The 57,671-nt window shown below is 69.1% G+C and carries 53 protein-coding genes (1 of these 53 running past the window's edge); 23 read left to right on the plus strand and 30 right to left on the minus strand.

The window, feature by feature from the left end:
• Positions 1–120: 120 nt before the first annotated feature.
• The 5 genes from QH276_RS31625 to QH276_RS31645 form a co-directional block, all read right to left on the minus strand.
• Complete coding sequence (locus QH276_RS31625) at positions 121–858, minus strand: phosphoglyceromutase (RefSeq protein WP_280406997.1); 738 nt, start codon at positions 856–858, stop codon at positions 121–123.
• A gap of 225 nt (positions 859–1,083) precedes the next feature.
• Positions 1,084–2,019 (minus strand): ROK family protein, encoded by a 936-nt coding sequence (locus tag QH276_RS31630; RefSeq protein WP_280401387.1) that lies wholly within the window; start codon positions 2,017–2,019, stop codon positions 1,084–1,086.
• 100 nt (positions 2,020–2,119) lie between these two features.
• The gene (locus tag QH276_RS31635) at positions 2,120–2,623 is read right to left on the minus strand and encodes a YbjN domain-containing protein (protein WP_280401386.1); all 504 of its coding nucleotides are present in this window, start codon (positions 2,621–2,623) and stop codon (positions 2,120–2,122) included.
• Entirely contained in the window at positions 2,620–3,960 is a 1,341-nt protein-coding gene (mshA, locus tag QH276_RS31640) for a D-inositol-3-phosphate glycosyltransferase (protein WP_280401385.1), read from the minus strand. The genes QH276_RS31635 and mshA overlap by 4 nt, the downstream gene beginning before the upstream one ends.
• A gap of 96 nt (positions 3,961–4,056) precedes the next feature.
• On the minus strand, positions 4,057–4,887 hold the full coding sequence (locus tag QH276_RS31645; protein WP_280401384.1) for an alpha/beta fold hydrolase: 831 nt from the start codon (positions 4,885–4,887) through the stop codon (positions 4,057–4,059).
• An 85-nt stretch (positions 4,888–4,972) separates the two neighbouring features.
• Here QH276_RS31645 and QH276_RS31650 point away from each other — a divergent pair, with 85 nt between their 5' ends.
• Complete coding sequence (locus QH276_RS31650) at positions 4,973–5,707, plus strand: SDR family NAD(P)-dependent oxidoreductase (protein WP_280401383.1); 735 nt, start codon at positions 4,973–4,975, stop codon at positions 5,705–5,707.
• A 130-nt stretch (positions 5,708–5,837) separates the two neighbouring features.
• On the opposite strand, the gene QH276_RS31655 is transcribed toward QH276_RS31650, so the two are convergent.
• Positions 5,838–6,911, minus strand: a complete 1,074-nt coding sequence (locus tag QH276_RS31655; RefSeq protein WP_280401394.1) for a UDP-N-acetylmuramate dehydrogenase — start codon at positions 6,909–6,911, stop codon at positions 5,838–5,840.
• A 57-nt stretch (positions 6,912–6,968) separates the two neighbouring features.
• Between QH276_RS31655 and QH276_RS31660 the strand changes: the two genes are divergently transcribed.
• The 4 genes from QH276_RS31660 to QH276_RS31675 all read left to right on the plus strand — a co-directional run bounded on the left by QH276_RS31660 (position 6,969) and on the right by QH276_RS31675 (position 9,662).
• Positions 6,969–7,457, plus strand: a complete 489-nt coding sequence (locus tag QH276_RS31660; RefSeq protein WP_280401382.1) for a DUF2505 domain-containing protein — start codon at positions 6,969–6,971, stop codon at positions 7,455–7,457.
• A gap of 69 nt (positions 7,458–7,526) precedes the next feature.
• A complete protein-coding gene (locus QH276_RS31665; protein ID WP_280401381.1) occupies positions 7,527–8,042 on the plus strand; it encodes a DUF2505 domain-containing protein in 516 nt (171 codons plus the stop codon).
• The gene (locus tag QH276_RS31670) at positions 8,012–8,809 is read left to right on the plus strand and encodes a class I SAM-dependent methyltransferase (protein ID WP_280401380.1); all 798 of its coding nucleotides are present in this window, start codon (positions 8,012–8,014) and stop codon (positions 8,807–8,809) included. The genes QH276_RS31665 and QH276_RS31670 overlap by 31 nt, the downstream gene beginning before the upstream one ends.
• Before the next feature lie 127 nt (positions 8,810–8,936).
• Positions 8,937–9,662: an LmeA family phospholipid-binding protein gene (locus QH276_RS31675; protein WP_280401379.1), complete on the plus strand. Its 726-nt coding sequence runs from the start codon at positions 8,937–8,939 to the stop codon at positions 9,660–9,662.
• Between the two features lie 26 nt (positions 9,663–9,688).
• On the opposite strand, the gene deoC is transcribed toward QH276_RS31675, so the two are convergent.
• Complete coding sequence (gene deoC / locus QH276_RS31680; RefSeq protein ID WP_280401378.1) at positions 9,689–10,357, minus strand: deoxyribose-phosphate aldolase; 669 nt, start codon at positions 10,355–10,357, stop codon at positions 9,689–9,691.
• A 104-nt stretch (positions 10,358–10,461) separates the two neighbouring features.
• Here deoC and QH276_RS31685 point away from each other — a divergent pair, with 104 nt between their 5' ends.
• Positions 10,462–10,995, plus strand: coding sequence for a GNAT family N-acetyltransferase (locus tag QH276_RS31685; RefSeq protein WP_280401377.1), 534 nt, complete (start codon positions 10,462–10,464; stop codon positions 10,993–10,995).
• Between the two features lie 521 nt (positions 10,996–11,516).
• Positions 11,517–12,404, plus strand: coding sequence for a formyltetrahydrofolate deformylase (gene purU, locus QH276_RS31690; protein WP_280401376.1), 888 nt, complete (start codon positions 11,517–11,519; stop codon positions 12,402–12,404).
• Between the two features lie 38 nt (positions 12,405–12,442).
• Here the strand turns inward: purU and QH276_RS31695 are convergent, their stop codons facing one another.
• From QH276_RS31695 to QH276_RS31720, 6 genes are all read right to left on the minus strand, one after another.
• Positions 12,443–13,486, minus strand: a complete 1,044-nt coding sequence (locus tag QH276_RS31695) for an alpha/beta fold hydrolase (RefSeq protein ID WP_280401375.1) — start codon at positions 13,484–13,486, stop codon at positions 12,443–12,445.
• A 105-nt stretch (positions 13,487–13,591) separates the two neighbouring features.
• Positions 13,592–13,888, minus strand: coding sequence for a DUF2516 family protein (locus tag QH276_RS31700; protein WP_280401374.1), 297 nt, complete (start codon positions 13,886–13,888; stop codon positions 13,592–13,594).
• 68 nt (positions 13,889–13,956) lie between these two features.
• Complete coding sequence (locus QH276_RS31705; RefSeq protein ID WP_280401373.1) at positions 13,957–14,631, minus strand: heparin-binding hemagglutinin; 675 nt, start codon at positions 14,629–14,631, stop codon at positions 13,957–13,959.
• Positions 14,628–15,122, minus strand: coding sequence for a helix-turn-helix domain-containing protein (locus QH276_RS31710; RefSeq protein WP_280401372.1), 495 nt, complete (start codon positions 15,120–15,122; stop codon positions 14,628–14,630). Before QH276_RS31710 ends, QH276_RS31705 begins: the two co-directional genes overlap by 4 nt.
• Positions 15,123–15,221: 99 nt before the next feature.
• Positions 15,222–16,574 carry a DUF445 domain-containing protein gene (locus tag QH276_RS31715; protein ID WP_432278713.1) on the minus strand — a complete coding sequence of 451 codons (1,353 nt, stop codon included), beginning with the start codon at positions 16,572–16,574 and terminating at the stop codon, positions 15,222–15,224.
• Positions 16,575–16,988: 414 nt separating this feature from the next.
• On the minus strand, positions 16,989–18,179 hold the full coding sequence (locus QH276_RS31720; RefSeq protein ID WP_280399643.1) for a DUF885 domain-containing protein: 1,191 nt from the start codon (positions 18,177–18,179) through the stop codon (positions 16,989–16,991).
• A 266-nt stretch (positions 18,180–18,445) separates the two neighbouring features.
• Between QH276_RS31720 and coaA the strand changes: the two genes are divergently transcribed.
• Both coaA and QH276_RS31730 read left to right on the plus strand, forming a co-directional pair.
• Positions 18,446–19,378, plus strand: a complete 933-nt coding sequence (gene coaA, locus QH276_RS31725; RefSeq protein ID WP_280399642.1) for a type I pantothenate kinase — start codon at positions 18,446–18,448, stop codon at positions 19,376–19,378.
• Between the two features lie 789 nt (positions 19,379–20,167).
• On the plus strand, positions 20,168–21,295 hold the full coding sequence (locus QH276_RS31730; RefSeq protein ID WP_280397290.1) for an NDMA-dependent alcohol dehydrogenase: 1,128 nt from the start codon (positions 20,168–20,170) through the stop codon (positions 21,293–21,295).
• Positions 21,296–21,315: 20 nt separating this feature from the next.
• On the opposite strand, the gene QH276_RS31735 is transcribed toward QH276_RS31730, so the two are convergent.
• Positions 21,316–21,774, minus strand: coding sequence for a MaoC family dehydratase (locus tag QH276_RS31735; RefSeq protein ID WP_280397289.1), 459 nt, complete (start codon positions 21,772–21,774; stop codon positions 21,316–21,318).
• A gap of 332 nt (positions 21,775–22,106) precedes the next feature.
• On the opposite strand from QH276_RS31735, the gene QH276_RS31740 reads away from it, so the two are divergent.
• Positions 22,107–22,844, plus strand: coding sequence for a sulfite exporter TauE/SafE family protein (locus QH276_RS31740; RefSeq protein WP_280397288.1), 738 nt, complete (start codon positions 22,107–22,109; stop codon positions 22,842–22,844).
• Between the two features lie 19 nt (positions 22,845–22,863).
• Here QH276_RS31740 and QH276_RS31745 read toward each other — a convergent pair whose 3' ends face one another.
• From QH276_RS31745 to QH276_RS31755, 3 genes are all read right to left on the minus strand, one after another.
• Positions 22,864–24,054 (minus strand): alcohol dehydrogenase catalytic domain-containing protein, encoded by a 1,191-nt coding sequence (locus tag QH276_RS31745; protein ID WP_280397287.1) that lies wholly within the window; start codon positions 24,052–24,054, stop codon positions 22,864–22,866.
• A gap of 231 nt (positions 24,055–24,285) precedes the next feature.
• A complete protein-coding gene (locus tag QH276_RS31750; protein ID WP_280397286.1) occupies positions 24,286–25,365 on the minus strand; it encodes a DNA glycosylase AlkZ-like family protein in 1,080 nt (359 codons plus the stop codon).
• 20 nt (positions 25,366–25,385) lie between these two features.
• Positions 25,386–26,864, minus strand: a complete 1,479-nt coding sequence (locus tag QH276_RS31755) for an SDR family oxidoreductase (RefSeq protein ID WP_280397285.1) — start codon at positions 26,862–26,864, stop codon at positions 25,386–25,388.
• Between the two features lie 559 nt (positions 26,865–27,423).
• Here QH276_RS31755 and QH276_RS31760 point away from each other — a divergent pair.
• Complete coding sequence (locus QH276_RS31760; protein ID WP_280397284.1) at positions 27,424–32,097, plus strand: cation-translocating P-type ATPase; 4,674 nt, start codon at positions 27,424–27,426, stop codon at positions 32,095–32,097.
• A gap of 52 nt (positions 32,098–32,149) precedes the next feature.
• Here the strand turns inward: QH276_RS31760 and QH276_RS31765 are convergent, their stop codons facing one another.
• Positions 32,150–32,968, minus strand: a complete 819-nt coding sequence (locus tag QH276_RS31765) for a PRC and DUF2382 domain-containing protein (protein ID WP_280397283.1) — start codon at positions 32,966–32,968, stop codon at positions 32,150–32,152.
• Positions 32,969–33,567: 599 nt separating this feature from the next.
• Here QH276_RS31765 and QH276_RS31770 point away from each other — a divergent pair.
• Together QH276_RS31770 and QH276_RS31775 are read left to right on the plus strand one after the other, a co-directional pair.
• Complete coding sequence (locus QH276_RS31770) at positions 33,568–35,235, plus strand: FAD-dependent oxidoreductase (protein ID WP_280397282.1); 1,668 nt, start codon at positions 33,568–33,570, stop codon at positions 35,233–35,235.
• A 10-nt stretch (positions 35,236–35,245) separates the two neighbouring features.
• A complete protein-coding gene (locus QH276_RS31775) occupies positions 35,246–36,679 on the plus strand; it encodes an ATP-binding protein (RefSeq protein ID WP_280397281.1) in 1,434 nt (477 codons plus the stop codon).
• Here QH276_RS31775 and QH276_RS31780 read toward each other — a convergent pair.
• Positions 36,651–37,850, minus strand: a complete 1,200-nt coding sequence (locus tag QH276_RS31780; RefSeq protein ID WP_280397280.1) for an alpha/beta hydrolase — start codon at positions 37,848–37,850, stop codon at positions 36,651–36,653. The genes QH276_RS31775 and QH276_RS31780 overlap by 29 nt on opposite strands.
• A 63-nt stretch (positions 37,851–37,913) precedes the next feature.
• Positions 37,914–38,546, minus strand: a complete 633-nt coding sequence (locus QH276_RS31785; RefSeq protein WP_432278564.1) for a TetR/AcrR family transcriptional regulator — start codon at positions 38,544–38,546, stop codon at positions 37,914–37,916.
• 70 nt (positions 38,547–38,616) lie between these two features.
• Between QH276_RS31785 and QH276_RS31790 the strand changes: the two genes are divergently transcribed.
• Both QH276_RS31790 and QH276_RS31795 read left to right on the plus strand, forming a co-directional pair.
• Positions 38,617–40,122, plus strand: coding sequence for a flavin-containing monooxygenase (locus tag QH276_RS31790; protein ID WP_280397278.1), 1,506 nt, complete (start codon positions 38,617–38,619; stop codon positions 40,120–40,122).
• Between the two features lie 313 nt (positions 40,123–40,435).
• A complete protein-coding gene (locus tag QH276_RS31795; RefSeq protein ID WP_280406998.1) occupies positions 40,436–41,623 on the plus strand; it encodes a lipase family protein in 1,188 nt (395 codons plus the stop codon).
• 192 nt (positions 41,624–41,815) lie between these two features.
• On the opposite strand, the gene QH276_RS31800 is transcribed toward QH276_RS31795, so the two are convergent.
• Positions 41,816–41,980: a hypothetical protein gene (locus QH276_RS31800; RefSeq protein WP_280397277.1), complete on the minus strand. Its 165-nt coding sequence runs from the start codon at positions 41,978–41,980 to the stop codon at positions 41,816–41,818.
• A gap of 419 nt (positions 41,981–42,399) precedes the next feature.
• On the opposite strand from QH276_RS31800, the gene QH276_RS31805 reads away from it, so the two are divergent.
• The gene (locus tag QH276_RS31805; protein ID WP_280397276.1) at positions 42,400–42,975 is read left to right on the plus strand and encodes a hypothetical protein; all 576 of its coding nucleotides are present in this window, start codon (positions 42,400–42,402) and stop codon (positions 42,973–42,975) included.
• A gap of 562 nt (positions 42,976–43,537) precedes the next feature.
• On the opposite strand, the gene QH276_RS31810 is transcribed toward QH276_RS31805, so the two are convergent.
• Positions 43,538–44,161 carry a TetR/AcrR family transcriptional regulator gene (locus QH276_RS31810; RefSeq protein ID WP_280397275.1) on the minus strand — a complete coding sequence of 208 codons (624 nt, stop codon included), beginning with the start codon at positions 44,159–44,161 and terminating at the stop codon, positions 43,538–43,540.
• Between the two features lie 98 nt (positions 44,162–44,259).
• On the opposite strand from QH276_RS31810, the gene QH276_RS31815 reads away from it, so the two are divergent.
• The 7 genes from QH276_RS31815 to fadD11 all read left to right on the plus strand — a co-directional run bounded on the left by QH276_RS31815 (position 44,260) and on the right by fadD11 (position 51,859).
• Positions 44,260–45,141 carry a metal-dependent hydrolase gene (locus QH276_RS31815; protein WP_280397274.1) on the plus strand — a complete coding sequence of 294 codons (882 nt, stop codon included), beginning with the start codon at positions 44,260–44,262 and terminating at the stop codon, positions 45,139–45,141.
• On the plus strand, positions 45,138–46,169 hold the full coding sequence (locus tag QH276_RS31820; RefSeq protein ID WP_432278563.1) for a PDR/VanB family oxidoreductase: 1,032 nt from the start codon (positions 45,138–45,140) through the stop codon (positions 46,167–46,169). The genes QH276_RS31815 and QH276_RS31820 overlap by 4 nt, the downstream gene beginning before the upstream one ends.
• A gap of 20 nt (positions 46,170–46,189) precedes the next feature.
• On the plus strand, positions 46,190–46,699 hold the full coding sequence (locus QH276_RS31825) for an SRPBCC family protein (RefSeq protein ID WP_280397273.1): 510 nt from the start codon (positions 46,190–46,192) through the stop codon (positions 46,697–46,699).
• 64 nt (positions 46,700–46,763) lie between these two features.
• On the plus strand, positions 46,764–48,218 hold the full coding sequence (locus QH276_RS31830; protein WP_280397272.1) for a flavin-containing monooxygenase: 1,455 nt from the start codon (positions 46,764–46,766) through the stop codon (positions 48,216–48,218).
• Positions 48,215–49,090 carry a short-chain dehydrogenase/reductase gene (locus QH276_RS31835; RefSeq protein WP_280397271.1) on the plus strand — a complete coding sequence of 292 codons (876 nt, stop codon included), beginning with the start codon at positions 48,215–48,217 and terminating at the stop codon, positions 49,088–49,090. The genes QH276_RS31830 and QH276_RS31835 overlap by 4 nt, the downstream gene beginning before the upstream one ends.
• Entirely contained in the window at positions 49,087–50,022 is a 936-nt protein-coding gene (locus QH276_RS31840) for an alpha/beta hydrolase (RefSeq protein WP_280397270.1), read from the plus strand. Before QH276_RS31835 ends, QH276_RS31840 begins: the two co-directional genes overlap by 4 nt.
• Before the next feature lie 13 nt (positions 50,023–50,035).
• A complete protein-coding gene (fadD11, locus tag QH276_RS31845; protein WP_280397269.1) occupies positions 50,036–51,859 on the plus strand; it encodes a fatty acid--CoA ligase FadD11 in 1,824 nt (607 codons plus the stop codon).
• 45 nt (positions 51,860–51,904) lie between these two features.
• Here fadD11 and QH276_RS31850 read toward each other — a convergent pair whose 3' ends face one another.
• From QH276_RS31850 to QH276_RS31885, 8 genes are all read right to left on the minus strand, one after another.
• A complete protein-coding gene (locus tag QH276_RS31850; RefSeq protein ID WP_280397268.1) occupies positions 51,905–52,276 on the minus strand; it encodes a hypothetical protein in 372 nt (123 codons plus the stop codon).
• A 20-nt stretch (positions 52,277–52,296) separates the two neighbouring features.
• Positions 52,297–52,770: a roadblock/LC7 domain-containing protein gene (locus QH276_RS31855; RefSeq protein ID WP_280397267.1), complete on the minus strand. Its 474-nt coding sequence runs from the start codon at positions 52,768–52,770 to the stop codon at positions 52,297–52,299.
• Positions 52,767–53,561, minus strand: coding sequence for a hypothetical protein (locus QH276_RS31860; protein WP_280397266.1), 795 nt, complete (start codon positions 53,559–53,561; stop codon positions 52,767–52,769). Before QH276_RS31860 ends, QH276_RS31855 begins: the two co-directional genes overlap by 4 nt.
• Complete coding sequence (locus QH276_RS31865) at positions 53,551–53,937, minus strand: hypothetical protein (protein WP_280397265.1); 387 nt, start codon at positions 53,935–53,937, stop codon at positions 53,551–53,553. The genes QH276_RS31860 and QH276_RS31865 overlap by 11 nt, the downstream gene beginning before the upstream one ends.
• A 325-nt stretch (positions 53,938–54,262) precedes the next feature.
• Positions 54,263–54,916 (minus strand): maleylpyruvate isomerase family mycothiol-dependent enzyme, encoded by a 654-nt coding sequence (locus tag QH276_RS31870; RefSeq protein ID WP_280397264.1) that lies wholly within the window; start codon positions 54,914–54,916, stop codon positions 54,263–54,265.
• A complete protein-coding gene (locus QH276_RS31875) occupies positions 54,913–56,124 on the minus strand; it encodes an RNA polymerase sigma factor (protein WP_280397263.1) in 1,212 nt (403 codons plus the stop codon). The genes QH276_RS31870 and QH276_RS31875 overlap by 4 nt, the downstream gene beginning before the upstream one ends.
• On the minus strand, positions 56,121–56,465 hold the full coding sequence (locus tag QH276_RS31880; protein ID WP_280397262.1) for a YciI family protein: 345 nt from the start codon (positions 56,463–56,465) through the stop codon (positions 56,121–56,123). The genes QH276_RS31875 and QH276_RS31880 overlap by 4 nt, the downstream gene beginning before the upstream one ends.
• Positions 56,466–56,625: 160 nt before the next feature.
• Positions 56,626–57,671: the 3' portion of a flavin-containing monooxygenase gene (locus QH276_RS31885; protein ID WP_280397261.1), read on the minus strand. It continues 82 nt past the right edge of the window; only the last 1,046 of its 1,128 coding nucleotides appear in the window; the start codon falls outside the window, past its right edge; it ends in the stop codon at positions 56,626–56,628.

The raw sequence follows: 57,671 nt of genomic DNA on the forward strand, positions 1-57,671 counted from the left end.
CTACATGTGCGCCCCGCCGCGCTCCCGCTGCGGGTCGGCGTCCAAACACCAACCCCCTCCCCGCAACACAAACAATCCGCCGCATCTCTTTTGGCACGGCGGCGCTCTCGCCTGTTTTCGCTACCGTCCGCCCTGGCTCGCGACCGCCGCGGCTCCGGCCGCAGCCGCTTCCGGGTCCAGATACTCCCGCGGGCGCACCGGCCGCAGGTCCTCGTCGAGTTCGTAGCGCAGCGGGATCCCGGTGGGAATGTTCAACCCGGCGATATCGTCGTCGGAGATCTTATCGAGGTGTTTGACCAGCGCGCGCAGCGAATTTCCGTGCGCGGCCACCAATACCGTTTTCCCGGTGCGCAGTTCCCGCGAAATCGTCGACTCCCAGTAGGGAACCATCCGGTTCACCACGTCGAGCAGGCATTCCGTGCGCGGCACCTCGATATCGGCGTACCGCGCGTCGCCCGCCTGGCTGTACTCGTCGTCGAGAGCGATTTCCGGCGGCGGGGTGTCGTAGCTGCGCCGCCACAGCATGAACTGCTCTTCACCGTATTCGTCACGAATCTGCGCCTTGTTCTTGCCCTGCAGCGCGCCGTAGTGCCGTTCGTTGAGCCGCCAGTCGCGGACCACCGGGATCCAGTGCCGGTCGGCGGCGTCGAGTGCGATATTCGCCGTCGAGATCGCCCGCCGCAGCAGCGAGGTGTAGGCGATATCGGGCAGGATGCCGTGTTCGGCCAGCAGTTCACCGGCACGTTTACCCTCGGCGATGCCCTTGTCGGTCAGATGCACGTCCACCCAGCCGGTGAACAGGTTCAGGGCATTCCATTCGCTCTCGCCGTGGCGCAGCAAAACGAGGGTGTAGGTCATGCCGTAATCCTGCCATGGTGTGGACAGGGCGCCGCCTCCGGCGTCGCGGGGGTTGGGTCCCCTGAGCCCACCTGCGTGGTGATCGATCCGGGGGGCAGGCGATTGCGCGCGTTGGGGTGAGTCGGGCAGGGCCTGCCGCCGGACAAGTGTGGGACACCTGCCGGGCGGGGTCGCGATGAGCGGCAACCGCGGCGAGGGGCAGGAGATGTGGTCACCGCCGCCGGCTCACGGCGGTTCAGTGACCTGAGGACTCGGTCCCGCGGAACCGAACGGATCCGCCGGGGCGTGCGCGAGGATCCCCGCGCCCGCCAAGGTGGCGCCCTCGTCGAGCCGGGACAACTCGACCCGAAGTCCCCGGACGAAGTTCAATCGCGCATGCCGGTCGACCGCCGCCCGTAGCGGCCGCCACAGTGGTTCACCGGAGTGGGCGAACCCGCCGCCGACCACCACCGTGTCGATATCGAGCAGCGCCGCGGCGGAACTTATCGCCCGGCCGAGCGCCGTGCCGGCGCGCGCCAAGGCGGATACGGCGATCGGGTCGCCGGCGCGGGCCGCCTGCGCCAGCTCGGCGCCGGTCTGCCCGGTCCAGCCCTGTTCCCGGGCCCACCGCGCCGAGGACATCCCGCTCGCCACCGCTTCGACACAGCCCACACCACCGCAGGCACACGGCACCTCCCAGCCCGGGACGACGATATGGCCGATATGGCCGGCGTTGCCGGTGCGGCCGAGCGAGACCCGCCCGTCGACGACGAGACCGCCTCCGATCCCCGAGGACACTGTCATCGCCAGCGCGTTGGGCACACCGCGCAGGCCGCCCGACGCCTGTTCCGCGAGCGCGAGACACACACCGTCGATCGCGAATCGCACGGTCGCGCCGGGGAAGAGCGCGCTCACGGCAGGGACGATTCCGAAGCCGGAGCGCCACTCCGGGATGTTGAGCGGCCCCGTGATCCCGGCCGGAACGTCCACCGGTCCCGCCGAGCCGATCCCCACCGCCGTCACCGTCGCACCGCCCGCGACGGAGAGCAATAAGCTTCGGCACACCTCCCAGACACCCGCGGCCGGTACCAACACACGCTGGACGGCGGTCACTCGGCCCGCGTCGCCGACCAGGCCCGCGGCGAATTTCGTCGCCCCGATATCCAACGCCAGAACCGCCACCCACGCCTCCCGAAATCCGATCCGTCGATTCTCACCCACGTGTTCCGGACAGCCGGGAAGGACGTCGGTTTCGGCGGAGGACCGGGTTCCCGCGGAGGCCTCAGCGGGTTTCGGAGTTGTCCACCAGATGTTCGAAGGCGCGCAGGTTCTTCAGCGATTCCCCCCGCGACACCCGCCACTTCCATTCCCGCCGAATGGATTCGGCGAAACCGAGTTCGAGCAGGGTGTTGAAATCACCGTCGACGGCTTCCAGGATCTGGCCGAAGATACGGTCGAGTTCATCGGGCGTCACCGAATGCGTGGCGGCCCGGCCGACCAGGTAGATATCGCCCAGTTTGTCGAGGGTGTAGGCCACACCGTAGAGACGGCGGTTGCGGCGCAGCAGGTACTTGTAGACGCCTTCGAAGTTCTCGTCGGGTTTGCGGCAGACGAACGATTCGAAGCGCACGCCGTGCCCGCCCACGGTGAGCATCACATTGGTTTTCAGTTTCCGCTCACCCGGCAGAACCGCTACGAAAACGTCGTCGCTCGGGTGGGTGTATTCGATTTCACGGTCGCGCAGAGTCCCCTCGACGATCCGCGCGGTATCGGGCACCTCGCTCATCGCAGCACTCCCGTCCGGCGCCGCCACAGCGCCCGCGATCTGGCCTGGTTCTCGCCGAGGATAGCGGGACCGCGGCCGTGGCCGGCCAACGCGGCGGTGTAGCTGTCGAGCAGTTTCTCCGCGGTATGCGCCCAGGAGAAGCCCGCCGCATGCGCCACCGCATGCGCACCCATCGCCGCCAGCCGGGCCGAATCGTCGAGCAGATATTCCAGGGCACCGGCCCAATCAGGCGTGCGGTGCCCGGAAACCAGCAGCCCACTGTGTTCGTGCCGGACCGCGGTGCCCAGCCCGCCGACCGCCGCCGCGAGCACCGGGGTACCACTGGCCTGAGCCTCCAGCGCGACCAACCCGAAAGATTCGTTGTAGCTCGGCACGGCCACCAGATCCGCCGCCCGGTAGACCTGCGCCAGCCGGCCGGGCGGCTGCGGCGGCAGGAAGGTGACATGCTCGGAGATCCCGAGCTGAGCGGCCAGTTCGATGAGGGCGTCCGGACGTTCCAGACCGGTACCCGACGGCCCGCCGACGATCACGGCCCGCAACCGCCGGCCGGGCCGGCGACGCAGCGCCTCGGCCACCGCGCGCACCAGCACATCCGGTGCCTTCAACGGCTGGATCCGGCCGACGAACGCCACGATCTCCTCGCCGGCGGCCAACCCGAGTTCGGCCCGCGCGGCCGCCTTGTCGCCGGGGCGGTAGCACGTCAGATCCGCGCCCGGCGGCACGATATCGATCCGGTCGGGCAGTGCGCCGTACAGGTCGACGAGCTGGTGGGCCTCCCGCGCGGTGTTCGCGGTGAGCCGGTCGGCCTCCGCGATCACCTGTTTCTCGCCGATCTCACGGGTCAGCGGTTCGGGTGAATCGCCCTCGGCGAGCGCGGCGTTCTTCACCGCCGCCAGCGTGTGCGCGGTATGCACCAGCGGGACCCGCCAGCGGTCCCGTGCCAGCCAGCCGACCTGGCCGGACAACCAGTAATGCGAATGCACCAGGTCGTAGTAGCCGGGCACCTGCCGGGCCTCCTGCCGCAACACCTCGGCGGTGAACGGGCACAGCTGGGTCGGCAGATCGTGTTTGTCCAAGCCCTCGAACGGACCGGCCACCACATTGCGCACCAGCACACCGGGTGCGGCTTCCTGCACCGGCGGCAGATTCGAGGACGTGGCCCGAGTGAAGATTTCCACCTCGGTGCCCCGCTGGGCCAGCTGCTCGGCGGTCTGCAGCACGTAGACGTTCATTCCGCCCGCATCCCCGGTCCCCGGCTGGGCCAGTGGTGAGGTGTGCACCGTCAGTACGGCGATACGGTTCGGCCGTCGGTCCGGGCGTTCACTCACGATGTCCATATTGCACGGTGCAACACCCCGGCCCGGACACTCCTTCCCCGGAGGTGAAAGTCGTCACACTGATAGTCCGGCGGTGTGGGGTGGGGGGCTTTCGGTTCAGGGTCGGGGGGTGCAGGTTCGGGTGAAATCGCGGACTTCGGTGACGAAGCGATCGGGGTCTTCTATGAAGAGGCCGTGCTGGGCGCCTTCCCAGATCGACGCGCGGCCCAGCGGGGCGGTGTCGGCGATATAGCGGCCGTCGGCGGCGGGGACGACCGGGTCCGCCGATCCGTGCAGGACCAGCACAGGTACGTCGAGGCCGCGCAGGGTTTCGGTGTTGTCCACCGACCGGTAGAACAGGGCCTTGCGCACGAACGGCGGGGTCGCCAGGCTGGCGCCGAACAGGCGCTGGGCGTCGACACCCTTGTCCCGGCCGGCTCCGGTGTTGGCGTTGCCGAAGGCGGAGAACCCGCGCACCGCCCGGCCGGGGCTCTCCTCGAACACGCTGGGGATCGCCTGTTGCATCGCCTCGCCCACCTCGGCGCCCGGCACACCCCGGCCGATATTGGCCATGGCGCCGGTGAAGACCACCCCGGCGATCGCGCCGGTGCCGTACTCGGCGAGATAATCGCTGAGCACGATGCCTCCGTAGGACCACCCCAGCAGGAACGCGCCCGACTCGATGGATTCGGCGGCCAGGACGGCCGCGATATCGCCGGCCCAGTTCTTCGGCTCGTCGTAACCCGCCTCCGGCGCGCCCGAATAGCCGTGCCCGCGCAGATCCACGGCGAGCACCCGGAAATCCGTGGCGAACTCGTCGAATACCCGACCCCAGCAGCGCAGATCCGCCGACCAGCCGTGCACGAGTACCAGCGGCGGCGCGGTCTCGGCGCCCGCCGTCCGGTAGACGATGCTGGTTCCGTCGATACTGCGAACTTCCTTGATCATGGTTTACATAGTGCGCTCTATCCCGCGCGGCCGCTCCGGCGCCACGGGTTCGGGGCGGTCCGCGACCGCGCTTAGGATCGGGTCCATGAGCACTCGTACCGCTGTTGTGACCGGCGCCAGCTCGGGGATCGGCGAAGCCACCGCCCGGGAACTCGCGAAACAGGGCTACCACGTGTACGTGGGGGCCCGGCGGGTCGAGCGGTTGCGGCAGCTGGCGGACGAGATCGGGGGCACGGCACTTCCGCTCGATGTCACCTCCGACGACTCGGTGCGGGCGTTCACCGAAGCCGTAGAGAACGCGAACGTGCTGGTCAACAATGCGGGCGGCGCCAAGGGACTGGCCTCGGTAGCCGACGCCGACCTCGACGACTGGCGCTGGATGTGGGAGACCAACGTGCTGGGCACCCTCCGGATGACCAAGGCACTGCTCCCGAAACTGATCGCCTCCGGCGACGGCCTCATCGTCACCATCACCTCGGTCGCCGCGTTCCACGCCTACGACAACGGGTCCGGCTACACCTCCGCCAAGCACGCGCAGGCCGTACTGCACCGCACGCTGCGCGGGGAACTGCTCGGGCAGCCGGTCCGGCTCACCGAGATCGCCCCGGGCGCGGTCGAAACGGAGTTCTCGCTGGTCCGCTTCGACGGCGACGCCGACCGCGCCGCCAAGGTCTACGAGGGTATCGACCCGTTGGTCGCCCAGGACATCGCCGAGATCGTCGCCTTCGCCGCGAGCCGCCCCCCGCACGTGAACCTCGACCAGATCATCGTCAAACCCCGCGACCAGGCCGACCCCGGACGCTTCGCCCGCCGCGGCTGACCTGCGCCGGTCACCACGGCACGCAGAGCTTATCGGCCTCGCACCGCAGATCTGTCACTCTGCGGCCCTTGCCGGGCCTGTCACCGCTTCGCGGCAGCCGGAATACCCGCCGCACGTCCGCGGCGTGCTGTCAGATCTGTACGCCGACCGTTACCGGTTCCGGCGTCAGCGTGATACCGAACCGCTCGGCCACTCCGTCGCGCACGGTGCGCGCCAGCGCGACGATATCGGCGGCCGTCGCGGCGCCACGGTTGGTGAGGGCCAAGGTGTGTTTGGTGGACAGCCGAGCGGGTGCGTCCGCACCCGGGAAGCCTTTGGCAAAGCCGGCGCGTTCGATCAACCAACCGGCAGAGAACTTCACCCCGTTGCCGGCGGGGAATTCCGGCACAGCGACCCCGCCGAGCCGCTCGCGGATCGCGGCGCGGACCTGCTCGACCCGGTCGTGGGCGACCACCGGGTTGGTGAAGAACGAACCAGCGCTCCACGTGTCGTGATCGGCCGGATCGAGCACCATCCCCTTACCGGCGCGCAGCGCCAGGACGGTCTCCCGGACCGCCGCCGCCGGGCGGGTTTCGCCTTCCGCCGCGCCCAGGCGCTCGGCGAGTTCGCGATACCGCAGGGGGGCGCTCGCGCCGGTGGGGTCGAGCGCGAATTCCACCGCCAGCACCACGGCGTCGGACCGGTGTTTGAGCCGGCTCGTCCGGTATCCGAAGCCGAGATCACCGGGCGCGACCCAGTGCGTCTCCCCGGTCGCCCGGTCCAGGAGCCGCACCCGGCGCAGCAGATCGGCGACCTCCACGCCGTAGGCCCCCACGTTCTGCACCGGCGTCGCACCCGCCGAACCGGGGATACCGGAGAGGCATTCCAGGCCACCGAATCCGGCCCGCACGGTTTTCGCGACCACCGCGTCCCAATTCGCCCCGGCTTCCGCGAGCACCGAATCGGGCCCCAGCTCGACGCCCTCGGTGGCGATCCGGACCACGACTCCGGGCATATCCTCGTCGGAAATCAGCAGATTGGACCCGCCGGCGAGCAGCAGCACCGGTACAGCGGCCGCGTCCAGTGCGTGTACGGCCGCGACCAGGGCGTCTGTGGTGGCGCAGTCGGCCACCGTGGCCCGGCCACCGACCCGTAGCGTGGTCAGCCCGGCCAGCGGCACCGACTCCCGCACCTGCGCACCCGTACCGGCCAGTAGCTGCCGCAGTTCGTCCGCGGGGACAACCCGAGAAGTTCGCACGACCAGACGGTAGCGTGTCCGGTCATGGCTACAGCGCTGGCGTACACGGCTCGCTATTCGCACTCCGTCGCCGCGGTGCGCGAGGCGTTCCGCACCGAGAAGTACTGGCAGGACCGTATCGCCGCGGTGGGTGGTCCCGATGCCCGGTTCGTCTCGCTGACGCTGGAGGGTGAACAGGTCCGGATCGAGGTCGTACAGTCCATTCCGGCCGATCTGCTGCCACCCGCCATCACCGCTGTTCATCCCGGGGATCTGGTCATTCCGCGCACCGAGCTCTGGTCCGGCACCACCGGTAGTTTCGAGGCCCGCGTCGAGGGCGCGCCCGCCGAGGTGCGCGGCACCATCCTCGCCACCGACGAACCCACCGGTGCGGTCGCCGAGATCTCGGGGTCGATCGAGGTGAAGGTGCCGCTGTTCGGCCGCAAGATCGAAGAGGCGATCGGCGAACGGCTCACCGAACTGCTCGCCGAGGAAACCGAGTTCACCAACGAGTGGATCGCCGGACAGCAGTAGCGGCCCGGCGCACCGGGTGTGCGCGGCCTCCGGGCCGCCGGTACGCAACCGGACGGTAACCTACCGCGCATGGCTCGCCGACTCGACTATTCCGCCCGCTACCCGCTGCACACCACAAAAGAGGTGTACGCGGCGCTGACGAACCGGGACTACTGGGAAGCCCGGATGGTCGAAATGCGGAAGTACTCGCCCAACGAGGTCATCTCCCTCGAGGTGAGCGAGGACGGAATCGACGTGGTCCTGCATCACATCCTGCCCCGCGAGATGCTGCCCGAGATCGCGCAGTCGGTGATGCGCAAAGATATGGTCATCACCCGCAAGGAGAGTTTCGGGCCGTTCGGCCCGGAGGTCGAGGGCAAATACTCCGCCTCGATTCCCGCGGGCCCGGGCAGCCTGACGGGCACCACCCGCCTGTTCCCGACCGATACCGGCTGCACCATGCGGATGTCCTCGGAGGCGAAGGTCTTCATCCCGATGGTCGGGCCGCGACTCGAGCAGCTCATGCTGGTGAATCTGGTCGACCTGTTCCGCGCCGAGGCCGAAGTGACCCAGCAGTGGCTGGACGACCAAAAACCCAGCAGCTGACCGTCCCCCTCGGCACCGTCACCCGCGGTACCACGGGAATCAATCGCCTCCGCCGAAGTGATCGCCGGCTCGTTCACGATCCGCGGGTCGCCGCGGCCCTGTGCGGCGCCGCCGACCCGCTCGTGGTCGACCTCGGTTACGGCGCCCACCCGTGGACCACGCTGGAATTGGCCGCGCGGCTGCGTACCGTCCGCCCCGATATCCGGGTCGTGGGGCTGGAAATCGATCCCGCGCGCGTCGTCCCCGCCCGCGACGGTGTCCGCTTCGCCCGCGGGGGCTTCGAATTGGCCGGTCTGCGGCCGACCCTGGTGCGCGCGTTCAACGTGCTGCGCCAGTATCCGGAACCGGAAGTCGCGCAGGCGTGGGCGACGATGCTGGCCGGCCTGGCACCGGGCGGCCTGTTGATCGAGGGAACCTGCGACGAACTGGGCCGGCGTTGCGCCTGGGTGGTGCTGGATCGTTCCGGGCCGCGAACCCTGACCCTGGCCTGGGACCCGCTCACCGTGGAACGCCCCTCCGACCTCGCCGAACGCCTGCCCAAGGCACTCATCCACCGCAATATCCCCGGCGAACGGATCCACACACTGTTGTCCGCGGCCGACCGGGCGTGGGCGCATGCCGCACCGCTGGCGGTGTTCGGGCCGCGGGTGCGCTGGCGTGCTGCTGCCCGAGACATGCGCGAACAGGGCTGGCCGGTGCACGATCCGCGCCGCCGGCTGCGCGACAACGTCCTGACCATCCCATGGACCGCGGTCACGCCCTCCTGACCTGCGGAAATGCCTGTGTCCCATCTCACAGATACCGGCGGGGTACCCAGCTGACGTCGCCACGTTCATCAAGTGCCCATATCAGAGCCTCATAGCCGGCACAGAATCATGCGGAACAATCGCTCCCATGCCCACCAAAACCCTGTCGGTACCGAAGGTCAGTCGCCGGACCGCCGTCATCGCGGTGATCACCGCGGTCGTACTGGTGGCCGCCGCGCTGATCGGCGGTGAAGCCTATGCGCGGCACCGCATCGCGAGCTGTATCAGCAGTCAGTTCGAGAAGGAGATGGGCTCGCAGATCAATGTCGGCTTCGGCGCCAAACCACTGCTCATCACCATGGTGGACGGCAAGGTTTCGCGTATGGACGTCGACAGCGAAGGCGCCGAATTCGGCCCCGCGGTCGATATGCAGGTGCATGCCCAGTTCCACGATATCGAGATGCCCGAAGGCAGTAACAGCGGCAGCACGATCGGCAGCTCCAACGCCGACGTGAGCTGGAGCAACGAGGGAATGGCCCAGACGCTGCAGGGACTCGTCAGCGAGGTGCGGTCGGACCCGGCCACCGGGCAGCTCACCATGCAGGTGCTGGGCGGACTGGGCGAACTCCGGCTCACCCCGGAAATCGTGGACGGAAAGGTCCAGATGCAGGTCGGGCAGGCGCAGTTTCTCGGTATCGGGGTGCCCGACGATCTGGCCGAGGGCGTGGTGAACCTGATGACCGAGAGCATGCAGGTCTACCCGCTGGGCCTGCAGCCGACCGAGCTGCGGGTCACCGATAACGGGGTGGAAATCGATCTGCAGGGCGGCCGGGCAGAGCTGCCGCCGCCGACGGAGGGCAGTTCGTCCTGCTGAGGGGCTCGCGGCAACGGCGCGAGGTCCTACTCGGGGAAGCCGGCCAGCACCTCTCGACTGCGGGAGAGTCCCAGGCGGGTGGCGCCGGCGGCGATCAGTTCCGCGGCGGCCTCGGCGGTGCGGATACCGCCGCTGGCCTTGACTCCCAGGCGTCCGCCTACGGTATCGGCCATCAGGCGGACCGCGTGGGGGTCGGCGCCGCCGGCAGGGTGGAAGCCGGTAGAGGTTTTCACGAAATCGGCGCCCGCCTGTTCGGCGGCCCGGCAGACCTCGACGATCGCTTCGTCGGAGAGAGCGGCGGATTCGATGATCACTTTGAGAACGGCGCGTTGATCGATCGCCTCCCGGACCACGATGATGTCGGCGAGTACCGCGGCGTAATCGCCGGCGACCGCGGCGCCGATATCGATCACCATATCGACCTCGGCCGCACCCTGATCCACCGCGAGCCGGGCCTCGGCACCCTTCACCAGCGAATGGTGTTTACCGGAGGGGAACCCCGCGACGGTCGCGACCACCACGCCCGGCGCGCGCACCGGCAGCATGGCCGGCGAAACGCAGATGGCGTAGACGCCGAGCTCCCGGGCCTCGGCCACCAGGGCGGTAACATCCGCGCTGGTCGCTTCCGGGGCGAGGAGCGTGTGGTCGATCATATCGGCCACCTCGGACCTGGTCAGCGCTACGGAATCGGCCATGGCACGAGAGTCTGGCACACCCGGCCCGAATTCCGTTGCGCGCCTCCGGTTCGTCGGGAACACTCCCATCCGAGCTCGTCATCGGCACCGAAGAGAGGACGACGTTGCTGATCCGCCGCGAACGGTCCGTCGATACCGCCGGCGTGGCCGCCGTGCACCGCAGCGCGTTCGCCGCCCACTACGCGGCGGCCGGGGACGGTACCGACCGGGATCCGCCGGAGGTCGCGCTGATGGACGCCTTGCGCAGCGACCCCGGCTGGATCCCGACCCTGTCCATGGTCGCCGTCGCCGACGAAACAGTGGTCGGGCATGTCTGCGTCACCCGCGCCACTGTGGGCCCGTTCCCGGTACTCGCCCTCGGACCGATCGGGGTACTGGCCGACAGGCACCACCGCGGTATCGGGTCGGCGCTGATGCATGCCGTGATCGGCGCCGCCGACGCCCTCGACGAACCCCTCATCGGCCTGCTCGGCAGCCTCGACTACTACACGCGATTCGGCTTCCAGCCCGCCGAACGCCTCGGTATCGCCCCCGACCAGCCCGATTGGGCCACCCATTTCCAGGTCCGCCCACTCACCGCCTACGACTCCCAGATCCTCGGCGAATTCCGCTACCCCCAACCCTTCTACACCCTCTGAGGGCGACCCGGGGGAACCGAACACAACCGGCGGCGCCGACTTCTCACGAAGCCCTCGGTGGTCCACATAACCAAGCTCTACGCAACAACGGCGGTGCCGAGTCTTACGAGCCCCACAGGGGTTCACATAACCCCGAACCCAACGCGACCAGGCGGCACCCGAGTCTTACGAGGCCCTGAGTGGCCTGCATAACCCGAAACCCAACGCGACCACGGCGGCGCCGAGTCTTACGAGGCCCCGAGTGGTTCACATAACCCCGAAACCCAACGCAACCACGGCGGTGCCGAGTCTTACGAGGCCCTGAGTGGTTCACATAACCCGAAACCCGACGCGACCACAGCGGTGCCGAGTCTTACGAGGCCCTGAGTGGTTTTGGCCCGTCCCCGCGGTTACTGGGGGAGTGGCATGCGGGCAGGCGCGAGGTTTGGGGGCGGGCAACCCGGGCCAAAAGGGGGCCAAAACCCCCCACCAAAACCCCGCCCCCAGTATGGGGGCGCCAAAGACACAGTTACATTTACCTCATGGTTTCTGCCCTATCCGCCGACGATCGCCGCTATGTGCTCACCCTGGGTTGCCGTGACCGTCCGGGCATCATCGCGGCGATCACCTCGTTCATCGCCGGATTCGGGGGGTCGATTCTGGAGGCGGGCTACCACTCCGATCTGGAAACCGGCTGGTTCTTCACCCGGCAGTCGATCAAGGCCTCGACCGTGCCGTTCGGGGTCGAGGAACTGCGGACCCGGTTCCAGCGGATCGCGGCCGAACTGGGCCCCGATACCGAATGGCAGGTGCACGATTCCGGAATCCGCCGGCGGGCGGTGGTCCTGGTCAGCAAGGAGGGCCACTGCCTGCACGATCTGCTCGGGCGGGCCACCTCGGGCGAACTGCCGGCGACCATAGAGGCGGTGATCGGGAACCATCTGGATCTGGCCGCGATGACCGAGGCGCACGGGATCCCGTTCCATCATGTGCCGTTCCCCAAGGATCCGGCCGAACGCGGATCCGCCTTCGAACGGGTCCGTGAACTGGTGGACAAACACGACCCGGACGCGGTGGTACTGGCCCGTTTCATGCAGGTGCTACCGCAGCAACTGTGCGAACACTGGGCGGGCCGGGCGATCAATATCCACCACAGCTTCCTGCCCTCGTTCGTCGGCGCGCGCCCGTACCATCAGGCGTTCGCGCGCGGCGTCAAACTCATCGGCGCCACCTGTCACTATGTGACGGCGGAATTGGACGCGGGCCCGATCATCGAACAGGACGTGATCCGGGTCGATCACGCCGACGAGGTGAGCGATATGGTCCGCCAGGGCCGCGATATCGAACGGGTGGTGCTGGCCCGGGGGCTGCGCTGGCATCTGGAGAGCCGGGTACTGGTGCACGGGCAGCGCACTGTCGTGTTCTCCTGAACCGGAGTCGCGGCGGGTTCGCCCGAGGGGCCGGCGAATCAGCTCACGGCTTCGGCCGGTGCGCGAACCGACGCCAGCACCCCGCCGAGGATCTCGTTGAAACGGTCGATCTCCTCGACGCTGCCGAGATGCCCGGTGGGCAGCAGGTAGAACCCGGCCAGATTGCCCGATTCCCCCAGCCACTCCGCGATCTGCTCGGCATGTACGGCCGGGGTCATATCGTCGGCGGTGCCCGCGACGACGGTGGTCGGGACCATCAGGTGTCGCGCGGCATCGCCGAGATCCATTTCGACGAGCAACCGCCCGAACTCCGAGCGCACCCGGGCCCGGCAGGAGCGCACGATATTCAGCGCGAAGTCGACGGTTTCCCGGTCGGCGACCGGGCTCATGATCTGCCGTGCGAAGAGCCGGCGGACCGGCGCCACCGGCGGGAAGACGATCGTGGCGCTCAACCCGCCGCGGCCGAGCCACATCGGCAACGGCACCGCCCGGTTGAGCAGCGGCAGCGGCCGGTTGAAGAACGGCACCACCGTGGTCTCGGCGACCAGCGAATGCGGGCCGGTATTGGCCAGCAGCACCGCGGTGGCCTGAGCCGGCACGCGCTGCGGGTACTTTCCGGCCCAGGCCTGCAGTGTCATCGCGCCGAGGCTGTGGCCGACGAGGACGGCCCGCTGCCCGGGCCGCAGCACCGCGTCCAGGACCGCGCACAGATCGTCGGCCAGTAGATGGCAATCGAGCTGATCGGGTCGGCCGAATTCGCTCTCACCGTGCCCGCGCAGGTCGAACGCGATGATCCGGTACTCCCCGGCGAAGGCGTTGATCTGCGGCGTCCAGTATTCGAGACAGCAGGTCCAGCCGTGGATCAGTACCGCGGGCGGCGCATCAACCGGCCCGTAGGCGTGGACCCGGAGCCGGGCGCCGTCCGCGGCGCGCACATCGATGACCTGGTGTTCGATGCTCGGCGGGTTCAGTGCGGGATTGCGGTACCCGCCGCGGGTGCGCAGACCGGCCCGATGCACCTCGAACAGCCCATCGATTTGATGGGCGAGGGCGGTGAAAATTTTGGGCATCGTCGCACGCATCGACACACTCCTTTGTGTTACTGATTGACACAGTAATACTTGGAGCGGGCGGGTGCCAGCCACCTACCGGCGAGCGCGGCGCGCGCCGGCCGGCCATGAGTTCGGCTACCAGCGCGGGCCGCGCTGGACCTCGTCCACCTTCGGGCGCACATCGGCGAGGTAGATACCGGTCGCAATGATCGCGATGAAAGCCAGAAGACCCAGTCCGGGGAAACTCAGCAGCATCAGCAGCGCGGCCGCGCCGAGAATGCCCAGCCAGATCGGCTTCGTCAGTTTGTCGACCGCGGTGAACGCATCGGAGCGCTGGCGCACGGCGTGCACCAATGCGAAAACGGTCGCACCGGCCGCCAGAAGCCAGAGCGCGGCCATGATCCATCCGGTCAAGCCATACACCTGCTGCACGACACCATGATAGAAGCAGCGCCCCCGCGCACCACAGGTGCACGGGGGCGCGAGCCCATATCGGCGGGTCAGACCGATTTCGGCGCGGCCTTTTTCGCCGGCGTCTTCTTGGCCGGAGCCTTCTTGGCGGCGGGCGCCTTCTTCACCGCTTCCGGCGTGGGGGCCGGCGACGGGGCGGGCTCGGGAGCCGGCTCCACCACCTCGGCGTCGACCACATCGGCCGGGGCTTCGGTGGCGGGCTCCGGTTCGGTATCCGCGGCAGCCTTGCCCGGGCGGCCGATCAGGCCGTTCACCCGGCCCAGCACTTCCTCGGCCCGGCTGCTCGCGTCCTTGTACAGGCTCTCCACCCGGCCGACCTGCTCCTCGACCAGGTGATTCGCCCGCAGCCGCTCGACGGTTTCCTCGCCGCGTACGGCCAGATCCGAGTAGAGGTCGAGCACCTGACGGTAGTACTGCTCGGCCAGTTTGCGCAGTTCTTCGGTGGTGAACTTCTCCCGCAGCTCGGCCAGGTCCTCCGGCAGTTCCGAAGGCAGCTCGGCCAGCCGCGCCCGGATCTGCTCGAACTGGGTCTGCACATCGGCGGGCAGGCCGGCGAACCGCTCCCGGGCCTCGTCGACGCGGCCGTTGACGTCGGTGGCACGTTCGCGCACCTGGGTCACCGCGTCGAGTACGGCGGTGTAGACGGCATCGGTGGCCCCGACGGTGGCGAACAGCGGTTTCACGGTGGTGTTCTTCTGGGTCATTTATCGTTCTCCTGGCGTGGCGGAGCGTCGGTGATCGGTTGTGGAACAACGCTGTCCCGAACGGTCGTCTCGTCCGGCCCGTTCTCCCGGCGAAACGATTCGTAGATGTCCAGGAGCACCTGCTTCTGCCGCTCGCTGATCGACGAATCGGCCAGCAGCGCGTCCCGGACGGGACTGTGCGCCCGCTGCTCGAGATAGCCGGCGCGCACGTACAACACCTCCGAAGAAACCCGCAGCGCCTTGGCGATCTGCGTGAGTACTTCGGCCGAGGGGTTACGCAATCCGCGCTCGATCTGGCTGAGGTACGGGTTGCTGACCCCCGCCAGCTGGGCGAGCTGACGCAGCGAGACCTGTGCGGCCTCGCGCTGCGCCCGGATGAACCCCCCGATGTCCTGCGCCGCGTTCACGACGCGGGCCGCCTTGTCTCCGGCGCCGTCGGACACCGCCGGACCTTCGGTCCGTTGAGCGGAAACCTGGGGATGTTCGGCCATCACTCACCTTCTGGCGTTGTACATACGCAACGATAATTCAGGGTGCTAGCAATAGCAAGCACTTGTGCTAGCAGGGTTGACTGCGGGGCGAATCCGGGCTCAGCCACCGAACATCAGGTGCGAGACGGTGTAGATCGCCAGGCCCGCCAAACTGCCGACGACGGTGCCGTTGATCCGGATGAATTGCAGGTCGCGGCCCACTTGGACTTCGATCTTCTTACTGGCTTCCTCGGCGTCCCAGCGGGCGACCGTATCGCTGACGATGGTGGCGATCTCGTCGGCGTAGTTGGCCGCCAGATAGCGCGCACCGCGTTCGATCCATCCGTCGACCTTGGCGCGGGTTTCGGTATCGTCGCGCAACCGCTCGCCGAGCTGCTGCACGTTCTCCGCGACCTTGCGGCGCAGCGTGCTGTCGGGATCGTCGGCGGATTCCAGGATCAGCCGTTTGGCGGCCCGCCAGGTGGCCTCGGCCAGACCGGTGATCTCCTCGCGGCCCATGATCTGGGTTTTGATCCGCTCGGCCTTCGCGATCATGGTTTCGTCGAACTGCAGGTCGTGCGCGAACTCCTCCAGGAACCGGTTGGCGGCCAGCCGGACCTCATGGTCGGGGGTGGAGCGCACCTTCCAGGTGAACTCGACCAGCTCGCGGTACACCCGCTCCGAGAGCAGCACGTTCACGAACTTGGGCGCCCACTGCGGCGCCTCTCCCATGACGATTCGGTCGATCGTCTCCTGACTACCCAGTGCCCACTGATGCGCCCGTTCGGCCAGCAGATCCAGTAGCGGCAACTGGCGGTTGTCGGCCAGCAGTTCGGCCAGCACCCGGCCGATCGGCGGGCCCCACTGCGGTTCGGCGATCCGTTTCACGATCGTGTTATCGATCACCTGCTCGACATCCTCGTCGCGCAGCACCCCCACCACGGCCCGCAGGATCGTCGAACTCTCCTCGGCGACCCGCGCGGCATTACCCGGATTCGCCATCCAGCGCCCGACCCGCCACGGGATCTGCGCGGAATTCACCTTCGCGGTCACCACCTCCGGCGAGAGGAAATTGGTACCGACGAAATTGCCCAGGCTCGCGCCCAGCTGGTCTTTCTTACGGCGGATGATCGCGGTATGCGGTATCGGCAGCCCCAGCGGATGCCGGAACAGCGCCGTCACCGCGAACCAGTCGGCCAGCGCACCCACCATCCCCGCCTCCGACGCGGCGCGCACATAACCCACCCAGTCCCCCGCACCGCCGCGCGACTCCAGCCACCGGCACACCAGGTAGATCACGGTGGCCACCGCCAGGAACCCCGTGGCCACGGCCTTCATCCGCCGCAGATCACGCTTCTTGGCGACGTCGTCGGTGAGGGTGGCGAAGACACCCGGCGGTTCGGCCGTACCGCCGCGCGTGGGAGCCGCGGAAGCGGAATCGAGCACCGCACTACTGCCGGTAGCTTTCTGCATACCCCCATTCTGTGTCATTTGGTGCCGCCTCCGGCGGCACAGGGTTCGGGGCCCCCTTGGTCTCGTTCTTCACTCCGCCGCTCTGTGTTCGACTGCGCCGCCTCCGGCGTCGCCGGTCTGCGTTCGACTGCGCCGCCTCCGGCGTCGCCGGTTCGGGGCCCCCGAAGTCTCGCTCTTCACTCCGCCGCTCCTCCGCTTCGCTCCCCCGCTCTGTCGCTCCAGAACGAGACGGGCCCCGAACCAGAAATGTGGGCCATCCGCCGACGGTGTGGTCAGGATGAACCCCCATCCCAAGGGTGGCTCGTCGGACTCCGAACGCAACCACGAGGCCGCCGAGTTCAGCGAGGCGCTCAGAGGGCCCGTATACCCCGAACCCCCGCGCGCGCCAGCGCGCCAAAAACACATCCCTCTAGTTCACCGGAGGGCCGACGGGATGAGGGGCTCGTCCAGCAATCGGCGGAACCGGTCGGCCCGCTCATCCGCGTCCGCAGCGCGGTCCAGCCAGCCGCCCAGCAGTTTGTAGCCCTCCACGTAGGTGCTGATGTAGGCGCGCCACAGCGGAGAAGACAGGAAACGCAGCGACTGGCGGGCGCGGTCCGGTGTGGTCAGCGACCAGCGTTCCAGGAAGGCGGCCACCTCGTCGGCGTCCTTGCCCTGATCGTGCAGCATGAGCGCCGCGTCCTGGCGCACGCCGAGCAGTTGCGCCGACGCCTCGGACAGCCGTTCGGCGCGGTCGCCGTCGAAGCGCAGGCCCAGGTCCGCGTAGATTTCCTGGGCCCATTTCCCCCAGCCGGGGCCGATGATCGAACGCAACGCCAGATCGGCGAGACCTTCGGCCATCAGGCATTGCGGTGTGTTCACCAGGAAGATGGTCTGCTCGTCCTGGCCGGCGGCCACCAGCCCGGCCTCCTTGCGGCAGTGCTCGGTGTGATGTCCCGGATAGGCCTCGTGCGCGATGAGCTTGGGCAGCATCGCCATGTGCTGGCGCAGATCGGAGTTGATCGCGACCTTCGAGTGGTAGTTGCCGAGGTAGTAGTTGAAACCCGACCACGGTTTGTCGCCGACCACCTCGTAGGTGACGTGTTCGCTGTCGGGCAGCGGGTAGCGCTCACGCACCAGTTCGCGCAGTGCGCCGGAGAACGCGTGCACACAGGCCTCGAGCCGGTCCGGGGGGATCTCGTCGGCCTTGCGGTGGGCTGCCATCCGCTCGGCGAGCGGACCCGTACCGCCCAGCACCTCGTCGATCTTGCGATGCGCCTCCTGGTAATCGGCCGGATCCCCGGGGGCGATATCGACGTCGAAATAGGCGCGTACCTCGTCCACGAAGCCGATCTCGTCGCCCGCGAATTTGCGCGCCGAACATTCCAGTGCCCGCAGATGCACGTCGATGAACTCGGTCCGCTGCGGGCCCAGCCCGGCGGCGGGAAGTTCGGCGCGCAACCGGGCGGCGGTGCGGGCCAGTTCCCGGGGTTCGGGCCGCGGCGCGTTCTCCACCGCGTGCCGCAGCTGCGGATCGCCGGTGTAGGCGTCGACGAAACCTTCTTCGAGCCGGTCGAATGCCAATCCGAGCCGCAGGTATTCCGTTACCACAGGATGGGCTTGCATCCCTCCGACGATAGCGGTGAACCCGGTATCCCGCGGGCCTGCCCGTAACGCTCCGGGCCGGCTACCCGGATCGCCGCGCGGTGCTGTGGTTATATCAACCGGTAATGGACCCCCTCGTCGGTGTGCCCGTACCGGAGGCGCAGAATTCAGCCATGAGGGCACAGCCAGAGCGCCGGACCGGCCGCAGTCGAGGTCGCCGTGAGCGCGGCGTCTCCCGGGTACGGCACCGCGAGTTCGAGTGTCCGGCAGAGCGGAGCGCTGAGTAGATGGCCAAGGCGAGCGAGCCCAGTCCGTATGTGGAATTCGACCGGAAACAGTGGCGCGAACTGCGTAAGTCGACTCCGCTGGTGCTCACCGAAGAGGAACTGATCGGGCTGCGCGGCCTGGGTGAGCAGATCGATCTGGAAGAGGTCGCGGAGGTCTACCTGCCGCTCGCGCGACTCATCCACCTGCAGGTCGCCGCGAAACAGCGGTTGTTCGCCGCGACCGCCACCTTCCTCGGTGAAGCGCATCCGGACAAACAGGTGCCGTTCGTGATCGGGGTGGCCGGCAGTGTGGCCGTCGGCAAATCCACCACGGCCCGCGTCCTGCAGGCGCTTCTGGCCCGGTGGGATCACCATCCGCGTGTCGACTTGGTGACCACCGACGGATTCCTCTATCCCACGGCCGAACTCACGCGCCGCGGCATCATGCATCGCAAGGGTTTCCCGGAAAGCTACGACCGGCGCAAACTGCTGCGTTTCGTCACCGAGGTCAAATCGGGCGCCGAAGAAGTGTGCGCGCCGGTGTATTCGCATATCTCCTACGACATCGTGCCGGGCGAATTCCACTGTGTCCGCCAGCCCGACATCCTGATCGTCGAGGGCCTGAATGTATTACAGACGGGCCCGCGCCTGATGGTCTCGGACCTGTTCGATTTCTCGATCTATGTGGACGCCCGGATCGAAGATATCGAGAACTGGTACGTGCGCCGGTTCCTGAGCCTGCGCGCCACCGGTTTCGCCGACCCCCGGGCCCATTTCCACCACTATGCGAAATTCTCCGATTCCGAGGCGACCGCCGCCGCGAAGGACATCTGGAATTCCACCAACCGCCCTAATCTCGTGGACAATATCCTGCCCACCCGCCCCCGCGCGACCCTCGTACTGCGCAAGGACTCCGACCACAGCATCAACCGCCTCCGCCTCCGCAAGCTGTAGTAAGACCGGCGAGCCCGTGCAAGTCCCACCCGAACCCCCAGCGCACCCGGCAACGCCGAACCCAGCGAAGCCTTTGGCAGTCCACACAGCCGGAACCGAACCCGCCCAGCCGCACCGCCGGTTCAGCGATTCTCTCGCTGCGCACCGAACCCCAACGCGACCACGGCGGCGCCGAGTCTTACGAGACCCTGAAAAGTTCACATAACCCCGAAGCCCAACGCAATCACGGCGACGCCGAGCCTCACGAGACCCTGAAATGCCTACAGAACCCCGGAACCGGACGCGACTACGGCGGTGCCGAGTCCAGCAAGGCCCCCGGATGTCCGCAATACCGAACCCGAACGCAACCACGGCGACGCCGAGTCTTACGAAGCCCTGAAAGGTTCACAGAACCCCGAAACCGGACGCGGCCACGGCGGTGCCGAGTCCAGCAAGGCCCCCGGATGTCCGCAATACCGAACCCGAACGCAACCACGGCGGCGCCGAGTCTTACGAGGCCCTTGGAGGGTTTGGCCCGTGCCCGGGGGGGGGGGGCGGGGGCGCGCCCGGGCCCGCGCGGGCGGGGGGGGGGGCGGGGCCGGGCGGCGGGGGGGGGGGCCCCCCCCCCCCCCCCCCCCCCCCCCCCCCCCCCCCCCCCCCCCCCCCCCCCCCCCCGCGACCGGTTGTGTGCGGGTCCCTGGCGGAATCCTGAGGAAATTCGATATAACACTTTCCGAGAACGGCATTATCGGGCAACCTGGGTACTGCCGTGAACCACGCGCATGACCGTCACGACAGTTAGGGAAGCCGATGAAGTCCAAGGGTGCATTGATCTGGGATTACGCGCAGCCGTGGTCGGTCGAGGAGATCGAAATCGGCGATCCCCAGCAGGGTGAGGTGAAGGTGCGGGTGGAAACGGCCGGACTGTGCCAGTTCGACCAGCGCCTGGCCAGCGGCGATGTACCCACCGCCGAATTCCCGATTCTCGGGGGGCACGAGGGCGCCGGGGTGATCGTGGAGGTCGGCACCGGGGTGGACCAGCTCGCCGTGGGCGATCATGTGGTCTTCTCCTTCATCCCGGCGTGCGGGATATGCCAATCCTGCCTATCGGGGCATCACAACCTCTGCGACCGGGGACAGGACCTACTCAGCCGCGGCGCGGTATCCGACGGCACCTTCCGTATCCGCGCGCGCGGCCACAATGTGCATCCCACCTCCCTGATCGGCGCCTTCGCCCCCTACGCGGTAGTGCACAAGAGTTCGGTGGTCAAGATCGACCCGACCATACCGTTCGATATCGCCTGCCTGGCCAGTTGCAGTGTCACCACCGGATACGGCGCCGTGGTCAATACGGCAACCGTCCGGCCGGGCGAGGATGTCGCGGTGATCGGCGCCGGCGCGGTGGGCACGGCGGCGGTACAGGCGGCGGTGATCTCCGGAGCGCGGCGAATCTTCGCGGTGGATCCCATCCAGGCCAAATGCACTCAGGCCGCGAAATTCGGGGCCACCCACACCTACTCCGATATCGATACCGCGATCGGCGCGATCGAGGAGGTGACCGGTGGGCAGATGTGCCGGACGGTGATCGTGGCGGTCGGCCGGTGCGACGGGCACGATCTCGCCAAATGGATGCGGATCACCGCCAAGGCCGGTAGTTGTGTCCTGGCGGCCACCGGCGATGCCGCGGAGACCAATCCGCGGATGAACCTTTCGGCGCTGACCTTCCAGCAGAAGAGCCTGTGTGGCACCCTGTTCGGCGGCGGGAACCCGCAGTTGCTGATCCCCGAAGTGCTGGCGCTGTACAAGCTCGGCGATCTCGGGCTCGGCGATATGATCACCCGCGAGTATTCGCTCGACCGGATCAACGAGGGTTTCGCCGATATGCTCGCGGGCCGCAATATTCGCGGCATCATCCGGTTCACCGACGCCGATCGCTGACCGGCGCCGGTGCGGCCGGATCAGAACACGACCCGGCTCACCGCCTCCGCGATCACGGCGGGCTTGCTGCCGCCCTCGGTTTCCACGGTGTGCTGCACGACCAGTTGCAGCGCACCGCCGGCCACCTCGGTCGCATCCACCAGCACCGCGGTCGAGCGCACCTTCGCCCCCACCGGGACCGGGCTCGGGAAGCGGACCTTGTTGGAGCCGTAGTTGATGCCCAGTTTCGCGTTCGCGAACGTGAAGATCTGGGAGGTGAACAGCGGCAGCAGTGAGAGCGTCAGATAACCGTGCGCGATGGGCCCGCCGAACGGGCTCTCCCGTTTCGCGCGTTCGGGATCGACATGGATCCACTGGTGGTCGCCGGTGGCCTCGGCGAACTGGTCGACCATCTGCTGGGTGACCTCCACCCAGTCGCTGGTGCCGAGGGTCTCTCCCACTGCCGCCAGGACCTCGTCCTTACCGGTGAATGTGCGCACAGTTGTCTCCTTCGATCCCGTGCCGCGCGCTGTCGCGACATCGCAACTCCACTAATAGGTATTCCGCACTCGGCGCCGGAGTTCAACCCGAACTGAGACATTTTCCAGATGAGTCGCAAATAGGCGGTATTACCCGCGGTCGGCACAGCACGCCGAATACCACGCCCACGCCGACCGGGCCGCGGCCGACCCATTCAGCGGGGCAACCCGTACGCTCGTTATGCTACGGCCGGTCATCGGATGAATCCGTTGGACCGCGCTCGGGCACAGTCGCCCTCGACGTTTCGCGGCGGCGCGGCCGCCGGGCCCCGCCGACCCAGGAGATCGCTACATTGACCGTGCTCACCGTCGGACTGGTCGCGGTCGCCGGGTTCTTCGCCGGATTGGTCGGCTACGTCACCGGTATCGCTTCCTTGATCTCCTATCCGGCGCTGCTGGCCGCCGGATTGTCCCCGGTATCGGCGAACGTGACCAATACCGTCGCGATGGTCGCCGTCGGCGCGGGGTCGACAGCGAAGGCGGGCGCCGCTGTCGCCGGTAACCGGCGGGCCCTGCTCCTGCACGCGGGCTGCGCCGCCCTCGGCGGGCTCGGCGGCGCAGCGTTGCTGCTGACCACCCCCGCCGAGGTGTTCGACGCCCTCGTCCCGGTACTCATCGCATTCGCCTCGGGCAGCCTGTTGTTGCAGCCCAAACTGCGCGAACTCGCCGGCAACCGGACTTTTCCCCGGATGTACCCGCTGGCGACCGCGGTCGTGGCGCTCTACGGCGGATACTTCGGGGCCGGAGTGGGAGTGATGTTCCTGGCGCTGATCCTGGTCTGCACCTCCGAGACGATCTGGCGGGCGAGCGTGCTCAAGAGTGTGCTCACCGGGGTAGGCAACCTCGTCGCGGCCGTCGGCTTCGCGCTTTTCGGGCCGGTGCACTGGGTCGCGGCGGCCGCCATGGGGCTCGGCGCGTTCGCCGGCGGCTGGTTCGGGCCCGCGCTCGTCGCGCGGCTGCCACCGGCCGGTATGCGGATCGGTGTCGCGCTCTGCGGGTTCGGGCTCGCGGGATATCTGGCCCTCGGCTGAATCCGCTCCGGGCGACCGGTCAGGCCGCGGGGTCCAGGACGATCTTGATGGCGCCGTCGTCCTTGGCCTGGAACATGCGATACGCGTCCGGGGCGGCGGACAGCGGCAGGTGGTGGGTCGCGAAGGTGTCGACACCCAGCGGATCGCTGTCGTCGAGCAGCGGCAGGATATCGCCGGCCCAGCGCTTCACATTGGCCTGGCCCATCCGCAGCTGGATCTGTTTGTCGAACAGCACGCGCATGGGCAGGGGATCGGCCATCCCGCCGTACACGCCGATGATCGAAATCGTGCCGCCGCGGCGGACGATATCGATCGCCGCGTTCAGGGCGGCGAGCCGGTCCAGGCCCACCGTGTTCATCGCCGGTGCTGCCAGCGCGGACGGTAGATACGAGGCAGCGCGCTGGGCCTCGGCCGCCAGCGGCGACCCGTGCGCTTCCATCCCGACCGCCTCGATCACCGCATCACTGCCCCGGCCCTCGGTGCGGTCGCGGACGGCGGCGGTCAGCCGCGCGCCGCCGACGGCACGCAGGTCGATGGTGTCGATCCCACGGGCGGCCGCACGATCCAGTCGTTCCTCGACGAGATCCACCCCGATCACCTGCAGCCCCCGGTGGTGCGCGATCCGGGCCGCCATCTCACCGATCGGCCCGAGTCCCAGAACGGTGACCGAACCCCCGTCCGGCACCGCGGCGTATTCGACGGCCTGCCAGGCGGTGGGCAGCACATCGGAGAGGAACAGGTAGCGGGTATCGCCGGGGCCGTCCGGCACCCGGATATGGGTGGAATCGGCGTACGGAACCCGCAGGTATTCGGCCTGACCGCCGGGGACCTGACCGTAGAGCTTCGAGTAGCCGAACAGTGCCGCCCCGCAGCCCTGCTCTCGCACCTGAGTGGTTTCGCATTGGGTCATCAGACCCTGCCGGCACATCACGCATTCGCCACAGCTGATCTGAAACGGCACCACCACCCGGTCGCCGGCGGACAGTCCGGTGACCTCGGAGCCGACCTCCTCGACCACACCGATCGCCTCGTGCCCGAGCACATCGCCCGGCGTCATATACGGCCCGAGCAGTTCGTACAGATGCAGATCGGAACCGCAGATCGCGGTGGAGGTCACCCGGACCACGGCATCACCCGGTTCCCGGATCCGCGGTTCGGCGATATCGCGGACCTGCACATTCCGTTTGCCCTGCCACGTCACAGCCTGCATTTCGCCACCTCGACCTCCGGGTTCGACTGCGCCCTCGGCGCACACACCGTCGTGCGCGCGCGCCGAGGGGCTGGACCCGACGCGGCTACCCCGGTCCCCTCCCGGTAAACGTCCGGGGCAGGCAGCCGACCGCCGTGTTGCGCGCCGTGGGTCGCGGTCTGGTTCCGGGCTACCGGGGTGATCGGGTCCGGCAGCTCCCGCAGGCACGCGCAGGGAACGAACCGCCCGGAATCATCGCGACTCCCCCGCTCCCAGGAATTGCCGGAGCCGGGATATCTCCGCGTCCAGTGCCCGGGCGAACGCTGTGCTCTTGGGCGCGCCGTCGGCGAAGCCCACCTCGACCTCGCTGCCGGGCCCCGCACAGTTGACCCAGCCGATCACCCGGTCCCGCCAGAGCAGCGGCATCGCGTAGTAGCCGCGGACCCGTTTCGCGACCGGCGTGTAGGCCTCGAATCGGTAGTCCCAGCCCCAGATCCGGCCGAATCGCTTACGGTCCCATACCAGCGGGTCGAACGGGGCCAGGAACCGCACCCGGGCCGGCGCTTCCCGGTCGGTGGGGACCAGGTCGGCCGGCCACAGATAGCGCACACCGTCGACGGTGCGGGCGTCCAGGTCGCCGGTGGCGAGGAGTTCGCGCACGGTCGCCGAGCCCGTGGTGTCACCGATCCGGCGCACAGCCCGGTTCACCGTGGCGGTGAGGGTCGATTCCGCCGCCGGGGCCAGGGTGCGCGCGATCCGCAGGGCCAGTGCGCGGCGGCGCTCGCCGGAGTCGAGGGTTACGTCGTGCGGCGCCGCCACCTCGTAGCGCCGGACGCCGGACACCCGGTCCGCGACGCGCAGCAGACCGTAATGGTGCAGCTCCTCGAGCAGTACGGTGGTGGCCGAGGAGGTGCCGCCCCAGGCGTTGACGACGCCGCGATGCCCGAATTCGGTCTGGAGTTCCCGCGGGTGGACCACCCCGCGGTCTCGGACGAAGGCGAGCACGTCCGCCGAGAACGTGTCGTGCGGGTAGGCGCCGTTCGCCGCGCGTGGGTGCCGCCGCGGATGGAGCAGCGGACGCAGCCGGGGCACGGTATAGCCGTAGGCGTAGAGGACGTCCTCGTCGATACCGAGCTCCCGGTAGCGGCGGTCGAGATCGCCGGCCCGGTAACCACGGACGCGCTGGCGCAGGATCAGGTCCTGGGCGCGGGCCGGGGCGCGGATGGGATCGGCTTGGACGAATTCCAGCTCGGCCAGGGCGCCGGCCAGCGTGCCGGGAGTACGGGGCAACGACCAGGACACCGCGTTCGCGCGCAACCATGCCGACGACATGCCGCGAGACTAACTGCGCCCTACGACATCCCGTCCCGGCCGCCGCCCGCCGCTTCGGCCGCCCCGGTGATATTGCGCGCCATACCGCCGAAGATCACCGCGTGGAACGGGGCGATCGCCTTCCAGTACAGATGGCCCGTGAGCCCGTGCGGTTCGAAAACCGCCCGCTGCCGGTAGACCGCGCCGCCCGCCACCGGGCGCACACCCAGTTCCAGCCAGGCCCGTCCGGGTAGCCGCATCTCCGCCCGTAACCGCAGCAGCGTGGGGCGTTCGATGCGTTCCACCCGCCACCAGTCCAGCGCCTCGCCCTCGTGCAGCCGGTGCGGATCGCGGCGGCCCCGGCGCAGCCCCGCCCCGCCGGCCAGCCGGTCCAGCCATCCGCGCAGCGACCATGCCAGCGGGAACGAATACCAGCCGTGTTCGCCGCCGATGGCCTCGATCACCGCCCACAGTGCCGCGGGATCGGCGCGGGTGCGACGCTCGCGGATATCGCGGTAGACGCTGCCACCCGACCAGTCCGGGTCGGTGGGCAGGGGTTCGGAGGGGTCGGGAGCCCCCGGACCCGCATCCGACCAGCGGGTCGGCACCGCCGAATCCCTGATCTTGGTCAGGGCCAGCTCGACCGCGCGCCGGTAGCCGGTCGGCCCCGGTTCCGGGTCGGGGATATGCGCCGCGATCTCGTGCTCCGCGCAGACCACGTCGTGTACCAGCGATTCCATCAGCGGCACCGCGATCGCCTTGGGTACCGGGGTCACGAGGTTCACCCATTGTGCCGACAACCACGGGGTGAGCACCGGCACCGGCACGATCAGCCGCCGCGGCAGGCCCGCCACCTGGGCGTATACGCGCATCATCTGCTCATAGGTGAGCACATCCGGCCCACCGATATCGAACGTTCCGGCCACGCCCGCGGGCATATCCGCGGCCCGGGTGAGGTAGTACAGGACGTCGCGGACCGCGATCGGCTGGATCCGCGACCGGACCCAGCGCGGAGTCACCATCACCGGCAGGCGTTCGGTGAGATAGCGCAGCATCTCGAAACTGGCGGAGCCCGAACCGATCACCACGGCCGCCTGCAGCACGACGGCGGGCACCGGGCCCGCGCCCAGGATCCGGCCCACCTCCGCCCGCGACGCCAGATGCCGGGACAGCTCCTGTCCGGCCGGGGCTATGCCACCCAGGTATACGATCCGGCGCAGTCCCGCGGCGCCGGCCGCCCGGGCCACGAGGGTGGCGGCCCGGCGGTCGACCTCGTCGAAATCTGCCCGGGCCAGCGAATGCACCAGGTAGTACAGCACTTCCTGGCCGGCCAGCGCGGTACCGACGTCCCGCTCCGAGGTCACATCACCGCGGACGACCTCGACGCGGCCGAGCCAGGGCGCGTCCGTCAGCTTCCCCGGCGACCGCGCGAACACGCGCACGGAATGCCCTGCTCGCAACAGTTCCGGCACGAGCCGTCCACCGAGGTAACCGGTGGCACCGAACACCACACAACGCATGAGGTCTCCTCCGCTCCAGTCGCTCCGGGGCGCCGGTCGCAGTTCGCACGGGTCTCGGCACGCGGGCCGTCGTCGATCCGTTCGGCCGGCGCCGCTCACCTGTCCAGCCGGACGCGGGGAACCGAGGTCGCGGATTACGTGGTCCGCGCCGGACCCCGGCGTCGGGAGGACGCTCGGCGCGGGACGGCCGCGACCGTGTCCTGCCATCTGGCTCCGTCGTAGTGCTATCGCAGGCTATCGCCCGGAACCGTACTGCTGCACGAGACCACGCCCGAACTCCGCCGACCGGGTACCTGCGAAAGCCGGCAGCCCGGCCCCACCATCAGGCGCTCGGACGCGTCACGCCAGCACCACCCGGCCCGGCCGACGAGCCGGGGCCTACGAGCGGACACCGCCACCGCCGGCAAGCACCGCCCGAGCGGTGACCACCACACGGCCTCGACGGACCCGACGGGAGGCTCGCGGACCGAGCGAGACGGAACGGGAGCGCGGCCCGTTTGTGCGTTTGCGGCGGCGTCTACCGGGTAGCGCCCCCGGTATGCCCCCTTCCCTACGCTCTGTGCTCTCACCCCAGCTGATCACCACGCCTGTCACCGCCCTCTCCGGCGCGGTGCGTTCGGGAACGCAACGGGCGGTCGAAACGGGACGACAGGTGGTGGAAACACCGCTGCGGACCGCGGAGAAAGTGGTCGATACCGCGGCGTCGGGTATCGCGCCGCTGCTACCGGGGCGGGGCGGGGCCTTGCGCGACGATCTGGCGGCCCTGCTCGACCCCCGGGATCAGCGCGCGCAGCGCCGGGTCGCGCTGTCGGAGGATACGGCCACCATCGAGATCAAAGGTCTCGACGACGGCCACCGCTCCGCGGTCACCCGGGCCCTGGACCAGCATCTCGGCCGGCTGCGCGGCGTGCAGTGGTGGCGGGTCAACGCCGTCACCGGCCGGATTGTCACGGCCCTGTCCAGCGGGGCCGATCTGGACCGCCTGCTGGCCGAGATCGAGGAGGTCGAGCGGGAATCCGAGGTCGCCGATACCGGCTGGAGTCGCACGGCCACCGAATTCCCGGCCGACCGCGAGCCGGTGCTCGCGGCCGCGATCGAGGTCGCGGGCGATCTCTGCGCCATCGCCATTTCCGCGGCCGGCACCGTTCCCCCGATGCGCGCGTTCATGCACGGGGTGCGCTCGGTGGCGGCGTTCACCGATGCCCAGCCCCGGCTACGCCGCCATCTCGAGGAGCGGCTCGGCAGCACCCGGACCGACCTGCTGCTGGCCGTCGCCAACGCCGCCGGTACCGCGCTCGGTGAGGGCGCGGCCGGCGGAGTGAGCAATCTGGTCGCCGATACCGTGCAGCGCGGTTTCGCGCTCACCGAAGCCGTTGCCCGGCACGCCCAATGGCAGGCGTGGCAGGCCGAGATCGCGGATGCCGACCACTTCGGTGTCGACAAACCGCTCCCGGGGTTCACCAGGCCCGTCGAGATGCCGCAGGGCCCGGTGGAGCGGGTCGCCGACGAAACCGCCGCCGCGGCGTTCGGTGGCGCCGCCACCCTCGCCGGGCTCGGCCGGGCCCAGGATATGGCCGACGCACTGGTGCTCGGCGCGCCGAAAGCGGCCCGCGCCGGCCGGGAAGTGTTCGCCGCCACCGTCTCCACCGCATTGGCCGCCGACGGTGTACTCACCCTGCATCCCAGCGCATGGCGGCGCCTGGACCGCCTGACCGCCCTCGTCGTCGACGCCGAAGCGCTGGTCACCGAACGGCGGGTGGTGCTCGAGGCCGACAGCGCCGACGCGGACTGGCCGGCGGCACGGGTCTGGAGCACCGCGCAGCGATTGCTGTGGCAATCCGAGGATGCGGGTACCGCCGATCGGGACGAGCAGCCGCTGCGGCTGGTGCACCCGAATTCCGGCACCCGCGACCGTGGCACCACGACCCGGCCGGTCGAGCGAGAACTACGTGCCGGCGGCCGGGTGGTCGGGAAGGTTCTGGTCGGCCGGGAACTCGATTCCCGCGCGCACGGGGTGCTCGCCGCGGCCCGCCGCACGGGACTGCGCGTGGTCCTCGCCGGGCACCGCGACGCCGCCGAACTCCGCGGGCTCGCCGACGAATTCGTCTCCGCGCGCGGTTCGCTGAGCGGTCATGTGGAGCGGCTGCAGCGCGACGGCCATGTGGTGGCGGTGCTGAGTACACGCGCGCACAAGGCGCTCGACCACGCCGATATCGCCCTCGGACTGGTCGGATGTGAAGGCGGGGAGATCCATGTGCCGTGGTCCGCGGATCTGCTGTGCCGCAATCTCGGGCAGGTGCGGCGCATCCTGGCGGCGGCCGGGCCGGCGCGGCAGGTCAGCGAGCGCGGCCGCACCTTGGCGCTGTCGGCGTGCAGTCTCACGGGGCTGATCCTGGCTGCCGCGCCCGCCGCCCGGTCGCGACCCGCCCCCATGATCGCCGCGAACTTCGCCGGCCTGTTCAACGGTGCGGTCTCGGGACTGAACGCCGCGCGGGCCGCGACGGACGGCGTCCGCGCACCGCTGCTGCCCTGGCATGCGCTGGAACCCGGCGAAGTGCTGTCCCGGCTCCCGGAACCACCGGATCCGGAACAGCGGTGGACCGAGGAACCGGCAGGCCGCGCGGCACTACCGAACGCGGTCGCGCCGGTGCTGGCCTACCTCGGTCATATGCGCCGCGAGCTGGCCGATCCGCTGACCCCGATCCTCGGGGTGGGCGCGGTGGCGACCGCGATTCTCGGCGCACCTTCGGATGCCGTACTGCTGTCCTCGGTCCTCACGGTGAACGCGATGATCTCGGCCCGGCAGCGGCAGGCGGCGGAGAACGAACTGCAGGAACTCATCGAAGGTGAACGGCTGACCGGCCGGGTGATCGACCGGGCGGAGATCGACGACGCCGACCCGGCGGTGGCCGAACTGCCCGCGGACTGCCTCGAGGTCGGCGATGTGATCGTGCTGCGCGCGGGCGAAGTGGTGCCCGCCGACGCCCGGTTACTGCGCGTCGACGACCTGGAAATGGACGAATCCGGGCTCACCGGTGAATCGGTGACGGTGCCCAAGAAGATCGAACCGACACCCGGCGCCGCGGTGGGCGATCGCTCCTGCCTCGTTTTCGAGGGCACGACCGTGGTCAGCGGGTCGGCGGTGGCGGTGGTCGTCGCGGTCGGCGCCGATACCCAGGCGGGCCGGGCGACCGCTGGCGCGGTGCCGCCGGACAAGGGCGGTGTGCAGGCGCAGCTGCGGTCGCTCACCGACCGCGCCCTGCCGTTGACCCTGACCGGCGGCGCCATCGTGACCGCCCTCGGCGGCCTCCGCGGCCGCACCTTGCGGGCGGCGATCGCCGACGGTGTCGGCGTGGCGGTGGCGGCGGTACCGGAGGGCCTGCCCCTGGTCGCCACGGTGGCACAGCTCGCCGCGGCCCGTCGGCTGTCCCGTTACGGGGTTCTGGTCCGCGCCAATCGCGCGGTGGAGGCGCTCGGCCGGGTCGACGAACTGTGTTTCGACAAAACCGGAACCCTCACCGAGGGCAGGCTACGGCTCACCGCCCTCGCCGATCTGGACGGGCAATGGCAGCCCGGCGACGATTCGGCCACCGCGCGGCGGCTGCTGCGCGCCGCCGCCCGCGCCTGTCCCGAGCCCGACGACGGTCCGGTGCTGCACGCCACCGACCGGGCCGTCCTCGATGCCGCCGCCGAATCGCTGGGCTCCGACGCCCACCCCTGGGATCCGCTCGACGAGATCCCGTTCGAATCCAACCGCGGGTACGCCGCCGCGTTCGGGCAGACCGCGCACAAACTGCGCCTGATGGTCAAGGGGGCGCCGGAGGTCGTGCTGCCGCGCTGTACGCGGGTGCGCACCGGGACCAAACCCGATCCGGCGCTGTCGGACGAGCTGCGGGAACGCGCCGACACGATGGTGCACCGGCTCGCCGAGCAGGGCCTGCGGGTGCTGGTGGTGGCCCGGCGGGATCTGCCGGAACATCCGGACGATATGGAGGACGCGGTCGAGGAACTCACCCTGCTCGGGTTCCTGGGTATCGCCGACACCCCGCGCCCCCAGACGCCGTATCTGGTCCGCGCGCTCCAGGAGAACGGAGTCGGGGTCCGCATGATCACCGGCGACCATCCGGTCACCGCGGCCGCGGTCGCCCGGCAGCTCGGCATCACCGTGGATACGGTCACCACCGGCGCCGACCTCGAGAAACTGGACGACACCGAACGGACCGCCCTGATCGAACGCAGTACCGTCTTCGCGCGGGTCGATCCGGAGCAGAAGGTCGGGATCGTCACCGCCCTGCGGCGTAGCGGCCATGTGGTGGGCATGACCGGTGACGGCAGCAACGACGCCGCCGCCATCCGCACCGCCGATATCGGGATCGGGATCGCGGCGCACGGTTCGGCTGCTGCCCGTAATGCCGCCGATCTGGTGCTCACCGAACCGGACCCGCGGGCCCTGCTGCACGCGCTGGTCGAAGGGCGCAGTATGTGGCAGCGGGTCGCGGACTCGGTGGCGGTGCTGGTGGGCGGTAATGCCGGCGAGATCGCGTTCACCCTGTTCGGGACCGCGGTCGGCGGCCGCGCACCGCTCGGGACCCGGCAGTTCCTGCTGGTGAATCTGCTGACCGATATGTTCCCGGCGCTGGCGCTCGCCCTGGCCGGCGGCCAGGAGGGCGTGGCGCCGGAAGACGACCCGGACTGGGTCGAACAACGAGCCCGGCAGCTCGCCGAGATCCCGCCGGCCGATCTCGGCGGCGATCTGATCCGCACCATCGCCGTCCGCGGGGTCGCCACCGCGACCGGGGCGTCGGCCGCCTGGATGGCCGGCCGTTATACCGGCACTCAGCGGCGCGCGGATACGATCGGCCTCGTCGCGCTGATCGGCACGCAGCTGGGCCAGACGCTGGTCGCCGGGTACCGCAGTCCCCTGGTCTGGCTCACCACCGCCGCCAGCGGTGCGGTGCTGGGCGTGATCGTGATGACTCCGGGGCTGGGTGCCTACTTCGGCTGTACTCCGCTCGGGCCGATCGGGTGGTCCATCGCGACCACTGCCGCCGCGGGCGCCACCGCAGGTGCCGCACTACTGCCGCGGCTGCTCCCCGCTGTGGACACCGAGACCGGCGAATCCACCGCCCTTCCCGGTGCGGAACAGGATGCGATCGCCCCGTCTCCCCGGGCCACCGACGGCGAACCCGCGGATACCGAGGCCGTCGAGTCCGGTCCCGCGACCGACGCGTAACGGCCGAGAGGGGCCCCGGGTGTATCGCCCGGGACCCCTCGGAGCGGCCTGTTCAGCGACGGTCGTCGCGGTCGGTGCCCTCGGTCTCGATCCGCTCCTTGCGGACGGTATCGGAAACGGTCTGCTCGTCCTCGACCTCGTCGACCGCGAGACGCACCCGCTCGACGGGGACGGATTCCTTGTTCACGGTCACCCGCTCTTCGTGCAGGGTGACCTCCTGCTCTTCGTCACCCAGGTCGGCGTGCACGGCGCCCGGATCGGTGATCGGTTCGCGTTCGACGTGCACCTCCTCATGGGTGGTGGGCACGGTGACGGACTGTTCCTCGGTGACCACATACTTGCGCAACCGCGCCCGGCCGGTCTCGTGCTGCTCCGTGCCGACGTCGAGCTGCTCCTCCGAACGCACCATGGATTCCCGGTCGGTGGGGCCGGCAGTGGTTCCCCCCGCGGCGGTACCCATTCCGGCGGCGGTGCCCATGCCGGCGGTGGTTGTCTCCGTACCGGCTGTATCGCCGCCCGGCCGCTGGGCGTGGCGCCCGTAGTCGTCCCAGCCCGATCTGCCGGGGTCGATTCCGTAGTGGACGAACAACTCGTCCTCGGATTCCTGGCTGATCAGGCCGTCGTGTTCGAGATGCGGGGCGGTTTTCACCGCATCCTTGTGCACCCGGACCTGCAACTCGCGGGTGTCCTGCCGCAGTTGCGCGCCGGCCAGCGGGACCAGTGAATCGTCACGGAAGAGCCCCGTGCTCACCGACGCCCAGGTCGGTGCGCCGGAGGCATTGTCGACGTAGACCCGCTTCACCTTGCCGATCTTGTCGCCGTCCAGGTCGTAGACGGCGTCACCGATCAGTTCTTCCACCTGCTGAGCCATGGTTCCTCCTTGCTTCTCGGCCGATCCGTGATCGGCGGACCGAGTCGCACCTCCGGGACCGGATCCGGGCTCGGGCGCTTCGGGGGTGGCCCCCGGCCGGCCCGGCACGATCGCCGGACGACTCGGTGTGCTCGCCGCGCCCGGTGATCGTGACCACCTGGGTCACGGCGCCGGCTCTTTTCCGGTAGCCGCCGGACGCCCTGGGTGAGCGCCGATCGGCTACATCCACGGCAACTACCCGGCATACCGATGGGCAAACAGATCCTACGGAGAATTCCCGGCATTTCGGGCGCCACCTTGGACATACCCAGCCCACACGCGCAACGGAAAACCTCCAAATAAACGCAGTTCACACGCCACCGCAGCGGTAGGGCGACGACTTCGGCGGCCCCCCCTGCCCAATCGTCCTTCGACCGCTCGCCTCAGCACGGGCGAACAGCAAGATCACAGCGATCTGTTGGCAACTCGAATGCTCGGTCGTACCCTGCACCGTGCGGGCGCCGCTGCCGCACGGTGTCCCGGTCTCCGTACCCGCGACCCGGCCGGGGCACCGGAATCGCGAGCGGCCACTACCGCGCCGGTGCGGGCATACTCGACGGGTGAGCTCCCCGACTGCCTCCAAGCCCGCCATTCTGAGCGTCGACGACGATCCCGGAGTGTCGCGGGCGGTCGTCCGCGACCTGCGCCGCCGCTACGGCGCCGACTACCGCATCCTGCGCGCCGAATCGGGTCCGCAGGCCTTGGAGGCGCTGCGCGAGATGAAATTGCGCGGCCAGCCCGTGGCGGTGCTGATCGCCGATTTCCGGATGCCCGGGATGGACGGGATCGAATTCCTCGAACAGGCCATGGACCTGCATCCCTTCGCCCGGCGCGTACTGCTCACCGCGTACGCCGATACGAACGCCGCGATCGACGCCATCAACGTCGTCGACCTCGACCACTACCTGCTCAAACCGTGGGATCCGCCGGAGGAGAAGCTCTACCCGGTCCTGGACACCCTGCTCGACGCCTGGCGCAGCAGCGACCACCGGCCGGTGCACGGCACCAAGGTCATCGGTAATCGCTGGTCACCCCGGTGTTCGCAGATCAGGGAGTTCCTGGCCCGTAATCAATTGCCGTACCGCTGGTACCTGGCCGACGAACCCGAAGGCGCGCGATTGCTGCAGGCCGCCGGCGCCGATCCGCGCCGGTGTCCCGTGGTGATCACCGAGACGGGCGGGGCGCTGGTCCAGCCCAGCGACAGCGAACTCGCGGAAAGCGTGGGGCTGAGTACCCGGCCGGCCGAGGATTTCTACGACCTCATCGTCGTCGGTGGTGGACCGGCCGGGCTGGGTGCCGCGGTGTACGGCGCGTCCGAGGGGCTGCGGACGGTACTGGTCGAACGCACCGCGACCGGCGGCCAGGCCGGGCAGAGTTCCCGGATCGAGAACTATCTGGGCTTCCCGGACGGTCTGTCCGGGGCCCAGCTGGCCGACCGGGCCCGCCGCCAGGCCGCCAAGTTCGGCGCCGAGGTGGTCACCACCCGTGAGGTGGTGGGGCTCGAGGTGCAGGGATCGGCGCGCGCGGTCCGCTTCGCCGACGGCGGGTCGCTGTCGGGCCATACCGTCATCATCGCCACCGGTGTGGACTACCGCCGCCACCCCGCCCCGGGCGTAGACGAATACACCGGGCGCGGCGTGTATTACGGTGCGGCGATGACCGAGGCGGCCGAATGCGCCGGGCACGACGTCTATATCGTCGGCGGCGCGAATTCGGCGGGCCAGGCGGCGATGTACCTGTCCCGGCACGCCCGCACGGTCCATCTCGTGGTCCGCGCCGATTCGCTGGACAAATCCATGTCGCACTATCTGATCCAGCAGATCGCGCAGGTCCCCTCCATCCGGGTACACACCGAGACCGAGGTCGTCGCGGTGGACGGTGCCGATCATCTGCATACGGTGGTGCTGCGCGACAACCGGACCGGTGCCGAGGAGAAGGCCCCCGCCGAGCGGCTGTTCCTGTTCATCGGTGCGGCACCGCAGACCGGCTGGCTCGACGGCGTGGTGCACCGCGATACCGCCGGTTACGTCCTGGCCGGCCCCGATCTGCTGGTGGACGGCGCCCGGCCACCGGGCTGGGAGCTCACCCGGCCACCCCATCATCTGGAGACCAGCGTGCCGGGGGTTTTCGTGGCCGGTGATGTGCACGCCGAATCCGCCAAACGGGTGGCCTCGGCGGTCGGCGAGGGCGCCATGGCGGTCATGCTCGTACACCGGTACCTGGCCTAGGAGGCGCGTGATGAGTATCTGCGATCCCGCCGAACTGCGGACGCTGTTCCTGTTCGAGAGACTCGACGACGACCAGCTCGCGTGGTTGTGCGCCGACGGGCGGATCGAACATCTCGAACCCGGGCCCGTGTACCGCGAAGGCGAGCCCGCGACCTGCTTCTACGTGCTGATGGACGGCGAGGTACGGCTGACCAAACTCTCCGGGGGCCGCGAGATCGAGATGGTGCGCACGGCCCATCGTGGTTCCTATGCCGGTGCATGGACAGCGTACCTGGGCGAGCACGCCGAACCCGAGTACACAGGGTCGATGTACGTCACCGAGCCCTCACGGTTCTTCGTCCTGGACGCGCAGACGTTCTCCCGCATGATGCACACCTGGTTCCCGATGGCCGTGCACCTGCTCGAGGGTGCGTTCTTCGGTAACCGCAACAACAACGCCCGGATCGCCCAGCGGGAGCGGCTGCTGGCGCTGGGGTCGCTGTCGGCCGGCCTCACCCATGAACTGAACAATCCGGCCGCGGCCGCGGTCCGGGCGACCTCCGGCCTGCGCGACCGGGTCGCGGGGATGCGGCACAAGCTGGCCATGATGGCGCAGGGGAAATTCGATACCGGCGTCCTGGAAACCCTGGTGCGGCTGCAGGAGGAGGCGGCGGCCCAGGTGGCCAAGGCCCCGGAGTTGTCACCGCTCGAAGCCGCCGATCGCGAGGATACGATCGGTGACTGGCTCGAGGAGCACGGTATCGCCGGTGGCTGGGAACTGGCCGCGAATTTCGTCCAGGCCGGTTTCGACACCGATTGGCTGGAACGGGTGTCGGCCACGCTCGAGGGGTCCGCACAGCAGGTGCTCGAGGGCGCGTTCCGGTGGCTCAACTACACCATCGAGACCGAGCTGCTGATGAACGAGATCGCCGATTCGACCGGCCGGATTTCGACCCTGGTGGATGCGGCGAAACAGTACTCGCAGATGGACCGCGCCCCGTTCCAGGTGGTGGACCTGCACGAACTGCTCGACAGCACCCTGGTGATGCTCAGCCGCAAGATCGGCGATTCGATCACCGTGGTCAAGGAATACGACCACACCCTGCCCCAGGTGCCCTGCTATGCCGCCGAACTCAACCAGGTCTGGACCAACCTCATCGACAACGCGGTCTACGCGATGCAGGGCAGCGGAACGCTGACGCTGCGCACCCGGCACGCCGACGACTGCGCTGTCGTCGAGATCGCCGACAGCGGCCCCGGGATCCCGGCCGAGATCCAACGCCGCATCTTCGAACCCTTCTTCACCACCAAACCGGTGGGTGAGGGCACCGGTCTCGGCCTTGATATCTCTTTCCGGATCGTGGTGAACAAACACGGCGGCGATATCCGGGTCGACTCGCGGCCGGGCGCGACCACGTTCACCGTCTGGCTCCCGCTCACCCGCCCGGAGGCCGCGCCGGAGTAGACCGGTCCGGCCGGGCCGGCGCCGCCGCGTCCGCCACCCGGCTGATCTGTTCGCGATACCGCGCCACGAACGGCAGCACCTGCTGGGAGATGACCTTGTTGTATTCGCCGGGGTGCTGGCGCGGATCCGCGTGGCCGGTGCCGCGTGGCTTCACCACCAGCAGATTGCCGTCGACACCGCCGACCTTGTCGATGAGTACGCGGTGCGTGCGCGCGACATCGACCACCCGGTCGCGGGTGGCGTCGTGCGGCCGGAGGAATACGATGGCCGGTCGTGGTTTCCCGCGCGCGGACCGCGACAGCGGCCGCAGATCGTCGGTGGCGCCGCCCGCGACGATCGCCAGGAACTGCGACTCGATGAGGCCGTTGCTGGCGGCGTCGGCATTGAATATCTTGTCCCGCAGCACCTGATCGACCGCTCCGCGGAACCGGTCGAACCGGATACCGGGCACTCCCGTGTCGTCCAGGAACTGTTCCCGGCGCGCATAGGTTTCCACCGCGATCCGCAGGCCGCGGCTCTCGCGGGCGCCGGGCAGCCAGCCCATCCAGCGCACCATATCCTCGCCCAGCCCGCGGCTTTCGGGCCGCACGGCGTCGAGGTCGAGCGGCGTGCAGTCCAGGAGCACCGCGAGCAGGCGCCGGTCGCTGCCGGTGTGGATATGGCGCGCGACCTCCAGCGCGATCACCCCGCCCATACTGTGGCCGGCCAGCACGATATTGCGGACGCCGGACATGACGGCGGCCCGGATGACCAGATCGGCGATCACCTCGGTGTCGATACCGCGGTTGTCGTAGCGGATCGCCCAGACCGCGCCCATCTCCCGCAGCGCGGGGAGCGAGGCGGCGGTATCGCTGGCGTTCAATCCCCCCAGGCCCACCAGGTCCACCACCGCGGTATCGCGATCGGCGGGCGCGAACGGTTCGGCGACCGGTAGCAGCGCGGGCTCGGTGCGGGCCAGCCGGACTCGCTCCGGCGCGACATCGTATTTCCAGTACTGGGCGAAGACGACCAGCCCGATCATCAGTAGTACGGCAACCCGCAGCAACGCCTGCCCGGCGCGACCCAACGCCTTCCACCGGTACCCGAGGCGGGTCTCGCGCAACGTGGCCCGGCGGCGTTCATCGCTCCAGTCCGCGACGGTGGACGGATGCCATTCGTCCATCGGCGACATGGAATCCACTGTATGCGTTTCTCGCCCCGGCGCCCGGTGAGCACCGTGTCACTGGAGTTCCGTTCACCCTTTGGCAACTCCGTCGATCAGCAAGCGGCGCACGGCTTCGTTCAGGGCCGCGATCGCCTGGTCGTCCGGATCGCGTAATCCGTGCACGACCCCGGCCAGCAGCATGCCGGTGACAGCCCGCGCGGTGTTGCGCGTATCGAGATCGGCACGCAGATACCCGAGCTCCACACCGTGCTCGAGATATCCGGCGGTCAAGGCATCGGCGGTATCGAGCAGGCCGTACAGGCGCCGGGTCAGTTCGTCGTCGATACCGGTGGCGTGGAACAGCAGCAACTGCGCGACCCGGCGGTCGGCGAGCAGGATCCGGCTCAGCGCGTCGCCGATGCGCTCGATCTGGGCGCGGTACTCGTCCAGCGTGCTCGCGGCCTCCGGGGCGTTGTCGGTGCCCAGCGCCTCGATGATCCGGGCGGCCAGCTCGTCGATCACATGGTCGATGATGTCGCGCTTGTTGCTGAAGTACCGGTAGAAGGTGCCGTGCCCGATTCCCAGTGCGGAGGCGATATCGGCGATACCGGTCGCGTGGTAGCCCTTGTCCGCGAAGCAGGCGAACGCGGTGTCGATGATGTCGCGCCGGAGTTCGGCCTTGCGGCGTTCGGCCCGCGTCGATGGCTTCGTCACGCTCATGATGATACGGTCATCACAAACGGAATGATGTGTCATTCCGTGATGCGTGGTTCAGATCGCTGGGAGGTTCGACGTGGCACCTCGATACGACGCCGTCGTGATCGGTGCGGGATTCGGCGGAATGGGCGCGGGTATCCAGCTCGATCGCCTCGGGCTCGGGAACTTCGTGATCCTGGAACGCGAGGCCGATCTGGGCGGCACCTGGTTCGTCAACCACTACCCCGGCCTCGCCGTCGATATCGCCTCGGTGACCTACTCGTACTCGTTCGAACCCAATCCGTACTGGTCGCGGCTGTTCGCACCCGGCGCCGAGCTGAAGAAATACGCCGACCACGTCGCGGACAAGTACCGGCTGCGGGAGCGGATGCGTTTCGGTACCAGCGTCGAGAGTGCCCGCTGGGACGGCGAACAGCAGCACTGGGTGGTCACCGTGGCCGGCGGCGAAACCCTGACCGCCCGCTATCTGCTCACCGCGACGGGTTTCCTGTCCCAGCCGTATACGCCGCCCTTCCCGGGGATCGACAGTTTCGCCGGCACGATCATCCACACCACCGCGTGGGACGATACGCACGATCTGACCGGCCGCCGGGTCGCGATCATCGGCACCGGGGCCACGAGTGTGCAGCTGGTCCCCGAGGTCGCCGCCCGGGCACGCGAACTCACCGTCTTCCAGCGCACCCCCATCTGGGTGGTTCCCAAGATCGATATGCCGATCCCGTCCGCGGTGCAGCGGCTGTTCGCCCGGGTGCCGGCCACCCAGAAGGCGGCCCGGCTGGTGAACACGGCCATGCTGGAGGCCCTGATGGTGGTCGGCGTCCTGCATTTCGAGCAGGCCCGGCCGCTGAACAAGGCGGCCGCTCTGCTGGCCAAGGCGCATCTGCGCGCCCAGGTCCACGACAAGCGGCTCCGCGAGCAGCTGACGCCGCACTACGATTTCGGCTGTAAGCGGCCCACGTTCTCCAACCACTATTTCGCGACCTTCAACAAACCGCACGTCCGGCTCGAGACGAACCCGATCGAACGGATGGAGCCCGACGGTATCGTCACCGCGGACGGTACGAAAACCGGTATCGACACCCTCGTCCTGGCCACCGGCTTCAACCTGTGGGACGTCAACTTCCCGGCGCTAGAGATCATCGGCCGCGACGGGGTGAATCTCGGAAAGTTCTGGCGGGAGAACCGGTTCCAGGCCTACGAGGGCATCACGGTGCCGAAGTTCCCGAACTTCCTGAGCCTCAACAGCCCCTATTCCTACAGCGGGCTGTCCTATTTCACGACCATCGAAGCGCAGATGAAACATATGGGCCGGCTGTTCGGGGAATTACGGCGCCGCGGTGCGTCCACCTTCGAGGTCACTGAACGCGCCAACGCCGAATTCCTGGACCGGGTCACCGGCAAACTCGCCTCCTCGGTGTTCTACGGCGGCGACTGCGCCACCGCCCGCAGCTACTACTTCAACCAGCACGGCGAGGCGGCATTGCTGCGGCCCACCAGCACCGTCACCGCGCATCGGGAAGCGGTGCGCTTCCCGCTCGACGACTACGTCTACGGCCCCGTCGAGGCGTCCGCAGGCTTGTGACCGGACGAGACGGCCTCCCCCTTTCCTTGTGATCTCACGCAGATCCGGCGATTCGCTCGGATCTCGGTGACCCGTTTGTGCCTCTCCTGTCGTATGGTTAGCCGCCACCTGCGGAACTGACCACGGCCACAAGCCAACGGAGACAGTTCGTTCGAGCGGTCACCACGCTCGCCGGCTCCGGGGCGCCACGACCGGTCGTGCCACGGTGACCGCAGCCCCGCACACGTCGCCTCATCCACCGGCGACGGGCCTGACGGCATCACGAATGCCGCGCTCCCCCGCCGGGTCGCTTCCTGCTGTCCGAAAGAAGATCGTGTTCAGAGTTTCCACCCGAATCCTGATCCTGCTGTTCACCCTCGTCTCCGCCGGGCTGTTCGGCGTCGAGGCGCAAGCCGAACCGCTGTACCCCCAGCCCGATCCCGACCCCTTCTACCACGCACCCGGCAACCTGGGCGATCTGCAACCGGGCGACGTGGTCCGCACCCGGAAGATCGATACCGGCCTCTACGTGGGCACCGAGGGCTGGCAGGTCGCGTTCCGGTCCACCAATTCCCGCGGCGAACCCATCATGGGTATGACCACCGTGCTGATGCCGATCGGGGTGCAGAATCCGCCGCTGGTGTCCTATCAGGCCCTGATCAATTCGCTCGGCACCCGCTGCAATCCCTCGCGCTCGCTGTTCAACGGTGAACTGCAGGACGCGGTCGGGGCGATGCTGCCGATCGGCCGCGGCTGGGCCATCTCGGTACCCGACTACCTGGGACCCACCGTCGCCTATGCGGCCGGCCGGCTCAGCGGAATGGTCACCCTGGACAGCATCCGTGCCGTGCAGCGGGTCACCGAACTCGGACTGGACGACAGTCCGGTCGCGATCGCCGGATACTCCGGCGGTGGGCTCGCCACCGGCTGGGCCGCGGCCCTGCAGCCGGACTACGCCCCGGAACTGAAGATCGATGCCGTGGTGGCCGGCGGGATCCCGGCCGATCTGGAACAGATGGCGCTGGGGCTCGGTTTCAACCCGCACCCCGGGTTCGGCCTGGCCTTCGCCGCCGCCATGGGGCTGGAACGGGAATACCCGCATCGGCTGCCGATCTCGGATCAGCTCAACGAGAACGGCCTGTGGTTCCGCGAGTTCACCCATGACGCCTGCCGCCGGTTCCTGCTGTTCCACGGCGCGTTCCGCAGTGCCGAGCAGATGGCGGCCTCGAAGAGCCTGATGGACAGCCCGGAGGCCCGCGAGGTACTGCACGAGAACAGCCTGCGCTACTTCGACGGGTATCCGGCGATGCCGACCTACCTCTGGCACGGGCGTTTCGACACCCTCACCCCCTACGACGGAATAGCCGAATACGCCGACCGAGCCTGCCGTGCCGGGGCTCCGGTGAAACTCACCACCTACGATATCGCCGAGCATATGACGGCCGCGGTCGCCGGTTTCGCCGACGCCTGGAGCTTCGTCGAGGCCCGCTTCCGCGGGGAGGACGTTCCCACCGGCTGCTGACCTCCTGGAGAGCGCAGGGTTCCGGCCGGTCGCCGGCCGACCTCGTGCCGGTGGCGCCCGGCCGGTTCCGGCCCCGCCGCGATCCGTCGGTGCGGATCCCGGCTGCATGCCCCCGGGCGGCGTCGGCCGGCCGTCGAGGGCATGGCGCCGGGGCTACCACGGGCTCGGACGGTGCCACCGTGCCGGAGCCCGTCAGTGACCTGCGCCGGCGTCCCCGTCACCGATCAATTCGATCAAGCCGTCGGCCAGGCAACCCCGCCAGCGGATGAATTCGTGGCCGCCGGTGTATTCGGTGAGTGATACCGCGTACCCGGACCGTAGGAGATGGTCGTGTAACCGGCGGGTCTGCACGACCATGCCGCCTTCGTACCGGCCGACCGACCGATGCAGCCGGATATCCCGGTCGGCCGGGTAGGCGTGATCCCGCCGAAGCTCTGTCCGGCCACCACGGTCCGGTCGGGATCCGGGTCGGCAACGATCCCGTTTCGGCCCGTGCACGCGCGCCCTCGACGCGCCGCTGTACCGGAAACCCGTTTCGCGTCCGGCCCGTTTCGCGGGCCGGGAATGCGGGGTATCCGATCCGGATGCCATGCGGTATTCGCGCCCGAGCTCGCCGCGAAAGGGTTCCGCAAATCCGCGCCGGCACACGGAATCGGCGCGGCAACGCCGAATAGCCGGGCAGCGGTTTTCCGGAAAGTCGTTGCCCCGGCGGGACGGGAAGGACCGGTCAATGGTTCAATTCTGGCAACAAGCGCTCGGAATGCAGGAGGTAGAGGATGGCAGTGCGCTACTCGAAAAGGGAACAGACCAAACTCGTCAATCGGGTGAAAAAACTGATCGCCCAAGGCAAAACGGTCAACGCTGCGTGCACTGCGGTCTCCGAACGCGAGGGCGGCCAGCCCGCGGCCAACACCCTCGCGAATTGGGTCAAAGCGGCGGGACTGCCCGAGGCCGAACCGGCCGTGCAGGAGTCGGCCCCGGCGGCTCCGAAGAAGCGCGCACGCCGTGCCGCCACCCGGAAACCGGCGCCGACCGCCGTTGCCCCGGCGCCCGAAGCCGAGCCGAAAGCTGCGGAACCCGAGCAGATCACGGAACAGGAAACCCCGGCCACGCACCCCGAGGCCGAGGCCGCCGCTACCGCCACCGAGGCGGAATCCCGGCCGGTCACCGACGCCGCGGCACCGCCGGTCGCCGAACTCGTGCACGTCCGCACTGCCGACCGGACGGCCGAGACCACGGGCGATCTCGACGATCTCCTCGACGAGAATCTCCGTTTGCGAACTGCCCTGAACGAGGCGAACCGAGAAATTCGCGCCATGCGCGATCTTCTCGTCGTTTACGCCAGCCGCTGAACGAAAGCCGGCCGCGGAGGGCGTGCGGATCCGGAAAGTACCGGGTGTGCCCGTCCGTCCGGCCGGTGCACACCCGGATACGGACGGCCGGCGGTCCTCCGCCCGCCGAGATCGTCGACCGGCCGTCCGTATCTCCGGTCGGCGGCATAGGTAAGAGCGGCTGCGCCACCCGGCGCCTCGGCACCGGGGGCCGGCGAACGGAATTCTCTATCGCACGGTCGTCGTCCCGGTGGCACCTGGATGCCGGCACCGCACTCTATGAATTCGATACGCACCTTTTCGTGACCACGGCCGAATATGCGATATCCGCGGTATTCGACCGAATGCGCCGGGCCGTATTCGGTGATCCGTTCCGTTCCCGGAACACACCGACCACCCGGATCAGTGCCCGCATCGCGCCCCGAGGCATCTCGACGCCGGGTATGCGCAGTCGCTCGCGCTGCCTGCGGAATGCGAGTTCAATTGTGCGCGTCGCCATGTCGGACGAATACGGCCGAGCCGGGCGCGGCGCCGGTGCGTGCCTCGACAAACCGCACCGATCCGCCGCGGACGACCGCCACCCTCAACGAGCCGGATGGCCACCGGTGACCAGTGGGACGATATGGCGGTGCGCGAAATCGGAAAGCCGGTCCGCCGAGTCGAGGTCGACCGAGCCGACCGGCTGTAACAGGAACGAATGCACGATCCGGGCGGCGATCTCGATCCGGGTGGTGAGATCGGGAATATCGGGCAGCAGGAACCGGTGCAGGGCATCACCCACGACCGTGGTGGCCGTGCCGACCGCCATGGCGAAGAACGCGCCGCCTTCGGTGGTGAGTTGCGGCAGCAACCGATCGGGCTCCACCGCGAGCACTCGATTCGCCAGGCGGTGATCACGCCAGCGGGTGACAACGGTGACGAAGAGATCGGCGACGACACCCTCGACCGTCGCGTGCCGGGCGGGAATCCCGTGCAGTTCGTCGAGCAGAACGCGGATCTCTCGCGCGGTGACCGCCCGCACCAGGTCATCACGCGACCCGATGCGCCGGTAGACGGTACCGCGGTCTACGCCCGCCTCCCGGGCGACATCACCGATCGTCGTCTTCTTCACGCCGAGCCGTTCGAACTGCCGGCGGGCCGCGTCGAGTATCCGTTCGCCGAGATCGTCCGGAGTGGGGTCTTTCGAGGTAGGGGCGGTAGCGGGCACGGCGGCCACGCTAGCAGCGAACACCCGATCGGCAACAATCCGAAGAAATTTGTTGCGACCACATTGCAAGGGAATATGTTGCATTGTACGGTCGGGGTATGGCTGATGACAGCGCACCGACGCGCCCCTATCGCGAGGAAGCGCACGCGATCCACGCGCGGGACGTGCACTTCGACTTCTCCGATGTCCCGATGCACTACATTCCCGGCGAGGTACTGGCGACCCACGTCACCAATGTGATGCACCTGGTGCTGCCCGAAGGGGAGCGCGCCATGGCTGCCTGCCTGGCCGAGGCCCTGCCGTATATCGAGGACGAACGGCTCCGCGAGGAGGTCACCGGGTTCATCGGGCAGGAATCGATGCATGCCGGCAGCCACGAGGGCGCACGTAACCATCTGCAGTCGATCGGCCTCGACGTCGAGTCCTATGTCGCCAAGATCGGCTGGCTGGTCGACCGGGTACTGGGCGATCACGGTCTCACCGGCCGCGCCGAACAGGAATGGCTCAAGGAACGCCTGGGCCTGTTCGCCGGGATGGAGCATTTCACCGCGGTGATCGGCGAATGGCTGCTCGAATCGAAGGTGCTCGAGGAACTCGGGATGCATCCGACGATGCTGGATCTGGTGCGCTGGCACGGCGCCGAGGAGGTCGAACACCGCAGCGTGGTGTTCGACGCCTATATGCACGTCGACGGCGGTTATGCGCGCCGGCTGCGCACCGGTCTGCTGGCCAGCGGGCTGCTGCTGCCGTTGTTCGTGGTCTCCACGGCCTACCTCTACCGCAAGGATCCGAGCCCCGCGAAGGGACGCTTCTGGGGGCAGCAGTTCCTCAGCGCCACGGTGCGTGGCGTGATCCCCAGTTTCACCACATTCTTCACCGAGATGCCGCGCTATCTGCGACCTGGTTTCCACCCCTCGCAATTGGGTTCGATGGATAACGCGTTGCGCTATCTGGCGCACTCCCCCGCGGCCCGCGGATGAACGCCATCCGGCCGGCGCCCTCGCGCAGCCTGCACGTACTGGGCATGGCGATGGATGTCTACAAGAAGGTGTTCACCACGCCCGGGCTGTCCCCGCCGAACCCGGTGCGGCGCAGCGGGTTCGATCTCGACGTCACGGTGGAATCGGTACGCGCCGAGGCGCGGGACGTGGTCTCGCTGACCCTGCGGCGTCCGGACGGGCAGCCCTTACCCGCCTGGCGGCCGGGTTCGCACCTGGACGTTTTCCTGCCCTCGGGGCGCCAACGCCAGTACTCGCTGTGCGGCGATCCGCGGGATCTGTCCCGCTACCGGATCGCCGTGCGCCGGCTGCCCGGCGGTGGCGGCGGATCGATGGAGGTCCATGGACTGACAGCCGGTGACCCGCTGCGGATCCGCGGCCCGCGCAACGCGTTCACCTTCGTATCGACCGCCCCGGACTACCTGTTCGTCGCCGCCGGTATCGGCATCACCCCGATCCTGCCCATGGTGCACGCGGCGGGCGACCGCGGGCGGCTGGTGTACCTGGGCCGTTCCCGCGACACCATGCCGTTCCTCGGCGAACTGCCCACCGGCGCCGATATCCGGCCCGACGACGAATTCGGCACCCCCGATATCCCGGCGCTCCTGGCGGCCGCCCCGCCGGGCGCCGCGGTGTACGTCTGTGGCCCCCCACCGGTGCTGGAAGCCGCCCAGCACAGCTTCTTCGCACTCAACCCGGTCGGTTCGCTGCACACCGAACGGTTCTCGGCGCCACCGATCGTCGACGGCCGCGAGTTCGACATCACCCTGGCGGCCTCCGGCCGGCAGGTGCGGGTGGGTGCCGCGGAATCCGCCCTCGACGCCCTCCGCCGGATACACCCCGACGCCGTCTACTCCTGCCGACAAGGGTTCTGCGGCACCTGTAAGACCAAGGTCCTGGCAGGCGAAGTCGACCATCGCGACCGCACCCTCACCGACGCCGAACGCCCCGGCCACATGCTCCCGTGTGTCTCCCGGTCCGCGGGCGGGCCGTTGGTTCTCGATCTCTGACAGCGAAAGGCCCCAAGACAATGCCAACCGGCTTCCCGCTCGAACCGGCGGACGATACCTTCCTGAACACCACCGGCCGGCGCTACACCCATATCGTCGATATCCCGGCCTCCCGGCAGCAGGTCTGGGCAACCCTGACCGCCGACGACGCCCTGGTGTCGTGGTCGCCGGTGATCACCGCCGCCCGCTGGACCTCGCCGCGCCCGTTCGGTGTGGGCACCACCCGGCAGGTGACCCTCGGCGGCGCACTCCGGCTCGACGAGCGTTTCTACCGGTGGGACGAGAACTCCCGGATGACCTTCACCGTCGATGCCGCGTCCGTCCCCGGCCTGCGCCGGTTCGCCGAAGATCTCACCCTGCTGCCCCTCGGCACGGCGACCCGGCTGGTCTGGACCTTCGCGCTCGAAGGGACTCCGCTGTTGCGCCCCGCGCTGGCGGCGGCGAGCCCGGTGAACCGCCTGGTCACCAAGTCCATAGCCGAAGGCATCACCCGGCGGATCCGTGCCGAATCGGTGGGGGCGCGGCGATGACGCGCACTCCCTGCCGTCGCGGCGCTCTGCGCATGCCACGCCGACCGGTTTCGAAGGAGGCTCGATGAGCGAGCACCACAGCATCGTTGTTCTCGGGGCCGGGTTCGGCGGGATCGGGCTGGCGATCGCATTGAGGCAGGCCGGTTTCGACGATATCGTCGTACTGGAACGGGCCGCCGATCTGGGCGGCACCTGGCAGGCCAATACCTATCCGGGTTGCGCCTGCGATGTGCCGTCCCAGCTGTACAGCTATTCCTTCGCCCCGAATCCGGACTGGTCCCGGACCTACGGCCGGCAGCCGGAAATCCTCGAATACCTCCGCCGCGTCGCCACCGAACACGATGTGGTGCGCCATATCCGGCTGAACACCGAACTCACCGGCGCACGCTGGGACGATACAGACTCGCTGTGGCGGATCGACACCTCCCGCGGCCCGCTCACCGCGGACTACTTCCTCTCCGCGGCCGGTATCTTCGCCGAAGCGAAGTATCCGGACCTGCCCGGCCTGGACAGTTTCACGGGCACCGCGTTCCATTCGCTGCACTGGGACCACGACCACGAGCTGACCGGCGAGCGGGTCGCGGTGATCGGCACCGGCGCCTCCGCGGTGCAGTTCATTCCCGAGATCCAGCCGCGGGTGGCGGCGCTGACGGTATTCCAGCGTTCCGCGCCGTGGATCGTACCTCGGATGGACCGGCCCACCCTCGGTCTGGAACGCAGCCTGCTGCGTCGGGTCCCCCTGGCGCAGAAGGCCGTCCGTGGCACTTGGTACGGCTTGATCGAAAGCTTCGGTCTGGTCGGCTTCGTCGACAACCGGTTCCGGCACCCCTTCGAAGTCCTCGGCCGTATCCAGTTGCTGCGTCAGATCCGGGATCCGCGGTTGCGCCGCAAGGCCACCCCCGATTACGTCATCGGCTGTAAGCGGGCCATCTTCTCCGACGCCTACCTACCGGCCCTGGACCAGGACAACGTGGAGGTCGTCACCGACGGGATCGCGGAAGTGCGGCCGCGGTCGATCGTCACCCGCGCCGGGGCGGAGATCGAGGTCGATACGATCATCTACGGCACCGGATTCACCCCCATCCCCACCGCGTTCGAGCGGATCACCGGCCGCGACGGCCGCTCGATCGCCGAGCTCTACTACGAGGAACCACAGACCTATCTGGGGACGGCGATGGCGGGTTTCCCCAATTTCTTCTGCACCCTCGGCCCGTTCGGTGCGGCCGGTAACCAGTCCGCCATCTTCATGCTGGAATCGCAGATCGCCTATATCGTCGACGCGCTGACCACCCTGCGCGACCGCGGCGCCCGCCGGGTCGAGGTGCGCCGCGAGACCCAGGACGCCTTCGTCGGGGAAATGGCGCGGCGCAGCGCCGATACGGTGTGGCTGACCGGGGGCTGCCAGACCTACTACACCACGCCCGACGGCCGCAATGCGGGGCTGTACCCGAGCTGGAGTTTCGAATACCGCCGCCGCACCAAGCGTTTCGATGCCGAATCCTACGAGGTGACCGTATGAAACCACCGTTACCCGCGGCCCTGGACCGGCTCACCGGGCCGGCGCTCGACGTGCGCGGCAAGATCGTGCTCGTCACGGGCGCCGGGCAGGGTATCGGCCGCGAACTCGTCACCCTCCTGCACCGCCGGGGCGCCGAACTCGTGGCGGTCGATATCGACGAGGCCGCCGCCCGCCGTGTCGCGGACGGCCTGGGGGCGCGCGCGCACGCGCTCGGCGCCGATGTCACCGACCGGGGCCGGATGGAACAGGTGATCGGTGAGGTGGCCGAGCGGTTCGGGCGCCTCGATATCGTCGTCGCCAATGCCGGGGTCACGCCGGTGCCGGCGACCTTGCGCACCATGGAACCGGGCGATTTCGACCGGGTGCTCGATATCAATCTCACCGGCGTGTTCAACACGGTGCATCCGGCGCTCGACGAGATCGTACGCAGCCGGGGTCATGTCGTGGTGGTGTCGTCCTGCGCCGCGTTCGCCCCCGGTATGGGCGGATCGCCGTACATGATCAGCAAGGCCGCGGTCGAACAGCTGGGGCGCGCGCTGCGGGTGGAACTCGCCGCCTCCGGTGCCACCGCGGGGATCGCGTACTTCGGGCTGGTGGAGACCCCGATGACCCACGCCATGCTCGACGCCGACGACCTCGGCCGGCGCATCAACGATCTGCTGCCCTGGCCACTGAATGTGCGGATCACCGCCGCACAGGCCGCGCGGACCATCGCCGACGGGATCGCCCGCCGCGCCCCGCGCACCATCGCCCCCAGTGGATGGCAGCCGTACGCCTTGCTGCGCGGGGTGATCAACACCGTGCTCGACAGCCGGCTGGCCGCCGATTCGACCGTGCACGAGATCGTCCGGGCGATCGAGAAACGCCGATGACCGCGCCGCCGGCGCGGGGGTCGTGGCAGGCCCGCACCGTCCGGCAGATCTCGGCGCTCACCGCGCGCCGGCTCGCCGCGGCCGCACCGGTGAACGCCCGTACCCTCCCGCTCGCCCGCGCGCTGATCGACGGGGCGCTGCGGACGGTCGCGCCGCCGCTGCCCGGCACCGCGGTCGAGCAGGTCTGCGGCAGGCCGGTCACCGGGGAGTGGGTGCGCGGGCCGCGAGCGAGCCGGACCGATGCCGTCGTGCTGTATGTGCACGGCGGCGGGTTCGTCGCCGGATCCGCGGCCGCCTATCGCGGGGTCGCCGCCCGGCTGTCCACCGCCACCCGGCTGCCGGTGCTCACCCTGGACTATCGGCTCGCGCCCGAACACCCGTATCCCGCCGCGCCGCGGGATCTCGCCGCCGCGTTTCAGTGGCTCACCGCGCGCGGTCACGCCCCCGGCCGGATCATCGTCGCGGGCGATTCCGCGGGCGGATTCCTCGCCGCCGATTTCGTCATCACCCGGGCCCGCGCCGGTACGCCCGCGCCCGGCGCGGTGGTGTTGTTCTCCCCGATGGCCGATCTGAGCCTCGGGGTGGCCACCGGCTACGAGGGCGCGCGGGCCTGCGGGTTGCTGTCGGCGGGGTTGTCGCGCCGCGCGGTCACCCATTTCACCCCCGACCCCTACGAATTGCTACCCGTTCGCGGTAAACCGCTACCGCCGGCACTCATCCACGCCGGTGACACCGAATTCTTCGGTGGCGACGCCGTCGCGCTCGCCCGGCGCTGGACCGCCACCGGCGCGGTCTGCGAACTACAGGTGTGGCCCGACCAGATGCATGCCTTCCCAGTGCTGCCCGCGCTGATCCCGGAATCGCGGCTCGCCTACCGCTCCGCGGCCCGGTTCGTCGCCGCGGTTCTCGACACCACCGCAGCCGCGGTCTGACCGAAAGCCCCCCGTGAGTACAGTACGTTTCGACACCCTGCCCGCCGCGTTCCAGCACACCGCCGCCGTGGACCCGGCCGCCGTCGCACTTCGCACCCCGGGCGATACCCGGACGCTGACCTGGGGTGAATATGCCCGGCAGGTCCGCGAATTCGCCGCCGGGCTCGCCGCGCTCGGCGTAGGCCGCGGTGACACGGTCGCCTTGATGATGGGTAACCGGCCGGACTTCTATCCGCTCGAGGTGGCCGCTCAGCACCTCGGCGCGACCTCCTTCTCCGTGTACAACACCCTGCCGCCCGGGCAACTCGGCTATGTACTCGGTAATGCCGGTGCGCGGGTGGTGATCTGCGAACCGCGGTATGTCACGCGGTTGCGCGAATGCGGGGCTGAACTCGAGCATCTGATCTGCCTCGACGACGCTCCGGAGGGGACGCTGCCCGTAGCAGGATTGCGCACCGCGGGCGCGCCGGATTTCGATTTCGACGCGGCCTGGCGGGCCGTCCGCCCCGGCGATGTGGCGACGCTGATCTACACCTCCGGCACCACCGGCGCCCCGAAGGGTGTGGAAACCACCCATGCGAATCTGCTGTTCCAGGTCTACGGGATCGCCGAGGTGCTCGGTATCGAATTCGGCGACACCATCACCTCGTATATGCCTTCGGCGCATATCGCCGACCGGCTCACCGCGCTCTACGCACAGGAGGTACTCGGCGTCCAGGTGACCTGTGTAGCGGACCCGGCGGGTATCGCGGCGGCCCTGGCCGACCTACATCCGACCATCTGGGGCGCGGTACCCCGGGTATGGGAGAAAATCCGGGCCGCCATCGAGTCGAAGGTGGCCGCCGAACCCGATTCCGACCGCCGCGCGGCCCTGCAGTGGGCCTTGTCGCTGGCCGTCACCCGCGGCGAATACGCGTTGTCCGGCCGGGAGATGCCGGCCGACACGGCCGCCGAGTGGGACCGTGCCGACGAACTGGTCCTGCGCGGTCTGCGGGCGGCGCTGGGGTTCGACCGGATGCGCTGGGCGATGTCGGGCGCCGCGCCGATCCCGCCGGCCACGCTGGGCTTCTTCGCCGGGCTCGGGATCCCCATCACCGAGATCTGGGGAATGTCGGAACTGTCCTGTATCTGTACGGTCAGCCATCCGCGGGACGCCCGGCTCGGCACTGTCGGCACCCTGTTGCCGGGCATGCAGGCGCGTACCGCGCCCGACGGCGAGCTCCAGGTCCGCGGGCCGCTGGTGATGAAGGGGTATCGCGGTCTGCCGAACAAAACCGCCGAGACGATCGACGCCGACGGCTGGTTGTCCACCGGCGATATCGTGACCGTCGACGCCGACGGCTACTTCACCGTCGTCGACCGCAAGAAGGACATCATCATCAATGCGTCCGGTAAGAACATGTCGCCGACGCATATCGAGAACACCGTCGAGGCGGCCACGCCGCTCATCGGTGCCGTGGCGGTGATCGGCGACGGCCGCCCCTACAACACCGCACTGGTCGTCCTCGACGCCGAAACCGCCGGCCCCTACGCTGCCCGGCACGGACTTCCCGATGCCTCGCCCGCCACGCTCGCCGCCGAACCCACGGTGCTGGCCGCGATCGAAGCGGGTATCGCCGCCGGGAACGCGCAACTGGCCCGGGTGGAACAGATCAAACGTTTCACCGTTCTGCCGGTCTTCTGGGAGCCCGGCGGCGACGAGATAACGCTCACCATGAAACTGAAACGCACCGTGGTGGCCGAGAAGTACGCCGACCGGATCGCCGATCTCTACCGCGCCTCCCCGCCCGCCGAGGTACGCGAACCCGCGGCCGAGCCGGTGCCGGCGGGGGAATAGGACCGACCGCCGGGGCGCGATCGTGTACCGCTCCCCGGCACCGGGTCACACCTCGAGGTCTTCTTCGATACCGCGCAGCTTGTGCCGGGCCAGGGCGAGGTTCGCGCGGCTCCGGTCGAGCGCGAGATAGAGGAACAGGCCCTTCGATTTCCGGCCGGTCATCGGCCGGATGAGATGGTATTGGGCGCTGAGCGTGATGAGGATGTCCTCGATATCCTCCTGCAGTCCCAGCTGTTCGATGGTGCGCAGTTTCGCCCGCACCACCTCGGTGTTACCGGCGGCGGCGACGTGCAGGTCCAGCGATTTCGAACTGCCGAGCATCCCCAGCGCCATACCGCTGTTGTAGTCGACGACGGCCGCGCCGACGGCGCCGTCGATCGACATCATGTCTTTGAGTGCCAAGTCCATATCGGACACAGGTGTTTCCTCTCGATGGGTTATCCGGATCTTCCGTTGGGTCTGCCGGTTTCGCGGGCGGTACCCGCCAGGTGCCCGGCGATCCTGCGCGCGGCGGGCCGTGATTCGAGATGCAGCCGGCCGATGTTCACGTCCGGGTCCGCGAGGACGGTGAGCGATGCCCAGCCCGCCGCGTAGATGACGACGTGCCCGTGCGAACCGTCCACCACCACCTCCTGGAAGCCGCCGCCGTGTGCCACACCGGCGATCCGGTCGGACAGCGACAGCTGCGCCGCGGCGAGCGCGGCCATGCCGGTGGGCTCGATCCGGCCGGGCAGATCATGAGTGACCAGCAGGCCGTCGCTGGAAGCGACCAGCGCCCCGACCAGACCGGGAACCCGGGACCGTAGCCCCGCCAGCTCCGCGTCCACCGCCGGGTTCGGTGCGAGTTCGGGCATCGGCACCTTGGTCAACCTTCCCATCAAATCGCCGAGCAATTTCCTGCGCGCCGTCACGCGAGTTCCTCCAGCGCCGAACGGAGCCGCAGCAGTAGGTCCTGATCCACCGGCTCCCAGTCGCCGTCTTCGGGCACCGGCACCGGCTGTCGCACCCGTCGTCGTAGCCCCGGCTCGGCCGCGTGCCGGAGCGCGCCGGCCGGCCGGCGGTCATCCGGCGAACGCGGCTGTGCCGGCGGTTCGATCAGGCCTGCCGCGGTGAGGTCGCGTACCGCCTCCAGGCAGCCGTACGCGGTACGCCCGAGATCCCGGGCGATTCCGGTTACGCTGCGCCGGGTATCGGCCGCGGCCAGCACTTCGGCTTGACTTCCGGTGAGCACGATCCGGTTACGCCGCACCCGGCGCACCGGCACCACGGCCGCCCGGTCGACCAGCTGGGCCGGCCACGGTCCGGACTCCGGGTCCCCGCGCCGGGCGCATTCCCGCACCAGCGTCCGCGGCCGGATATGGCATACCGGGGCGAGCCAGTGCGGCGGCGCGGGCCGGAATTCGGGGACGACCGGTGCGGACAGCAGAAAGTAGGCGGCATCGAACACCGAGAGCAGCGCGAGGGTTTCGAGTAGCGGGCGGCCGAGGACGGTGGCGGGATCGCCGCCGGCGGCACGCTGCCAATCGTCGGCGCTGGCGACCCCGGCTTCCACGGCGAGCCGGTCGAGCCCGGTGGTGCGACGGCATTCGGCGGAGGCGATGGCACCGCCGGCGAGATGGAACACCCCGTCGCCCGCGTGCAGCATCCCGGTGCTTCCCTCGTCTTCCAGGCGACGCAGCTCGTCCGCGAGCTCAATCCCCATGACCGCCCTCGGCCGGTTCCGTCGCATCCTCGTCCCCGGTCAGTTCCGCGAGGATGCCGCGCAGCCGGAATCGGGCCATCGCCAGATTGCCGGAATCCTCGTCGAACAGGACGTGCACGAACAGCCGGCCCTCGAAATCACCGCGCACCAGGTCGATCAGGTGGTAGCCGCCGCTGCCGCAGACGATGATCTCGGTGATGTCGTCATCGCTCCCCCCGGTCGCGAGTGCGGGGCAACCCAGCACCGCGCGCACGACATCCGTTGTCGTCGCCGCGTCCTCGTGCTGGTCGACCAGCTCGTGACGTCCGGCCCCGGCGACCGCCAGCCCGCTCGCCCCGTCGACCAACGTCACACTGCGCGCCCCCGGGATGTCCATGATTCGTTCCAGACATCCATCGATACCGATCACTGTGTCTTTGCCCGTTCGAGAGTGTTTCAGATTGCTGAGACACTACACAGACCTTGCGAAATATGTCATGCGAACGCAGGAGTGCGTCCGAAGTGCGCCACCCCCGGCCCGAAGCGCGCCCGGGCACGACAACTTCACGGCGCCCCGAAAGGTAGCGGTCGACGGCGTTCAGCAGGGCAGAATCGTCAATTCCGGTGCCCGTGCCGTTTCGCGCCGACCGGCGCCCGCGCGGTGCCGGATTCGTACCGCACCGCGTGCTCGATCGCGGGCAGGGGCCCGGACCGGCCGCAGATCAGCCCGGAGGCGGCTGTGCCGGCCGGTCACCGATCCGCGCCGCGAGGAGCGGTACACCGGGCCCGGTGAGTTCCCCGGTGATTCCGCGCCGTCCGGCCATCGCCAGGAGAAGCGCTTCCGCCGGTCCGTGCACCTCGGCACCACGACCATGCGACCAGTCCAGATCCGTTGCCGACAACCGCAGTCCGCGGATCCGGCGCCCGGCGCCGAGCCGTGGATTCCCGGGCGTCCGCGTCAGCACATAGTGCAGCCGGTCCGGGGGAACCACACGCGGCAGCCCGAGCGGCCGGCGGATGTCCTGATGATGGATCAATCCGTCGACGAGGGCGATCATCCCGCCGAAACCCGCTGTCAGTCCGCGGGGTTGCCGGTGCCGGCGAAAGAATTCCAGCAGTTCGTCCACGTGGAGCGCCCGGAATTCGTCGACGCCGACCTCATTGGCATGCACGATACGGCCTTTGACGAACCGTGCGGCCAGACCGCGGGCGTCCAGGTGGTCGTAGCTGACCATATGAGCCACCACATCACGTACCCGCCAGCCCGCACACAGGCTCGGGGCCTCCCACTGCGGGGGTGTCAATGTCGCCAGCAGTGCGGCGATGTCCTCGCGTTCGGCACGAGCCATATCCATGACGTTCACAGGTGTTCTCATTCCGTCTCCGGCGCCGGGTGCCGGCGCAGCCGGTTTTCCAATAGCGCTTGTTCGGCCGGGTTCCGGGTCAGCGCGAGCGCCTGCCGGTCGGCGGCCTCGGCCTCCTCGGTGCGGCCGAGTTCCCGGAGCAGCTCGGCCCGGGTGGCGTGCATCAGGTGGTAGCCGGCCAATTGCCCGGCGAGCTCGTCCACGCCGGCCAGGGCCGCCGCCGGCCCGTCGAGCCGGGCGCGGGCTATCGCCTGCTGTAACCGGACCACCGGCGAGGGTGTCATCGCGGCCAGCAGTTCGTAGAGAACCACGATCTGTGCCCAGTCGGTGGCGGCCCAGTCCGGCGCCTCGGCATGACAGGCCACGATCGCCGCCTGCACCTGATACGGGCCCGGACGCCGCAGCCGGCCGGCGGCGAACAGCAGGTCGATCGCCCGCCCGATGAGATCATGATCCCACCGGGCGCGGTCCTGATCGCGCAGCAGCACGATCCGGCCCGCACTGTCGAAGCGCGCCGCTTCGCGCGCCCGGTGCAGCCGGATGAGCGCGAGCAGACCCATCACTTCCGGTTCCCCGGGCAGCAGCCGGTCCAGCAGGGCGGCCAGCCATTCGGCATCGGCGGCCAGATCGGGATCACCGGCCGTTTCGGTGGCCAGGTAGCCCTCGTTGAACAACAGGTAGATGACGGCGAGTACCTCGTCCAGGCGTTCGGCGAGTTCGGCGTCCGTCGGGGTGCGGAAAGGGATCCCCGCCTGCGATATCTTGCGCTTGGCCCGGGTGATGCGCTGTCCGGCGGTACTTTCCGAGACCAGGAACGCCTTCGCCAGCTGCCGGGTGTCCAATCCGCACACCATCCGCAGCGTCAGCGCCACCTGCGCCTCACGGGAGAGCGCGGGATGACAGCAGATGAACATCAGCCGCAGCCGGTCGTCGGTTTCCGGGTGCACCGGCCACCGCAGCTGCCGGAGTTTGTCGCGATAGTTGGCCTCCCGGCGCAGGATGTCCAGACCGCGGCGGCGGGCGACGGTGAACAGCCAGGCCTGCGGGTCGTCCGGCACACCGTCGGCGGGCCAGCTACGCAGCGCCTTCTCCACCGCGTCGGATACCAGATCCTCCGCGGCGGCGAAGTCACCGAGCAGGGTCACCAGCGACGAGGCCAGCCGGCTGCCGTGCTCGCGCAGCACGCCGGCGAGCACCCGGCCGGGGTCGGCGCCGGTCACATCAGAACCGGGCGGATCTCCACCAGGGGGCAACCCGGCCAGGTACGGGCCATGGCGAGCGCTTCGTCGAGGTCGGCGACCTCCACCTCCACATAGCCGCTGACGACCTCCTTCCCTTCGACAAAGGGGCCGTCGGTGACCAGCGGGCCGGCGGCGGCGTCGAGCCGGACCGTGGTCGCGGTATCGGCGCCGGCGAGTTTGCGGTTGTGCAGGATCTTGTCGCCGTATTCGGCCAGCCATGCCTGCACCCGGGCGAACCCCTGCTCACGCGCGGGTTCCTCCATGGCTTCCCAATCCTTCTCCCACTGCTCGGTCTCACAGAACATCAGCACGTATTTCATGCTCGACCACCTCCTTCACCCATTAGACGATCGGCGGTGCCCGGATTCCGACACAGCGGCGGAATCAGCGGTTCCAATGTGAACACGCGTCAGCATCCAGCGCGCGCGGCCCGGTCTCCGGCCGGGAGACCCGTGCAGCCCCGAGCGCGAACCGTCCGGGTCAGCCGCCGGGGAGGCCGAGATAGGCGGTGAGTTCGGCGGCCGCCGCACGACCGGCCCGGTTCGCGCCGATGGTGCTGGCCGACGGCCCGTACCCGATCAAATGGATCCGCGGATCCGCCGCGACCCGGGTCGCCGACCGGCCGGTCATGGTGATCCCGCCGCCGGGCCCCCGCAGCCCCAGCGGCGCCAGATGATCGAGGGCGCTGCGGAACCCGGTGGCCGACAGGATCACCTGCGCGGGCTGAAATCGGCCGTCGGCCCAGCGCACTCCGCCGGGCTCGATATGGTCGAACATCGGTAGCCGATGCAGGACGCCGCGGTCCCGGGCGGCGCGCAGGCGTTCGGTCAACGGCAACCCGGTCACCGAGACTACCGAACCGGGTGGTAAGCCGCGACGTACCCGGTCCTCCACGATCGCCACCGCCCGCCGGCCGGCGTCCTCGTCGAAGGGTTCGGCCCGGAACACGGGTTCGGAGCGGGTCACCCAGGTCGTGGTGGTCACCCGGGAGATCTCGTCGAGCAACTGGACCGCCGAGATTCCGCCACCGACCACCACGACGTGCTGTCCGGCGAATTCCTCCGCCGTCCGGTAATCCCGGGTATGCAGCAGGCGGCCGGCGAAAACCTCGGCTCCCCGGTAATGCGGCACGAAGGGCCGTTCCCAGGTCCCGGTGCCGTTGATGAGGCCGCGCACCCGCAGCGTGCCGGCGTGGTCGGTTTCGGCGTGCAGTAGTCCGTCGCGTTCGCTGCGGTCGCAGACCACGCGGACGGTGACCGGCCGGCGCACCCGCAGCTCGAAATGCTCCTCATACCGCCGGTAGTAGTACGGAACAGCCGTCGCCGCCGGGACATCGGCGGGCTCGGTCCCCGCGGCATTGTCCGGCAGGTTCGTGGCGAAGGACATCCCGGGCAGATCGTGCACCCGGTTCACGGTGCTCAGCGTGAGTGACGGCCACCGGAACTGCCAGGCGCCACCGGGCCCCGGAGCGTGATCCACGATGAGGAAATCACGGCCGGGAACCAGCCCGCGCCGGCGCAGGTGAT

Source organism: Nocardia carnea (assembly GCF_029869215.1).
GTDB classification, from domain to species: Bacteria; Actinomycetota; Actinomycetes; order Mycobacteriales; family Mycobacteriaceae; genus Nocardia; species Nocardia carnea_B.

Excerpts from the sequence above, each read along its gene's own strand:
- QH276_RS31710 (WP_280401372.1), bottom strand. The coding sequence starts at position 15,122 with ATGGCCGAACATCCCCAGGTTTCCGCTCAACGGACCGAAGGTCCGGCG.
- QH276_RS31830 (WP_280397272.1), top strand. The coding sequence starts at position 46,764 with ATGAGCGAGCACCACAGCATCGTTGTTCTCGGGGCCGGGTTCGGCGGG.
- QH276_RS31650 (WP_280401383.1), top strand. The coding sequence starts at position 4,973 with ATGAGCACTCGTACCGCTGTTGTGACCGGCGCCAGCTCGGGGATCGGC.
- QH276_RS31815 (WP_280397274.1), top strand. The coding sequence starts at position 44,260 with ATGGCTGATGACAGCGCACCGACGCGCCCCTATCGCGAGGAAGCGCAC.
- QH276_RS31750 (WP_280397286.1), bottom strand. The coding sequence starts at position 25,365 with ATGTCGTCGGCATGGTTGCGCGCGAACGCGGTGTCCTGGTCGTTGCCC.
- QH276_RS31675 (WP_280401379.1), top strand. The coding sequence starts at position 8,937 with ATGCCCACCAAAACCCTGTCGGTACCGAAGGTCAGTCGCCGGACCGCC.
- QH276_RS31765 (WP_280397283.1), bottom strand. The coding sequence starts at position 32,968 with ATGGCTCAGCAGGTGGAAGAACTGATCGGTGACGCCGTCTACGACCTG.
- QH276_RS31695 (WP_280401375.1), bottom strand. The coding sequence starts at position 13,486 with ATGCGTGCGACGATGCCCAAAATTTTCACCGCCCTCGCCCATCAAATC.
- coaA (WP_280399642.1), top strand. The coding sequence starts at position 18,446 with ATGGCCAAGGCGAGCGAGCCCAGTCCGTATGTGGAATTCGACCGGAAA.
- QH276_RS31805 (WP_280397276.1), top strand. The coding sequence starts at position 42,400 with ATGGCAGTGCGCTACTCGAAAAGGGAACAGACCAAACTCGTCAATCGG.
- QH276_RS31775 (WP_280397281.1), top strand. The coding sequence starts at position 35,246 with ATGAGTATCTGCGATCCCGCCGAACTGCGGACGCTGTTCCTGTTCGAG.
- QH276_RS31880 (WP_280397262.1), bottom strand. The coding sequence starts at position 56,465 with ATGAAATACGTGCTGATGTTCTGTGAGACCGAGCAGTGGGAGAAGGAT.
- QH276_RS31720 (WP_280399643.1), bottom strand. The coding sequence starts at position 18,179 with ATGCAAGCCCATCCTGTGGTAACGGAATACCTGCGGCTCGGATTGGCA.
- QH276_RS31825 (WP_280397273.1), top strand. The coding sequence starts at position 46,190 with ATGCCAACCGGCTTCCCGCTCGAACCGGCGGACGATACCTTCCTGAAC.
- QH276_RS31635 (WP_280401386.1), bottom strand. The coding sequence starts at position 2,623 with ATGAGCGAGGTGCCCGATACCGCGCGGATCGTCGAGGGGACTCTGCGC.
- QH276_RS31860 (WP_280397266.1), bottom strand. The coding sequence starts at position 53,561 with ATGGGGATTGAGCTCGCGGACGAGCTGCGTCGCCTGGAAGACGAGGGA.
- deoC (WP_280401378.1), bottom strand. The coding sequence starts at position 10,357 with ATGGCCGATTCCGTAGCGCTGACCAGGTCCGAGGTGGCCGATATGATC.
- QH276_RS31780 (WP_280397280.1), bottom strand. The coding sequence starts at position 37,850 with ATGTCGCCGATGGACGAATGGCATCCGTCCACCGTCGCGGACTGGAGC.
- QH276_RS31800 (WP_280397277.1), bottom strand. The coding sequence starts at position 41,980 with ATGGTCGTGCAGACCCGCCGGTTACACGACCATCTCCTACGGTCCGGG.
- QH276_RS31730 (WP_280397290.1), top strand. The coding sequence starts at position 20,168 with ATGAAGTCCAAGGGTGCATTGATCTGGGATTACGCGCAGCCGTGGTCG.
- QH276_RS31705 (WP_280401373.1), bottom strand. The coding sequence starts at position 14,631 with ATGACCCAGAAGAACACCACCGTGAAACCGCTGTTCGCCACCGTCGGG.
- QH276_RS31625 (WP_280406997.1), bottom strand. The coding sequence starts at position 858 with ATGACCTACACCCTCGTTTTGCTGCGCCACGGCGAGAGCGAATGGAAT.
- QH276_RS31715 (WP_432278713.1), bottom strand. The coding sequence starts at position 16,574 with ATGCAGAAAGCTACCGGCAGTAGTGCGGTGCTCGATTCCGCTTCCGCG.
- mshA (WP_280401385.1), bottom strand. The coding sequence starts at position 3,960 with ATGGACATCGTGAGTGAACGCCCGGACCGACGGCCGAACCGTATCGCC.
- QH276_RS31660 (WP_280401382.1), top strand. The coding sequence starts at position 6,969 with ATGGCTACAGCGCTGGCGTACACGGCTCGCTATTCGCACTCCGTCGCC.
- QH276_RS31745 (WP_280397287.1), bottom strand. The coding sequence starts at position 24,054 with ATGCAGGCTGTGACGTGGCAGGGCAAACGGAATGTGCAGGTCCGCGAT.
- QH276_RS31820 (WP_432278563.1), top strand. The coding sequence starts at position 45,138 with ATGAACGCCATCCGGCCGGCGCCCTCGCGCAGCCTGCACGTACTGGGC.
- QH276_RS31645 (WP_280401384.1), bottom strand. The coding sequence starts at position 4,887 with ATGATCAAGGAAGTTCGCAGTATCGACGGAACCAGCATCGTCTACCGG.
- QH276_RS31835 (WP_280397271.1), top strand. The coding sequence starts at position 48,215 with ATGAAACCACCGTTACCCGCGGCCCTGGACCGGCTCACCGGGCCGGCG.
- QH276_RS31870 (WP_280397264.1), bottom strand. The coding sequence starts at position 54,916 with ATGAGAACACCTGTGAACGTCATGGATATGGCTCGTGCCGAACGCGAG.
- QH276_RS31865 (WP_280397265.1), bottom strand. The coding sequence starts at position 53,937 with ATGGACATCCCGGGGGCGCGCAGTGTGACGTTGGTCGACGGGGCGAGC.
- purU (WP_280401376.1), top strand. The coding sequence starts at position 11,517 with ATGGTTTCTGCCCTATCCGCCGACGATCGCCGCTATGTGCTCACCCTG.
- QH276_RS31840 (WP_280397270.1), top strand. The coding sequence starts at position 49,087 with ATGACCGCGCCGCCGGCGCGGGGGTCGTGGCAGGCCCGCACCGTCCGG.
- QH276_RS31665 (WP_280401381.1), top strand. The coding sequence starts at position 7,527 with ATGGCTCGCCGACTCGACTATTCCGCCCGCTACCCGCTGCACACCACA.
- QH276_RS31755 (WP_280397285.1), bottom strand. The coding sequence starts at position 26,864 with ATGCGTTGTGTGGTGTTCGGTGCCACCGGTTACCTCGGTGGACGGCTC.